Annotated in this window: 58 protein-coding genes and 2 pseudogenes (1 of these 60 running past the window's edge); 28 read left to right on the forward strand and 32 right to left on the reverse strand. The window is 72.2% G+C overall.

Annotated features, from left to right (window positions below):
- A pseudogene (locus BIU96_RS05205) lies at positions 1-260 on the reverse strand (hypothetical protein); the annotation flags it as partial.
- A gap of 229 nt (positions 261-489) precedes the next feature.
- Between BIU96_RS05205 and BIU96_RS05210 the strand changes: the two are divergent.
- Positions 490-1,347, forward strand: a complete 858-nt coding sequence (locus tag BIU96_RS05210; protein ID WP_071291561.1) for an NAD(P)H-binding protein — start codon at positions 490-492, stop codon at positions 1,345-1,347.
- A gap of 30 nt (positions 1,348-1,377) precedes the next feature.
- On the opposite strand, the gene BIU96_RS05215 is transcribed toward BIU96_RS05210, so the two are convergent.
- Entirely contained in the window at positions 1,378-2,358 is a 981-nt protein-coding gene (locus BIU96_RS05215; protein WP_175477464.1) for a DNA-3-methyladenine glycosylase, read from the reverse strand.
- A gap of 73 nt (positions 2,359-2,431) precedes the next feature.
- Between BIU96_RS05215 and BIU96_RS05220 the strand changes: the two genes are divergently transcribed.
- The 7 genes from BIU96_RS05220 (at position 2,432) to BIU96_RS05250 (ending at position 9,708) form a co-directional block, all read left to right on the forward strand.
- Entirely contained in the window at positions 2,432-3,460 is a 1,029-nt protein-coding gene (locus BIU96_RS05220; RefSeq protein ID WP_071291562.1) for a 6-phosphofructokinase, read from the forward strand.
- Positions 3,461-3,611: 151 nt separating this feature from the next.
- Positions 3,612-4,589, forward strand: coding sequence for an MDR family oxidoreductase (locus tag BIU96_RS05225; protein ID WP_071291563.1), 978 nt, complete (start codon positions 3,612-3,614; stop codon positions 4,587-4,589).
- Between the two features lie 88 nt (positions 4,590-4,677).
- Positions 4,678-5,346 carry a GntR family transcriptional regulator gene (locus BIU96_RS20065; protein ID WP_071291564.1) on the forward strand — a complete coding sequence of 223 codons (669 nt, stop codon included), beginning with the start codon at positions 4,678-4,680 and terminating at the stop codon, positions 5,344-5,346.
- Positions 5,347-5,348: 2 nt separating this feature from the next.
- Positions 5,349-6,716, forward strand: coding sequence for an FCD domain-containing protein (locus BIU96_RS05235; protein WP_071291565.1), 1,368 nt, complete (start codon positions 5,349-5,351; stop codon positions 6,714-6,716).
- Positions 6,713-7,498 carry an ABC transporter ATP-binding protein gene (locus BIU96_RS05240; protein WP_071291566.1) on the forward strand — a complete coding sequence of 262 codons (786 nt, stop codon included), beginning with the start codon at positions 6,713-6,715 and terminating at the stop codon, positions 7,496-7,498. Before BIU96_RS05235 ends, BIU96_RS05240 begins: the two co-directional genes overlap by 4 nt.
- A 102-nt stretch (positions 7,499-7,600) precedes the next feature.
- The gene (locus BIU96_RS05245; RefSeq protein ID WP_071291567.1) at positions 7,601-8,965 is read left to right on the forward strand and encodes an MFS transporter; all 1,365 of its coding nucleotides are present in this window, start codon (positions 7,601-7,603) and stop codon (positions 8,963-8,965) included.
- Positions 8,966-9,087: 122 nt separating this feature from the next.
- Positions 9,088-9,708 carry a hypothetical protein gene (locus tag BIU96_RS05250; RefSeq protein WP_071291568.1) on the forward strand — a complete coding sequence of 207 codons (621 nt, stop codon included), beginning with the start codon at positions 9,088-9,090 and terminating at the stop codon, positions 9,706-9,708.
- Between the two features lie 88 nt (positions 9,709-9,796).
- Here BIU96_RS05250 and hemL read toward each other — a convergent pair whose 3' ends face one another.
- From hemL to hemE, 11 genes and pseudogenes are all read right to left on the reverse strand, one after another.
- On the reverse strand, positions 9,797-11,137 hold the full coding sequence (hemL, locus tag BIU96_RS05255; protein ID WP_071291569.1) for a glutamate-1-semialdehyde 2,1-aminomutase: 1,341 nt from the start codon (positions 11,135-11,137) through the stop codon (positions 9,797-9,799).
- Positions 11,134-12,189, reverse strand: coding sequence for a porphobilinogen synthase (hemB, locus tag BIU96_RS05260; protein WP_302847716.1), 1,056 nt, complete (start codon positions 12,187-12,189; stop codon positions 11,134-11,136). The genes hemL and hemB overlap by 4 nt, the downstream gene beginning before the upstream one ends.
- A pseudogene (locus tag BIU96_RS05265) lies at positions 12,186-12,923 on the reverse strand (uroporphyrinogen-III synthase); the annotation flags it as partial. The pseudogene BIU96_RS05265 and the gene hemB, both read right to left, overlap by 4 nt.
- Positions 12,924-13,022: 99 nt before the next feature.
- A complete protein-coding gene (hemC, locus tag BIU96_RS05270; RefSeq protein WP_071291570.1) occupies positions 13,023-14,051 on the reverse strand; it encodes a hydroxymethylbilane synthase in 1,029 nt (342 codons plus the stop codon).
- Positions 14,048-15,280: a ferrochelatase gene (locus tag BIU96_RS05275; protein WP_071291571.1), complete on the reverse strand. Its 1,233-nt coding sequence runs from the start codon at positions 15,278-15,280 to the stop codon at positions 14,048-14,050. Before BIU96_RS05275 ends, hemC begins: the two co-directional genes overlap by 4 nt.
- A complete protein-coding gene (gene hemQ / locus BIU96_RS05280; protein ID WP_071291572.1) occupies positions 15,277-16,020 on the reverse strand; it encodes a hydrogen peroxide-dependent heme synthase in 744 nt (247 codons plus the stop codon). The genes BIU96_RS05275 and hemQ overlap by 4 nt, the downstream gene beginning before the upstream one ends.
- A gap of 95 nt (positions 16,021-16,115) precedes the next feature.
- Positions 16,116-16,346, reverse strand: coding sequence for a DUF3618 domain-containing protein (locus BIU96_RS05285; RefSeq protein ID WP_071291573.1), 231 nt, complete (start codon positions 16,344-16,346; stop codon positions 16,116-16,118).
- A gap of 52 nt (positions 16,347-16,398) precedes the next feature.
- Positions 16,399-16,857, reverse strand: coding sequence for a phage holin family protein (locus BIU96_RS05290; RefSeq protein ID WP_071291574.1), 459 nt, complete (start codon positions 16,855-16,857; stop codon positions 16,399-16,401).
- Positions 16,854-17,108: a hypothetical protein gene (locus BIU96_RS05295; RefSeq protein WP_071291575.1), complete on the reverse strand. Its 255-nt coding sequence runs from the start codon at positions 17,106-17,108 to the stop codon at positions 16,854-16,856. The genes BIU96_RS05290 and BIU96_RS05295 overlap by 4 nt, the downstream gene beginning before the upstream one ends.
- Positions 17,109-17,206: 98 nt before the next feature.
- Positions 17,207-18,523, reverse strand: coding sequence for an NAD(P)/FAD-dependent oxidoreductase (locus tag BIU96_RS05300; RefSeq protein WP_254785977.1), 1,317 nt, complete (start codon positions 18,521-18,523; stop codon positions 17,207-17,209).
- A complete protein-coding gene (hemE, locus tag BIU96_RS05305) occupies positions 18,520-19,644 on the reverse strand; it encodes a uroporphyrinogen decarboxylase (protein ID WP_071291576.1) in 1,125 nt (374 codons plus the stop codon). Before hemE ends, BIU96_RS05300 begins: the two co-directional genes overlap by 4 nt.
- An 81-nt stretch (positions 19,645-19,725) precedes the next feature.
- Here hemE and BIU96_RS05310 point away from each other — a divergent pair, with 81 nt between their 5' ends.
- Positions 19,726-21,057 carry a glutamyl-tRNA reductase gene (locus BIU96_RS05310; RefSeq protein ID WP_368072966.1) on the forward strand — a complete coding sequence of 444 codons (1,332 nt, stop codon included), beginning with the start codon at positions 19,726-19,728 and terminating at the stop codon, positions 21,055-21,057.
- A 23-nt stretch (positions 21,058-21,080) separates the two neighbouring features.
- Positions 21,081-21,485, forward strand: coding sequence for an NUDIX domain-containing protein (locus BIU96_RS05315; protein WP_302847720.1), 405 nt, complete (start codon positions 21,081-21,083; stop codon positions 21,483-21,485).
- 3 nt (positions 21,486-21,488) lie between these two features.
- Here the strand turns inward: BIU96_RS05315 and BIU96_RS05320 are convergent, their stop codons facing one another.
- Entirely contained in the window at positions 21,489-21,764 is a 276-nt protein-coding gene (locus BIU96_RS05320; protein WP_071291578.1) for a hypothetical protein, read from the reverse strand.
- 105 nt (positions 21,765-21,869) lie between these two features.
- Between BIU96_RS05320 and BIU96_RS05325 the strand changes: the two genes are divergently transcribed.
- The 3 genes from BIU96_RS05325 to BIU96_RS05335 are packed head-to-tail and all read left to right on the forward strand — an operon-like array spanning position 21,870 to position 23,848.
- Entirely contained in the window at positions 21,870-22,529 is a 660-nt protein-coding gene (locus tag BIU96_RS05325) for a DUF4232 domain-containing protein (protein WP_071291579.1), read from the forward strand.
- Positions 22,526-22,945: a GNAT family N-acetyltransferase gene (locus BIU96_RS05330; protein WP_071291580.1), complete on the forward strand. Its 420-nt coding sequence runs from the start codon at positions 22,526-22,528 to the stop codon at positions 22,943-22,945. Before BIU96_RS05325 ends, BIU96_RS05330 begins: the two co-directional genes overlap by 4 nt.
- A 60-nt stretch (positions 22,946-23,005) precedes the next feature.
- Positions 23,006-23,848 (forward strand): aminoglycoside phosphotransferase family protein, encoded by an 843-nt coding sequence (locus tag BIU96_RS05335; RefSeq protein ID WP_254785979.1) that lies wholly within the window; start codon positions 23,006-23,008, stop codon positions 23,846-23,848.
- A 16-nt stretch (positions 23,849-23,864) separates the two neighbouring features.
- On the opposite strand, the gene BIU96_RS05340 is transcribed toward BIU96_RS05335, so the two are convergent.
- From BIU96_RS05340 to BIU96_RS05350, 3 genes are read right to left on the reverse strand one after another with little or no spacing between them, the layout of a single operon-like run.
- Positions 23,865-24,821 carry a serine hydrolase gene (locus tag BIU96_RS05340; RefSeq protein ID WP_071291581.1) on the reverse strand — a complete coding sequence of 319 codons (957 nt, stop codon included), beginning with the start codon at positions 24,819-24,821 and terminating at the stop codon, positions 23,865-23,867.
- Entirely contained in the window at positions 24,821-26,785 is a 1,965-nt protein-coding gene (locus BIU96_RS05345) for a M13 family metallopeptidase (RefSeq protein WP_071291685.1), read from the reverse strand. The genes BIU96_RS05340 and BIU96_RS05345 overlap by 1 nt, the downstream gene beginning before the upstream one ends.
- A gap of 38 nt (positions 26,786-26,823) precedes the next feature.
- Entirely contained in the window at positions 26,824-28,257 is a 1,434-nt protein-coding gene (locus BIU96_RS05350; RefSeq protein WP_071291582.1) for a hypothetical protein, read from the reverse strand.
- A gap of 98 nt (positions 28,258-28,355) precedes the next feature.
- Here BIU96_RS05350 and BIU96_RS05355 point away from each other — a divergent pair, with 98 nt between their 5' ends.
- The 3 genes from BIU96_RS05355 (at position 28,356) to BIU96_RS05365 (ending at position 32,407) form a co-directional block, all read left to right on the forward strand.
- A complete protein-coding gene (locus tag BIU96_RS05355) occupies positions 28,356-29,693 on the forward strand; it encodes a uracil-xanthine permease family protein (protein ID WP_071291583.1) in 1,338 nt (445 codons plus the stop codon).
- A gap of 180 nt (positions 29,694-29,873) precedes the next feature.
- The gene (locus BIU96_RS05360) at positions 29,874-31,184 is read left to right on the forward strand and encodes an MATE family efflux transporter (protein ID WP_071291584.1); all 1,311 of its coding nucleotides are present in this window, start codon (positions 29,874-29,876) and stop codon (positions 31,182-31,184) included.
- Between the two features lie 50 nt (positions 31,185-31,234).
- Positions 31,235-32,407: a lipopolysaccharide biosynthesis protein gene (locus tag BIU96_RS05365; protein WP_071291585.1), complete on the forward strand. Its 1,173-nt coding sequence runs from the start codon at positions 31,235-31,237 to the stop codon at positions 32,405-32,407.
- A 90-nt stretch (positions 32,408-32,497) separates the two neighbouring features.
- Here BIU96_RS05365 and BIU96_RS05370 read toward each other — a convergent pair whose 3' ends face one another.
- The 3 genes from BIU96_RS05370 to BIU96_RS05380 all read right to left on the reverse strand — a co-directional run bounded on the left by BIU96_RS05370 (position 32,498) and on the right by BIU96_RS05380 (position 34,898).
- Positions 32,498-33,028 carry a hypothetical protein gene (locus BIU96_RS05370; protein WP_139199831.1) on the reverse strand — a complete coding sequence of 177 codons (531 nt, stop codon included), beginning with the start codon at positions 33,026-33,028 and terminating at the stop codon, positions 32,498-32,500.
- A gap of 249 nt (positions 33,029-33,277) precedes the next feature.
- On the reverse strand, positions 33,278-33,535 hold the full coding sequence (locus BIU96_RS05375; protein ID WP_139199833.1) for a hypothetical protein: 258 nt from the start codon (positions 33,533-33,535) through the stop codon (positions 33,278-33,280).
- 229 nt (positions 33,536-33,764) lie between these two features.
- The gene (locus BIU96_RS05380) at positions 33,765-34,898 is read right to left on the reverse strand and encodes a substrate-binding domain-containing protein (protein WP_071291588.1); all 1,134 of its coding nucleotides are present in this window, start codon (positions 34,896-34,898) and stop codon (positions 33,765-33,767) included.
- A 77-nt stretch (positions 34,899-34,975) separates the two neighbouring features.
- Between BIU96_RS05380 and BIU96_RS05385 the strand changes: the two genes are divergently transcribed.
- From BIU96_RS05385 to BIU96_RS05400, 4 genes are all read left to right on the forward strand, one after another.
- Positions 34,976-36,271, forward strand: a complete 1,296-nt coding sequence (locus BIU96_RS05385) for an MFS transporter (protein ID WP_071291589.1) — start codon at positions 34,976-34,978, stop codon at positions 36,269-36,271.
- Between the two features lie 10 nt (positions 36,272-36,281).
- The gene (nucS, locus tag BIU96_RS05390) at positions 36,282-36,977 is read left to right on the forward strand and encodes an endonuclease NucS (protein ID WP_071291590.1); all 696 of its coding nucleotides are present in this window, start codon (positions 36,282-36,284) and stop codon (positions 36,975-36,977) included.
- 70 nt (positions 36,978-37,047) lie between these two features.
- On the forward strand, positions 37,048-37,704 hold the full coding sequence (locus BIU96_RS05395) for an HAD hydrolase-like protein (RefSeq protein WP_071291591.1): 657 nt from the start codon (positions 37,048-37,050) through the stop codon (positions 37,702-37,704).
- Complete coding sequence (locus tag BIU96_RS05400; protein ID WP_071291592.1) at positions 37,701-38,966, forward strand: CynX/NimT family MFS transporter; 1,266 nt, start codon at positions 37,701-37,703, stop codon at positions 38,964-38,966. The genes BIU96_RS05395 and BIU96_RS05400 overlap by 4 nt, the downstream gene beginning before the upstream one ends.
- A gap of 13 nt (positions 38,967-38,979) precedes the next feature.
- Here the strand turns inward: BIU96_RS05400 and BIU96_RS05405 are convergent, their stop codons facing one another.
- The 6 genes from BIU96_RS05405 to BIU96_RS05430 form a co-directional block, all read right to left on the reverse strand.
- A complete protein-coding gene (locus BIU96_RS05405) occupies positions 38,980-39,813 on the reverse strand; it encodes an SDR family oxidoreductase (protein ID WP_071291593.1) in 834 nt (277 codons plus the stop codon).
- A gap of 37 nt (positions 39,814-39,850) precedes the next feature.
- On the reverse strand, positions 39,851-40,522 hold the full coding sequence (locus BIU96_RS05410) for a nucleoside/nucleotide kinase family protein (protein WP_254785981.1): 672 nt from the start codon (positions 40,520-40,522) through the stop codon (positions 39,851-39,853).
- A gap of 279 nt (positions 40,523-40,801) precedes the next feature.
- A complete protein-coding gene (locus BIU96_RS05415) occupies positions 40,802-41,242 on the reverse strand; it encodes an NUDIX hydrolase (RefSeq protein WP_071291594.1) in 441 nt (146 codons plus the stop codon).
- 73 nt (positions 41,243-41,315) lie between these two features.
- Complete coding sequence (locus tag BIU96_RS05420; protein ID WP_071291595.1) at positions 41,316-41,936, reverse strand: TetR/AcrR family transcriptional regulator; 621 nt, start codon at positions 41,934-41,936, stop codon at positions 41,316-41,318.
- A gap of 68 nt (positions 41,937-42,004) precedes the next feature.
- Positions 42,005-43,327, reverse strand: coding sequence for a carboxylesterase family protein (locus BIU96_RS05425; RefSeq protein WP_071291596.1), 1,323 nt, complete (start codon positions 43,325-43,327; stop codon positions 42,005-42,007).
- Positions 43,328-43,403: 76 nt separating this feature from the next.
- Positions 43,404-44,612 (reverse strand): MFS transporter, encoded by a 1,209-nt coding sequence (locus BIU96_RS05430; protein ID WP_071291597.1) that lies wholly within the window; start codon positions 44,610-44,612, stop codon positions 43,404-43,406.
- Positions 44,613-44,727: 115 nt separating this feature from the next.
- Between BIU96_RS05430 and BIU96_RS05435 the strand changes: the two genes are divergently transcribed.
- Both BIU96_RS05435 and BIU96_RS05440 read left to right on the forward strand, forming a co-directional pair.
- Positions 44,728-45,528, forward strand: a complete 801-nt coding sequence (locus tag BIU96_RS05435; protein ID WP_071291598.1) for a sugar phosphate isomerase/epimerase — start codon at positions 44,728-44,730, stop codon at positions 45,526-45,528.
- The gene (locus BIU96_RS05440) at positions 45,525-46,628 is read left to right on the forward strand and encodes a Gfo/Idh/MocA family protein (RefSeq protein WP_071291599.1); all 1,104 of its coding nucleotides are present in this window, start codon (positions 45,525-45,527) and stop codon (positions 46,626-46,628) included. Before BIU96_RS05435 ends, BIU96_RS05440 begins: the two co-directional genes overlap by 4 nt.
- Positions 46,629-46,695: 67 nt before the next feature.
- On the opposite strand, the gene BIU96_RS05445 is transcribed toward BIU96_RS05440, so the two are convergent.
- The 4 genes from BIU96_RS05445 to BIU96_RS05460 all read right to left on the reverse strand — a co-directional run bounded on the left by BIU96_RS05445 (position 46,696) and on the right by BIU96_RS05460 (position 49,333).
- Positions 46,696-47,304, reverse strand: coding sequence for a TetR/AcrR family transcriptional regulator (locus BIU96_RS05445; RefSeq protein WP_071291600.1), 609 nt, complete (start codon positions 47,302-47,304; stop codon positions 46,696-46,698).
- A 112-nt stretch (positions 47,305-47,416) separates the two neighbouring features.
- Positions 47,417-47,974, reverse strand: coding sequence for a MarR family winged helix-turn-helix transcriptional regulator (locus BIU96_RS19725; protein ID WP_071291601.1), 558 nt, complete (start codon positions 47,972-47,974; stop codon positions 47,417-47,419).
- A gap of 47 nt (positions 47,975-48,021) precedes the next feature.
- A complete protein-coding gene (locus tag BIU96_RS19730) occupies positions 48,022-48,204 on the reverse strand; it encodes a hypothetical protein (RefSeq protein ID WP_071291602.1) in 183 nt (60 codons plus the stop codon).
- A gap of 154 nt (positions 48,205-48,358) precedes the next feature.
- Positions 48,359-49,333 (reverse strand): glycoside hydrolase family 6 protein, encoded by a 975-nt coding sequence (locus BIU96_RS05460; protein WP_071291603.1) that lies wholly within the window; start codon positions 49,331-49,333, stop codon positions 48,359-48,361.
- Positions 49,334-49,756: 423 nt separating this feature from the next.
- Between BIU96_RS05460 and BIU96_RS05465 the strand changes: the two genes are divergently transcribed.
- Positions 49,757-50,197, forward strand: a complete 441-nt coding sequence (locus tag BIU96_RS05465; protein ID WP_071291604.1) for an Hsp20/alpha crystallin family protein — start codon at positions 49,757-49,759, stop codon at positions 50,195-50,197.
- A gap of 5 nt (positions 50,198-50,202) precedes the next feature.
- A complete protein-coding gene (locus BIU96_RS05470; protein WP_071291605.1) occupies positions 50,203-50,502 on the forward strand; it encodes a hypothetical protein in 300 nt (99 codons plus the stop codon).
- Between the two features lie 60 nt (positions 50,503-50,562).
- On the opposite strand, the gene BIU96_RS05475 is transcribed toward BIU96_RS05470, so the two are convergent.
- Both BIU96_RS05475 and BIU96_RS05480 read right to left on the reverse strand, forming a co-directional pair.
- Positions 50,563-51,444: a manganese catalase family protein gene (locus BIU96_RS05475; protein WP_071291606.1), complete on the reverse strand. Its 882-nt coding sequence runs from the start codon at positions 51,442-51,444 to the stop codon at positions 50,563-50,565.
- A gap of 31 nt (positions 51,445-51,475) precedes the next feature.
- Positions 51,476-52,309 carry an SDR family oxidoreductase gene (locus tag BIU96_RS05480; RefSeq protein WP_071291607.1) on the reverse strand — a complete coding sequence of 278 codons (834 nt, stop codon included), beginning with the start codon at positions 52,307-52,309 and terminating at the stop codon, positions 51,476-51,478.
- A 276-nt stretch (positions 52,310-52,585) separates the two neighbouring features.
- Between BIU96_RS05480 and BIU96_RS05485 the strand changes: the two genes are divergently transcribed.
- The 4 genes from BIU96_RS05485 to BIU96_RS05500 all read left to right on the forward strand — a co-directional run.
- Positions 52,586-53,731, forward strand: coding sequence for a hypothetical protein (locus BIU96_RS05485; protein ID WP_071291608.1), 1,146 nt, complete (start codon positions 52,586-52,588; stop codon positions 53,729-53,731).
- Between the two features lie 122 nt (positions 53,732-53,853).
- A complete protein-coding gene (locus BIU96_RS05490; protein WP_071291609.1) occupies positions 53,854-54,537 on the forward strand; it encodes an SDR family NAD(P)-dependent oxidoreductase in 684 nt (227 codons plus the stop codon).
- Positions 54,538-54,810: 273 nt separating this feature from the next.
- On the forward strand, positions 54,811-56,037 hold the full coding sequence (locus tag BIU96_RS05495) for a sensor histidine kinase (RefSeq protein WP_175477465.1): 1,227 nt from the start codon (positions 54,811-54,813) through the stop codon (positions 56,035-56,037).
- Positions 56,034-56,039 carry the 5' portion of a response regulator transcription factor gene (locus BIU96_RS05500; protein ID WP_071291610.1) on the forward strand. 669 nt of this gene lie beyond the right edge of the window, so 6 of the gene's 675 nt are visible here — the first part of the coding sequence; it begins with the start codon at positions 56,034-56,036; its stop codon lies beyond the right edge, outside the window. Before BIU96_RS05495 ends, BIU96_RS05500 begins: the two co-directional genes overlap by 4 nt.

Consider the following 56,039-nt stretch of genomic DNA (forward strand, 5'->3'; position numbering starts at 1 on the left):
AGCTTGGCGTTGCCCGAGACTCCCGGGGTCAGCTTCAGCGCGGTGAGGGCGTCGGTGAAGCCCTTGTCGAGGGCGACGGCGGTGTTGCCGCCGAGGACCTCGGGGACCGAGGCCACCGGGCCGGGGATCTTCGAGGAGCTGGAGGACACGGTGTGCACGGAGCCGTCGGCCTGCGCGGCCGAGACACCGAACGCTGCGCCGCCGAGGACGAGCGCGCCGGTCGTGGCGAGGGTGATCGAGGTCTTGAGTGACTTGCGCATGAGGTTCATTCCTTTGCTGTGTCGCGCTCGGCGCGATTTCCCTGTGGACACGCCGAACACACCCCGTGCGAGGGTGGAGAACCAGCAACGTGCGGCTGGTGAGCGCTCCGGGTGTTTCCCGGTTGATGCAGGTGATTCGGCACCCCCCGGCAAAGGGTTTGGAGCAGTTCTGCGTCGTTACCGTTCTGTTATCGAAGCGGGGGACGAGACCACGTGCCAGGCTCGTGGGATGCAGCACCAGCAGTCCGTCCTCATCGCCGGGTGCGGCGACCTCGGCACCGAGACCGGCCTCCGCTTCGCCGCGGAGGGGTACGCCGTCACCGGGCTCCGTCGGAACGCCGACCGCATCCCGGCACCCATCGTCGGGCGGAGCGTCGACCTGCGGCGCGAGGTCCCCGAGGTCGCTCCGGACACCGCCGTGGTGGTCGTGGCGTTCGCCGCCGGTAGCCGCGACGTCGACGAGTACCGCGCCACCTACGTCGACGGGCTGCGCAACGTGCTGGACGGCATCGACGCCTCGGCCGCCTCCCCGCGCCTGCTCGTCGTGTCCTCCACGGCGGTGTACGACGTCGACGACGGCAGCACGGTGACCGAGGAGACGCCGGTCCGCGGTGGGACCCCGACCGCCCAGGTGCTGGTCGAGGCCGAGGCGCTGCTGCGCGGACGTGCACCCGACGCGGTGCTCGTCCGGCTGTCCGGCATCTACGGCCCCGGTCGCGAACGGCTCGTCGACCAGGTGCGGTCCGGCGCCGCCCGACTCGCGCCGGGCCCCTCACCGCACACGAACCGGATCCACCGCGACGACGCGGCCGCGGCCCTCGTGCACCTCGCGGGCGTCGGGGACCCCGCCCCCACGTACCTCGGCACCGACGACGAACCCGCCCGGCTCGACGACGTGCTCCGATTCCTGGCCGACGAGCTCGGGATGCCCGAACCGGCGCGGGGCGAGGGCGGCGGGCGCCAGGCCGGTGGCGACAAGCGGCTGTCGAACGCGCTGCTGCGGTCCACCGGCTGGGTGCCGGCGTACCCGACGTTCCGCGAGGGCTACCGCGCCGTCCTCACCGGCAGCGGGACGCGCCACCCCTGACCCGCCGCCACTGACCTGCCGCCGCCTCGCCTAGTGGTGGCGGTGGTCCTGGATCGTCATCCGCGGCCCGAACGACGGCTTCCGGAACCCCGAGCCGCCGATGAGCCGCACGATGCGCTCCCGGTGTCCCCGCCACGGTTCGAGCAGCTCGAGCATCCCGTCGTCGTCGACCGGGCCGCCCGTGAGCGCCCACCCGACGAGGTCCGGCACGTGGTAGTCGCCGACGCTCGGGGAGTCCGGGTCGCCGTGGGAGCGCTGCGCGGTCTCGGCAGCCGTCCACTGCCCGATGCCCGGCACCGACTGCAGGCGCGTTGACACGACCGCACCACCGCGGCCGAGCGACAGGGTGCGCTCGAGAGCCGGGGCGACGCGGACCGCTCGCATCACCGTCGCCGACCGGCCCGGTTCGATGCCGGCCCGGTGCCACTCCCAGCTCGGGATCCGCCCCCACTCCTCGGGCGTGGGCGGCACCATCATCCCCGCGGGTGCCGGGCCGGGTGCCGGTGTGCCGTGGCGGCGCAGCAGGTGCCGCCACGCACGCCAGGCCTGTCGCGACGTGACCTTCTGCTCCATGATCGCCGGCACGAGCATCGCGAACACGGTGTTCGTCCGCAGCAGCCGCAGGCCGGGTTGCCGGTGCCGGGCCGCCGCCAGGAACGCGTGGCCGGACACGTCGAGGTCGGACCAGTCGTCGCCACGGCCGAGGAGGTCGGGCGCGTGCTCGACGGCCCAGGACGCCCCGGCTCCCCACGCCGACACCTCGATCGTGTCGCCGCTCGGCCGGATCGCCACGGAAGCGGGGCCGGCGGGCGTCCGGAGCGCGAGCCAGACGACGGAGCCGACCACCGCAAAGGCCGGGTCGCCGGAGCCGCGCTGCAGGGGCCGCAGGGTCGACGTGACGTCCACCGCGCCTCCAGGCCGGTAGACCGTGTCGACGCGGGTCGCCTCGCCGGTCGCACCCGCGTCGCCGGCGGGCGGCGTCGGGGACGAGGCGGAAGCGAGCAAGGACACACCGGGATGGTAATGCGCAACCACCGTCAGTCATGATGGGGCTGTCACACCACCACCCGACGACGGAGTTCCCATGCGCATCGGCATCCTCACCTCCGGGGGCGACTGCCCCGGCCTGAACGCGGTCATCCGCGCGATCGTGCTGAAGGGCATCGCGATCTACGGCCACGACTTCGTCGGGTTCCGCGACGGCTGGCGCGGCGTCGTCGACGGCGACATCGTCCCCCTCGGCCGGAAGGACATCCAGGGCATCGCGAAGCAGGGCGGCACGATCCTCGGGACGAGTCGCACGAACCCGTTCGAGGGACCGAACGGCGGCGTCGAGAACATCTCCAAGACGCTGGAGCGGCACGGCATCGACGCCATCGTCGCGATCGGCGGCGAGGGCACCCTGGCCGCCGCGAAGCGCCTGACCGACGCGGGCCTGCAGATCGTCGGCGTCCCGAAGACCGTCGACAACGACCTCGGCGCGACCGACTACACGTTCGGCTTCGACACCGCCGTCGCGATCGCGACCGAGGCGATGGACCGCCTCCGCACCACCGGTGAGTCGCACTCGCGCTGCATGGTCGCCGAGGTGATGGGCCGGCACGTCGGCTGGATCGCCCTGCACTCCGGCATGGCCGCCGGTGCCCACGCGATCCTCATCCCCGAGCAGAAGACGAGCATGGAGCAGATCGCCGCGTGGGTGCGGGCCGCCTACGACCGCGGACGCGCACCGCTGGTCGTCGTGGCCGAGGGCTTCGTCCCCGACCACGAGGACAACGCGCACACCGAGCGCGGGCTCGACGCCTTCGGCCGGCCGCGGCTCGGCGGCATCGGCGAGCGCCTCGCGCCGCTCATCGAGGAGATGACGGGCATCGAGACGCGTGCCACCACCCTCGGACACATCCAGCGCGGTGGCACGCCGACCGCGTACGACCGCGTGCTCTCGACGCGGCTCGGCCTGGCGGCCATCGACGCCGTGGTCGAGGAGCGGTGGGGACGGATGGTCGCGCTCAAGGGGACGGACATCGTGCACGTGTCGTTCGCGGACGCGCTCGGCGAGCTGAAGACGGTGCCGCAGGCGCGGTACGACGAGGCCGCCATCATGTTCGGGTGAGCTGGTCGGCCGTGGTCGAATCGGGCGTACTCGGTCGAAACGGGCGTAGCTGGTCGGAAGTTCCTGCCGAGTACGCCCGGTTCCACGGACCATCGCGACCGTTCTGGGAAAGAACCGACGGCGGCCTGGAGGCGCGGGTAGCGTCCGACGCGTGACCCGCGCAGTCCTCGTCTCCAGTTCCACCGCCCCCGCCGTCACCGAGATCGACGTCCCCGATCCCGGGGAGGGCGAGGCGCTCGTCGACGTCGCCTTCTCGAGCCTCAACTACAAGGACGGTCTCGCCCTGGCGGGCGACCCCGGCGTCGCCCGTGTCGACCCGCTGGTGCCCGGCATCGACGTCGTCGGGACCGTGGCCGCGCTCGGCCCCGGTGTGCACGACGTCCGCATCGGCGACCGGGTGACGCTCAACGGCGCCGGACTGGGTGAGACCCGGCACGGTGGGTGGGCCGCCCACGCGGTGGTGCCGTCCGCCCTGCTCGTGGTGCTGCCCGAATCGGTGCCCGAGGACTTCGCGGCCGCGATCGGCACCGCGGGCTTCACCGCGGCGTTGAGCGTGCTTGCGCTCTCGCGCTTCGTCGAGCCGGGCGACGGACCCGTCCTGGTGACCGGGTCCTCCGGCGGGGTCGGCTCGGTCGCGATCCCGCTGCTCGCCGGCCGCGGCCACCGGGTGACCGCGTCGACCGGGCGGACCGCCAACGCCGAGTCGCTCCGGGCCCTGGGAGCGACCGACGTCGTGGACCGCGCAGCCTTCGCCGAGCGCGGGAAGCCGATGCAGAAGGCGACGTGGGCGGGAGCGGTGGACAGCGTCGGCGGTGCGACCCTGGCGAACGTCCTCGCTGCGACGCGGTGGGGTGGTGCCGTGACGGCGTGCGGGCTGGCGCAGGACGTGCAGCTCCCCACGACGGTGCTGCCGTTCATCCTGCGCGGAGTCTCCCTGCTCGGGATCAACTCGGTGGACGCGCCGCTCGATGTGCGTCGTCGAGCGTGGGAGCTGCTCGCCGACGAACTCGACCCGTCCCTGCTCGCCGGGGTGACGCGCACGGTCGGACTCGAGGAAGCGATCACGCTCGGTCCGGAGATCGTCGCCGGACGCGTGCACGGCCGGACCATCGTCGACACCTCCGCGTGAAACACTGATGTACTGTTATTCCACAAACGCTTGCATATTGACACGTTAGGCTTGGCATTCCGCACGTCCGACTTGTGAGGAGCACTGCATGCCGGTCCCGAAGTCCACCGTCGAGAACTCCCCCCGCAAGCTGCTGCGCGACGTCGTCTACGACAAGATGCTCGCCGCGCTCCGCGACGGCACGCTGCAGCACGGCGAACGGCTCAACGACGACGAGCTCGTCCAGTGGCTCGGCGTCAGTCGCACCCCCATCCGTGAGGCGATCGCGAAGCTCGTCGACATCGGCCTCGTCGAGATGGAGGCGAACCGGTACACCCGCGTCGCCACCCCGACCCTCGACGACTGGGTCATCGCCACCCGTGCCATGACCGGGTTCTTCGAGCTCAGCCTGCGCTGGGGCGTCCCCGAGTACAGCGACGCCGACGTCACCGCGCTCGAGAAGCTCCTCGACCGAGCCGACGGGCTGCGCCGGGTGCGCGACCACGGGTTCAGCGGAGCCGTGACCGAGATCTTCGAGTTCGCCATCGCCCACTCCGGCAACCCGCTCGTGCAGGTCGCCGCCGAGGGCGCGCTCGAGCGCGTGCGGTTCACGCTCAACCCGACGCCCGCGTTCGAGCAGTACGAGTCGGAGGCGTTCTTCTCGATCCTCCGCGAGGCACTCGAGGAACGCGACGGCGAGACCGCGGCCGAGGCAGGCCGGGCACTCACCCGGAACTTCGAGCAGCACATCGAGGCCGTCCGCACCGCCCGGAGCTGACCGTGGCGGACGAGCAGTCGAACGGCGGCACACGCCCTCTGCTCGACGAGACCTTCGCCGACGTCCTCGGCAGCGTGCGGGACGGCACCCTCGCCGAGGACACGGACCACGACGTGCTCGCCCTCTGCGAGCGGTACCACGTGGGCCCGACTGCCCTCAACGGCGTGCTCCGTCGGCTCCGCGAGATGGGGCTCGCCCGCCTCGCTCCGACGGGGGCGACGGTCCGTTTCACCCACCTCGACCCCGTCACCTGGGCCGAGGGGAGCTGGATGCTCGTCGGCCTGGTCGAGGTCGCCATGCGGAGTGCCGCCCCGGTGGCGTCCGACGACGACCTGCAGCACTACGAAGACGTCGTCGCGCGCGCCCGCCGCGCTGCGGCCGAGCGCGGGGACGAGCTCGACCCCGCGGTGTTCGCGACGATCGAGTTCTGGGCGGAATGCACGCCGGACCTGCTGGTCGCGCACCTCCTCCGCCAGGCGCTGGCCCAGGTGCGGTACGGGGTGGCGATCGCGGCGCCGTGGCGGGTGACCGACATCGAGTCGTGGGTCGCCTCGTCGCTCCAGGCCCTCCGGTTGCGCGACCGGAGCAGTGCCGAACGCGCAGCCCACGTCTTCGCCCGGCTGTGGGCACACCACCTCGAGCACTGTGCGACGACGTGGGGGCTGGAGCCGCAGGCGCTGCTGAGCCCGACCGGGGCCAGTTCGTCGGACATGTACTGGTCCGACTGGCAACCGGACGACCAGTGGATCGAACTGCTCGGCTCCCTCCGGGACGGCTCACTCGAACCCGGACACGAGTACACCGCCCGGGGGCTGTCCGCCCGGTTCCGGATCCCGGTGCCGCGCCTGCTCCCGATGCTCGACCGACTCGAGGTCATGGGGCTCGTCCGGCCCGGGGACGGTCTCGACGGCAGCGTCTCCGTGACGACGCCCACGCTGACCGACTGGTCCGAGACGCTCGCGCTCCTGCTCGGGCTGCAGGAGATGTGCGCGCGGACGAGCGTCGCCCGCCTGACGGACGACGATCGGGAGCAGCTCGCGGCGATCACCCTCCGCATCCGCCGTCAGGCCCGCACGAAGGACTACGCCTACACGAGCACGCTGCTCGAGCTCAACCGCTTCTTCGCAGCACACAGCCCGAACCGGGCGATGCGCCACACCACCACCGTCGTCATCTCCCGGCTGGCCTACATCCTCCCCGAGCCGCCCCCGTTCCGGCAGTGGGAGATCGAGGACTTCCTGCAGCTGATCGAGGAGGCCGTGCGCACCGGCGAGCCCGACATCGCCTCGGAGGCGTGCCACGCCCTCGCAGCCCACTTCGACGCGCACATCGCCGACGTCACCGCCCGGTACGAGAGCATGGGACCGTGAACGACGTCCTGATCAGCGCCACCGGGGTCCGCGTGACCCGGTCCGGCCGAGACCTCCTGCACGACGTCGACCTGACCGTCCGACGCGGGGAGCACTGGGCGCTGCTGGGCCCGAACGGCGCCGGCAAGTCGACGCTGCTCGCGGTCCTCGGCGCGAACGGGCACCCCACCGCCGGCGAGGTCGAGGTCCTCGGCCGACGACTCGGGCGCGTCGACGTGCGGGAGCTCCGCATGCACATCGGACACGTCGATCCCCGGCACCGGATGCTGTCCCCCCTCACCGTGCTCGAGACGGTCCTCACCGGGCTGACGGGCACCACCGACCTCATGATGCGGTGGGAGCCCACGGCCGCGCAGGTCGCGAGCGCGGAACGGCACATCGCCGACGTCGGGCTGAGCCTCCGGCGCGACGCCCGCTGGCCGGTCCTGTCGCAGGGCGAGCGGGGCCGCGCGCTCATCGCCCGGGCGCTCATGTCGAAGCCGCAGCTGCTGTTGCTCGACGAGCCGGCGACCGGGCTCGACGTCGCCGCACGGGAGCACCTGCTCGAGACGGTCGACGCACTCCGGCACCGGCACCCGGAGCTCGGCAGTGTGATGGTCACGCACCACCTCGAGGACCTCCCCGCTTCCACGTCGCACGCGATGCTGCTGCGCGAGGGTGCGGCCGTCGCGCAGGGGACCGCGGACGAGGTCATCACGTCGTCGGCCGTCTCCCACGCGTTCGACTTCCCACTCGCCATCCTGCGTGCCGAGGGCCGCTGGGCCGCACGCCGCGCGTCCTAGCCGACCCGCGCCTCCAGGCCCGCACATCCCGGTCTCGGCCGTTCTCCACAGGTTGCAGAAGGCGACTTCTGTACGGGCCCTCAGTCGGGCTATCCTCGCCGCGTGACCGAAGCGGAGACCACCGAGGCCGGACCGACCGACGCGCGTCGGCTCCGCGCCTTCCACCAGGTCCTCGCGAACACGGCAGTGGCGAACGTCACGACGAGCTTCCTCTGGTTCGGTCTGACGTTCTGGGCCTACCTCGAGACGCGGTCCGTGCTGGCGACCGGCATCATCGGCGGCACGTACATGCTGTTCGTCGCGTTCTTCGGCATCCTGTTCGGCTCGATCGTGGACCGGCACCGCAAGCACCGTGCGATGGTGCTCTCCGGCGTGATCACCCTCGTCGCGTTCTCCGTCGCCGCGGTCGTCTACCTGGCTGCCGGGCAGGACGACGTCGCCGACCTCGGTCGCCCCTGGTTCTGGGTGTTCGCAGCCGTGGTGCTCGCCGGCTCCGTGGTCGAGAACCTGCGCAACGTCGCCCTGTCGACCACGGTGACGCTCCTGGTGCCGGTCGAACGGCACGCGAACGCGAACGGCCTGGTCGGCACCGTGCAGGGCGTCGCGTTCATCGTCACGAGCGTGTTCTCCGGGCTCGCGATCGGTCTGCTCGGCATGGGCGGCACGCTGCTCATCGCCCTCGTGCTGACCGCGGCCGCCTTCGTGCACCTGCTGACGATCCGCATCCCCGAGGCCGAGCCCGCCCGCGAGCCCGGTCGGTTGCGGGTGTTCGACCTCGTCGGCAGTCTGCGCACCGTCCGGGCCGTCCCCGCCCTGTTCGCGTTGATCGTGTTCTCGTCGTTCAACAACCTCATCGGCGGCGTCTACATGGCGCTGATGGACCCGTACGGCCTGACGCTGTTCTCGGTCGAGGTGTGGGGCATCGTGTTCGGCGTCGCCTCGACGGGGTTCATCGTCGGAGGCCTGCTCATCGCGAGGTTCGGACTCGGGCGGAACCCGATCCGGACGATGCTGTTCCTCGTCATGGTGATGGGTGCCCTCGGCAGTCTGTTCACTGTCCGCGAGTGGTGGTGGCTCTACGCCGTCGGCATCTTCCTGTACCTCGTGCTCATCCCCGCGGTCGAGGCGGCGGAGCAGACCGTCATCCAGAAGGTCGTGCCGTTCGAACGCCAGGGCCGCGCGTTCGGCTTCGCGCAGGCGTTCGAGTCGGCGGCCGCACCGATCACCGCGTTCCTCATCGCCCCGCTCGCCGAGTTCTGGATCATCCCGACGCTCCGGTCCGACTCCGGGGCTGCGGCGTGGGAGCCCCTGCTCGGCACCGGCGAGGCGCGGGGCATCGCGGTGGTCTTCTTCTTCGCCGGGATCGTCATGATCGTCGCGGCGGCGCTGGCGTTCGCGACCCGCTCGTACCGCACGTTGTCGCGGGAGTACGGCACGGCGGTCCCGTCGGAGCCAGCCGCCGTCTGAGGCGCCGTGACCCCGCGAACCTGGTTGAATGGCGCGCCAGGTGTCCGCGGCGTGTGTCGGGGGAGGGCTCCGGCACCGCACACCGGTGCCTCGCCGCGGACCGCAACGAGGGGGAACCACCGATGACGAACACACCGCCGCCGTACCCGGGCCAGGGGCCCGACCAGCAGCCGGGCGGGCAGCAGCCGACCGGGCCGACGCCGGGACAACCGTACGACCAGGCCGCGCCCGGCCAGCAGCCGTACGCCCAGCCCGCGCCCGGTCAGCAGCCGTACGCCCAGTCGGCCCCCGCCGGCATGCCGTACGCCCCGCCGCCGAAGCAGTCGCGCGGCAAGCGCGTCCTCATCAGCATCCTCAGCATCGTCGTCGCCCTGGTCGTCGCGTTCTTCGTCCGCCAGGCGATCACCGCGGCGTTCGGCGGCTCGACGGAGGACAAGGTCTCGAAGGCCGTCGAGCAGATCCGCGACGAGAGCGACCTGCCGAAGCAGGTCGACTCCGTGACCACGTGGACGGGCATCGAGGCCGAGGGCACCGCGATCCACTACGACTACACGGTGTCGTCGAACGTCGACCCGGCGTCGATCACCACGGCTGCGGTCCGCGATGCCGTCGGCCCCACGCTGTGCTCGACGAAGGAGACCAAGCGGCTGCTCGACGACGGCGTGGACATGCGGTACACCTACGCGTTCAACGACTCGTCGAAGACGCTCGACGTCACGTTCACGAAGTCCGACTGCTCCTGAGCGGAACCGCCCCGGTCCGACGCATCCGGACCGGGGCCGGCGCGGCGGACCGGGGCTGGCCGGGCCGACCGACCGGGTCCGACGCGGGCTACTCCGTCGCGGCGGCAGCAGCCTTCGCCGCGGCCGGCAGCGCGTCGAGCACCCGCCCGACAGCACGCTCGTCGTGCGCTGCCGTGACGAACCACGCCTCGAAGACACTCGGCGGCAGGGTCACCCCGGCGTCGAGCATCGCGTGGAAGAACGGCGCGTACCGGAACGCCTGCTGCGCCCGGACGTCGTCGTAGTTCCGCGGCGCGGTGTCCGTGAACGCGAAGGAGAACAGGTTGCCGGCGTGCTGCACGGTGTGGGCGACGCCCTCGGCCGACAGCGCCTCGCTCGTCGCGGCGGCGATCGTCGCCGCGGTCCGGTCGAGGTGGGCGTACACGTCGGCGGTCGCGGCCCGGAGCGTCGCGATGCCCGCGGCGACCGCGAGCGGGTTCCCGGACAGCGTGCCGGCCTGGTACACGGGGCCGAGCGGGGCGAGGAAGTCCATCACCTCGCGCCGGCCGCCGAGCGCGGCGAGGGGCATGCCGCCGCCGATGACCTTGCCGAACGTGACGAGGTCGGGCTTCCAGCCGGCGCCGTCGGGGACGACCTTGGACGCCTCGAGCCCCCACCAGCCGGCCGGTCCGACACGGAACCCGGTCAGGACCTCGTCGACGATGAGCAGTGCGCCGTGCGACTGCGTGATCTGCGCGAGGGTCCGGTTGAACCCGCGCTCCGGGGCGAGGACGCCCATGTTCGCCGCGGCGGCCTCGACGATGACGGCGGCGATGCGCTCGGAGTGCTCGTCGAACGCGCGGCGGACGGCGTCGAGGTCGTTGTACGGCAGCACGAGGGTCTGCGCGGCGGTCTCGGCCGTGATGCCGGCGCTGCCGGGGAGTGCCAGCGTGGCGACGCCCGAGCCGGCCTCGGCGAGCAGGGAGTCGGAGTGGCCGTGGTAGTGCCCGGCGAACTTCACGAGCAGGTCGCGCCCGGTGTAGCCGCGGGCGAGCCGGATCGCGGTCATGGTGGCCTCGGTGCCGGTGGACACCATGCGGATCTTCTCGATCGGCCCATCGCCGTCCACCGACACCCGCTGCTTCACGAGTTCGGCCAGCTCGGTCTCGCCCGGCGTCGACGCCCCGAACGAGAGTCCGCGCGCGGCGGCCTGCTGCACGGCCTCGACCGTGGCGGGGTGCGCGTGCCCGAGGATCGCAGGGCCCCAGGACGCGACCAGGTCGACGTAGCCGCGGCCCTCGGCGTCGGTGACGTAGGCGCCCTTCGCCGCGGTCAGGAAGCGCGGCGTGCCACCGACGGACCCGTAGGCCCGGACCGGCGAGTTGACGCCGCCGGGGATGCTCTTCTTCGCCCGGCCGAACAGCTGGTCGTTGGTGGTCGCGGTCGTCATTCGGGGGCCTTCCCGGTCGAGGCGATGCCGGCGACGCCCGCCGTACTGCCGGAGGTGCGGAGTCCCGCTTCCTCGTTGAGCTTCCGGGCGATGTCGACGGCGAAGTAGGTCAGGATGGCGTCCGCGCCGGCGCGCTTGATGCCGACGAGCGACTCCATCGCGGCGGCGTCGCGGTCGATCCACCCGTTCTGCGCTGCTGCGGTGATCATCGCGTACTCGCCGGAGATCTGGTACGCCCAGACCGGCACGGGCGAGGTCGCCGCGGTCTCGGCGAGCACGTCGAGGTAGCTCATCGCGGGCTTCACCATCACGATGTCGGCGCCCTCGTCGACGTCGAGCGCGACCTCGCGGAGCCCCTGTCGACCGTTCGCGGCGTCGATCTGGTACGTCCGGCGGTCGCCGACGAGCGACGACGACACGGCCTCGCGGAAGGGACCGTAGAACGCCGAGGCGTACTTCGCGGCGTAGGCGAGCAGCGCGGTCCCGCTGTGCCCGGCGCCGTCGAGCGCGTCACGTGCGGCCGCGATCTGGCCGTCCATCATCCCGCTCATGCAGACGAGCTCGGCGCCGGCCTCGGCCTGCGCGACCGCCATGTCGCGGTAGCGCAGCAGGGTGGCGTCGTTGTCGACGGAGCCGTCGGCGGCGAGGACACCGCAGTGCCCGTGGTCGGTGAACTCGTCGAGGCACAGGTCGGACTGCACGACGAGGGCATCCCCCACCTCCTGCCGAGCGACGCGGATCGCCACGTTGAGGATGCCTTCCGGGTCGGTGGCACCGGAGCCCTCGGCGTCCTTCGTGGTCGGGACGCCGAACAGGTTCACCCCGCCGACCCCGACCTCCGCAGCCGACACCAGCGCGCGGCGGAACGAGTCGAGCGAGTGCTGCTGCACACCCGGCATGCTCGAGATGTCCACGGCGTCGGTCGCGCCCTCGCGGATGAACATCGGCAGCACGAGCTCGGCCGGGTGCAGCCGGGTCTCGGCGACGAGTCGTCGCATCGCGGGGGTGGCACGGAGTCGACGGGGGCGGACCTGGGGGAAGCGGCCGGTCACGGGTGGCCTTCCTGTTCGGGGGCGGATGGTGCGAGGGTCTCGACGACGGCGTCGAGCAGGGCTTCGGCGGATCGCGCGCGGGCGACCACGTGGACGGGCAGTCCGGCGGCACGGGCGTCGTCGGCGGTCCCGGGGCCGATGCAGGCCACGACGGTCCGGGGGTCGAGCGGGGCCATGCGGCGCGCCACCTGACGAGCGACGCTGCCGCTCGTCACGAGCACGGCGTCGGGCGGGGGGTCGAGGGTGATCGGCTCGTCGCCGGTCCCCACGGTACGGTACGCGACGACGTCGTCGACGTCGATCCCCCGGGCGACGAGGCCCCGCGCGAGCGTCGGTGCGGCGATGTCGGAACGCGGGAACAGGACGGTCCGGGTGGTGTCCGGCAGCGCCGAGGCGAGCGCCGCCGCGGACGCGTCGTCGGGCACGAGTTCGACGACCCAGCCCGCAGCACGCGCGGCCCGGGCGGTCGGCTCACCGACCGCCGCCACCCGCAGGTCGGCCGGGAGGCGCGCCACGCGTTCCGCCAGGACCCGTACGGCCGTCGCACTGGTCACCACCAACCACCCGTACCCGGCCACCCCGGTACCGTCACCGGTGTCGGGTGGCGAGTCGTGCCTCCCGGCACCGCCCTGGGCGACCAGCCGACGGACCGCAGCGTCGAGGGCCGACGCGTCCGTCGGTGCCGCGTCCGCGATGAGCGGGACGACGACGGGGGCGAGGCCACGGTCTCGCGCGGCCGACGCGACCCGTTCGCCCCACGCGCCACCACGCGGGACGAGGACGACCGGAGCCGGTCGTTCGTCCGCGCTGGTGGCGACGGCGTCCGTGGCGACCTACTCCCCCGCGGGCGTCGCGAGGCCCGGACCGGCGGTGTGGGGTCCGTCCGTGGTGTCCTCGGCGACGGACGTCGCGAGGTCGGCGAGGTCCGCGGCGCCGTTCTCGAGGAGCTCCGCGGCGACACGGCCGCCGACCTCGAGGGCTTCGTCGAGCCGGTCCTGCGCCGATCCGTCGAGCACGGCGGCGTGCGACGCCGTGCGGTACTCCGAGCCGTCGGGCCGGTAGACCGTGGCGGAGACGAGCAGCATCTCGGCGTCGACGATGGCGGTCGCGCCGATCGGTGCCGAGCAGCCGGCCTCGAGCTTGGCGAGCACCTCGCGCTCGGCGGTCACGGTCAGCCGGGTCGGCGCGTGCTCGATCTTCTTCAGGGCCGCGAGCAGGTTCCGGTCCGTCTCGTCCGCTCGGGTCTCGACCGCCAGCGCGCCCTGACCGGGGGCACTCGGCCAGAAGCCGAGGTCGAGCAGCTCGGTCGCGGCGTCGAGTCGCTCGATCCGCCCGAGACCGGCGGCGGCGAGCACGACGGCATCGAGGTCGTCGTCCACCCGACCGAGGCGGGTGTCGATGTTGCCCCGGATGTCCACGACCTCGAGGTCGGGGCGCTTCGCCTTGAGCTGGGCGACGCGGCGAGGCGATCCGGTGCCGACCTTCGCCCCCTCGGGGAGGGTCTCGATCGTGGCGGCGTTGCGGGCGACCAGGACGTCGCGGGCGTCGGCGCGTTTCGGCACCGCGGCGATCGTGAGCCCCGGGTACGGCGCGGTCGGCAGGTCCTTCAGCGAGTGCACGAGGACGTCGACCTCGCCGGCGACCAGGGCTTCGCGCAGCGCGCTGGCGAACACCCCCGTGCCGCCGAGGCTCGCCAGCGACGCGCGGTTCGTGTCGCCCTCGCTCGTCACGGTGACGAGTTCGACCGGTCGACCGGCCGCCTTCGCCAGGCGGTCCGCGACGTCCTGCGACTGCGCCACTGCGAGCCGACTGGCACGGGTGCCGAGCCGGATCGGAGCGGGCGTCGCTCCGGTGTCGGTCACGGTGCCAGTCCGGCCGCGGCCGGCTTGAACCCCGCGCGCACGTTCTCGCAGCACCCCGGACGGCAGACGTCGTACCAGGGGCCGATGTCGGTCAGCGCCGGGCGCTCCGCGGTCGGCGTGCCGTTGACGCGCTCGAGCACGAGGTCCACCAGGCCGGACACGTACGCGGGGTCGACGCCCGGCGTCTGCGTGCGGAGCGACCAGAAGCCGAGCTCACCGGCGGTCTCCGTCGCTTCTTCGTCGAGGTCCCACATGACCTCCATGTGGTCGCTGACGAAGCCGAGCGGGACGATGAGCACCGCGCGGGTCGGGCCGCCCGCGAGCTCCTCGTTCATGTAGTCGTTGATGTCGGGCTCGAGCCACGGCTGCGAGGGCGGCCCCGACCGCGACTGGTAGACGAGCTTCCACGGGGGCGTCGACGTGCCACGGAGGGACTCGTGCTCCGGCTGCTCGAGCAGCTCGGCCCACGCCTGGTCGAGGACGACCTGGGCGACGGCGAGGTGCTGCGCCTCGTACGCGCCGTGCTCGTCGAAGCCGCGGTAGTCCGGCCCGGACTTGGCGGCGTCCGTTGACGGGATCGAGTGCGTCGAGAAGAGGATGTGCAGCTCGGTCGAGACGTCGAGGCCGTCGTTCTCGGCGATCGCGCGGGCGATGCCGTCGCGGACGCCGTCGACGAACGGGCGGACGAACCCGGGGTGGTCGAAGAACTGCCGGACCTTGTCGATCTGGATGGTGTCGACCAGGCCGGTCTCGGTCAGCACGCGGGCGTAGTCCTCGCGGTACTGCCGGCAGCTGGAGAACGAGGAGTACGCGCTCGTGGCGATCGCGATGAGCTTGTTGTAGCCCTTGTCGGCCGCCTCGGTGAAGGCCTCTTCGAGGTAGGGCGCCCAGTTCCGGTTTCCCCAGAGCACCGGCAGGTCGATGCCGCGCGATGCGAGTTCGCCCTCGAGCGCCGCCTTGAGCGCACGGTTCTGCGCGTTGATCGGGCTGACGCCGCCGAAGTGGCGGTAGTGGTGCGCGACCTCTTCGAGGCGCTCGTCCGGGATGCCACGGCCGCGGGTGACGTTCCGGAGGAAGGGGATGACGTCGTCCTGGCCCTCGGGTCCGCCGAAGCCGGCGAGCAGGATCGCGTCGTACGCGGTCGGGACCTCGACGTGCTCCGGACCGGACGCGGCAGCGGGCGTGGCCGCGAGGACCTGGCCGTTCGTGATCATGCTGGTGTCGGTCATGACAGCACCTCCGGGAGTTCGGCGGTCGTCACCCGACGACCGGTGAAGAACGGCACTTCTTCGCGCACGTGCATGCGCGCCTCGGTGTAGCGCAGGTCGCGCATCAGGTCGACGAGGTCCACCAGGTCCGGGCTCTCGAGCGGCAGGATCCACTCGTAGTCGCTCAGGGCGAAGGTGGCGATCGTGTTGGTCAGGACGCGGCGGTACTTCGCGCCGGCGATGCCGTGGTCGCGGAGCATCGCCGAGCGCTCTTCCTCGGGCAGCAGGTACCACTCGTAGGACCGGACGAACGGGTAGACCGTGATCCAGGCCTCGGGGTCCTTGCCGCGCAGGAAGGCGGGGGTGTGCCGCTTGTTGAACTCGGCCTCGCGGTGCATCGCCATCGCGTGCCACACGGGTTCGGCGTCCTGGAAGAGGCCGGTCCGGCGGATCTCGCGGAGCACTGCCTGGATCGCCTGCGCGTCGTCCCCGTGCAGCCAGACCATGACGTCGGCGTCGGCCCGGAAGCCGGAGACGTCGTAGAAGCCGCGGATCGTGACACCGCGCTCGGCGGCGGCAGCGAGGACCGCGTCCAGCTCGGCCACGGCGTCGTCACCGACGCGGTGGATCGGCCCGAGCGGCCGGCGGAACACCGCCCAGAGGGCGTACGCGGTCAGCAGGTTCGGGTCGATGCCCGAGGACGGGTCCGTCTCGTGGACGGGCGACGACGACGCGGGTGTGGACGACGCGGTGGAGCTCATGGAATCCATTGTCCTATCGGTTGCCAGGGGAAAGGCTTCGACCCCCTCAGCCGAGGGAGCGCGCACTCCTCACCGGCGACCACCGATCGGGCGGTCTACCGCCGTCGGAGCACCGTCACGACGATACCCCCGACCACCGCCACACCCGCTGCGAGCCCGGCCAGGTACGGCACCGGCTTCTCGTCGATCCCACGCTTGACCTTCGACGCCGCGATGCCGATCTGCTTCGGCACGTTGAGCTTATCCTCGATCGCGTCGAGGGTGTCGAACAGCTGGGCTCGGGTCGCCGCGACGCGGTCGGCCAGGTCGTCGTGCTGATCGGTCACGTGGTTCCTCCGGAGGTGGTGGGGTTCGGGCGCCGCGGGGAGCGGCCGACGGCTAGAAACGGCCGCCGACGTCCGGCTTGCGCGAACCGTACTGCGTCGGTGGGGTCGGCTTCTTGCCGAGGCCCTTCACCGCGTTGACGTCGCTCTTGACGCTGTCGATCGTGCGCTTCGGCGTGAGCGGGAGCCCCTTCTTCAGGCGCTTCCAGCCGAGCAACCCGAGGATGCCGGCGACGATGAGCATCAGCACGGCGATGAGGATCGCGGCGAGCCACGCGGGCATCACGGTCGCGAGGCCCATCACGGCGGCGGTGAGCAGGACGCCGATGGCGTACAGGACGATGACGAGCGCGCCCACGAGCAGACCCGCGGCGAGGCCGAAGATCTTCGCCTTCGTCAGCATCTCGGCCTTGAGCAGGTTCAGTTCCCCCGTGACCAGCTCCTTGACGAGCTTGGGGACGTCACCGACCAGGCCGAACAGCGAACGCGGCTTGCGGTCGCGGGTGTCCGTCATGAGGTTGCGTTGTCCTTCTTCTGCCCGACCTTGCGGACGACCTTCTTGGTCTGCTCACCGACGAACTCGGCGACGTCCGGGGTCTTGTCGGCGACGAATTCCTCGGCGACGTGGACGCCCTTCTGGACGCCGTTGCTGTTCCAGATCTTGCCGCTGACGGTCTTGATCTGCTCGTACCGCGCCCGTCCGGCTCGCGATCCCAGGACGTACCCGAGTGCTGCGCCGGCGACGAACAGGAGCTTGCCTCGCATGTGCGAATCCTCCGTTGGGTCAGTGTGCGTGGTCATGCGCCGAACGGAATACGTCCGGCGTTCCTGCAACAGTAGCCCTCCACCACGGTGCGGTCCGCTCAGGAATCCAGGATGCGTCCAGCGGCCGTGCGCGATGCCGCCACGATGCCCGCCAGACCCCGCCCCGACGTGGCCTCGCCGATGCCGACGACCCCCTCGGCCAGGCCGGCGGCGGTCGCGTCCGGACCGTTCCAGCGGACGCTGGCCGCGCCCACGACGACGCTCGGTGCGACGGGGACGCCGAGCAGGGTGGACGCGTCGCGGGTGGCGCGGGTCCCGGTGGCGTCCGCGGGGTCGACCGGGAGGCTCGTGGCGAGCTCCGCCCCGTCGCTCGCCACCGTCGTGTAGCTGAGTCGCAGGACGTGCCGGCCCGCGACCGCCTCGGCCAGCCACGGCCACTTCACGGTCGCGTGCGTGATCGCCTTCGCGGCGACGCCCTCGGCGTCGGGGTGCACGAGCATCCCGGTGCCCCGCGGTGCGGCGTCCAGCTCGGGCTGGTCGACCACGAGCGTGACGAGCTCGATCCCCGTGCGGGCGGCAGCGGTGCTGCGGGTCGGGTCGGGCGTCGAGGCGAGGACGTGGTCGGCGTGCAGGCGCTCGGGCTCGCCGTCGACGCCGACGACCTCGACCGCGTGCTCCTCGATCGCGGTCGCCCAGGTGTGCAGCCGGACGTCGACACGGTAGGTCTCCATGTCGGCCACGAGTTCGTCCACGAGCCGCACGGTGCCGCCGCGGATGCCCTGCACGGCGGACCCGGCAGTGGCCCGGGCACGGAGGGCGAGCACGGCCCGCGCCAGCGAACCGTCGCGGAGCAGGGCTGCGCGGAGCCCCGGCGCCACCCGGTCCGGGTCGAGGTGGTCGGGGTGCGTCGAGTGCACGCCCGCGACGATCGGCACGACCAGGTCGTCGAGGACCCGGTCCCCCATCCGCTTCCGGACGAGTGCACCGAGCGAGGTCGCCTTCGCGCCGACGAGCGAGGGCAGCAGCGAGTCCATCTGCGCCCGGAGCGCGGCCTGCTGCCCCACGACGGCGATCACGTCCGCCGCCATCGGGCTGCCGGGGATGCCGAGCAGGCCGGTCTGCGGGATCGGGTGGACCCCGCCGTTCCGGGTCATCAGCCAGGCGCCCCGCGGGTCCGGGGTGGTGATGTCGTTGCCCAGCCCGAGCTCGATCGCCAGGCGCCCCACGGCGTCGTTGCGGGTCGCGAACGAGTCGGCCGCCATGTCGAGGTCGAGCCCCGCGACGGTGTGCCGGCGGACCATCCCGCCGAGGACGCCGGAGCCCTCGACGAGCACGACGTGGGCGCCACCCTTCGCCAGGTCCCGCGCGGCGACGAGTCCGGCGACCCCGCCGCCGACCACGACGACGTCGGTCACGCTGCGACCTCGGGCGCACCGTCCGTCCCGTCGCCGAGCCCGTGCAGCAGCTCGACGATGCGGGTGAGGACCGCGGGGTCGGTCTCCGGCGGCACCCCGTGGCCGAGGTTCACGACGTGGGCACGGGCGGCTCCGCCGCGACGGACGACGTCGCGCACGTGGGACTCGAGCACGTCCCACGGGGCGGCGAGCATCGCCGGGTCGATGTTGCCCTGCACGGTGACGCCGGTGCCGACGCGGCGGACGGCCTCGTCCAGCGGCAGGCGCCAGTCCACGCCCACCGCGTCGACGCCGACCGTGTCGGTGCCGAAGGTGGTCATGTCGTGCAGCACCTCGCCGCTGCCGACGCCGAAGTGGATGCGCGGGACGTCGAGGTCGGCGACGTGTGCGAGGGCCGCGGCGGAGTGCGGGGCGACGGACTGCACGTAGTCGGCGCGGGAGAGCGACCCCACCCACGAGTCGAAGAGCTGCACGGCCGAGGCACCGGCCAGCACCTGGGCCCGGAGGAACGCCCCGGACACCTCGGCAGCCCAGCGGAGCAGGCGCGACCAGGTCTCCGGGTCGGCGTGCATCAGCGTGCGGGCGCGGATGTGGTCCTTCGAGGGGCCGCCCTCGACCAGGTACGCGGCGAGGGTGAACGGCGCCCCGGCGAACCCGATGAGCGGGGTGTCCCCGAGCTGCTCGACGGTCCGCGCGACGGCCTCGCTGATCGGGGCGAGCGCGGACGGGTCGAGCGTCGCGAGGGCGTCCACGTCGGCCGCCGAGCGGATCGGGGAGCCGAGCACCGGGCCGCGACCGGGGACGATCTCGACGTCGACGCCCGCGAGCTTGATCGGCACGACGATGTCGCTGAAGAAGATGCCGGCGTCGACCCCGTGCCGACGGACCGGCTGCAGCGTGATCTCCGACGCCATCGCCGGGTCGAGGCAGGCGTCGAGCATGGCCGTGCCCACCCGGAGTTCGCGGTACTCCGGCAGGGACCGTCCGGCCTGCCGCATGAACCAGACCGGCAGTGTCTCCGGTCGGTCGCCGCGCAGCGCCCGGACGAGCGGCGACCCCGACGTGCGCCCCGAGACGAGCGGGTGCGAGGCGGGCAGGGCGGTGGTCGGTGCGTCGGTCACGGGACGATTCTCCCATCGGCGAACAGGACGTATCCCGAGCACGCACGATGCGAACGTGAGTCGGAGCCGAGGCGAGTTACCATGGAAGACGTGCTCATCTGTCTCACGGCGTCGCACCGCAACGCCAGCTTCGACCTCCTGGAGCGACTGAGCATCGGCGCACCGACCGCCGCGAGCCGTCTCGTGACGGACTCCGACGTGTTGGACGGAGCCGTCGTCCTCGCCACGTGCAACCGCTTCGAGGCCTACCTCGACATCGCGGGCGACGACCGCGACTCCGCCGTCTCGGCCACCGTCGATGCCGTCGCCGCCGCCAGCGACCTCGACCCCGCCGAGGTCATCGACTCCGTGCAGGTGCTCGGCGGCGAGGACCTCGTGCAGCACCTCTTCGCCGTGTCGAGTGGCCTCGAGTCCGTCGTCGTCGGCGAGACCGAGATCTCCGGGCAGGTCCGCCGGTCCCTCGAGGACGCCCGCTCCAACGGCACCACCACCTCCGACCTCGAGCGCCTCTTCCAAGAGGCGGCGCACACCTCCCGCGGCGTGAAGACCCGCACCCGCATCGGCGCCGCCGGCCGCTCGCTCGTGCGCCTCGGCCTCGAGCTCGCGTCGTCCCGCATCACCGACTGGGGTCAGGCCCACGTGCTCCTCGTCGGTACCGGCAGCTACGCCGCCACGACGATCGCCGCCCTCCGCGACCGCGGCGCCGCGCACATCCAGGTCTTCTCCCCCTCGGGCCGCGCGCCCTGGTTCGCCGCCAAGCACGACCTCGTCGCCGCCCGTGACCTCCGCCAGGCGATCGCGACGAGCGACGTCGTCATCACCTGCACGTCGAGCGAGGTCCCCGTCGTCGGACCCGCCGACCTCGACGACGGCATCCGTCGCATCGTCATCGACCTCGGCCTCCCCCGGAACGTCGCGCCGGACGCCGCCGACGTCGACGGCGTCGAACTGCTCGACCTCGAGACCATCAGCATCCACGCGCCGGTCGCCGAGCTGAACGCCGAGTCCGAGGCCCGCGCGATGGTCGACGACGCGGTCTCCCGGTTCCGCGCCCAGGCGCTCGAGCAGTCCACCACGCCGGCACTCGTGGCCTTCCGCAAGCACGTCTTCGACATCCTCGACGACGAGATCGACCGCGCGAAGCGCCGAGGTGACGCCGACGGCGAGTCCGTCGAGCAGACCGAGCGTGCGCTCCGGCACCTGGTCGGCGTCCTGCTGCACCGACCGTCCGTCCGCGCTCGTGAGCTCGGCCGCGCGGGTCGCGGCGAGGAGTTCGTCGGCGCGCTCGACGCGGTCTTCGGGGTGCGTCCCGAGCCGGAGGCGGAGCTGCCTGCGCCCGTCGTGCCGCTCGCGGAGCGCACCGCGCCCGAACGGTCCGTCACGGACCGGGCCGACGAGGCGGACGCGAGCTGAGCCTCCCGGCCGTCCCACCCACCCTGCGCGTCAGTGCGCTGCTGCTGGTGCGCGACCGACGTGTCCTGATGGTCCGCGCGCGAGCGCGTGACGTCCTCTACTTGCCCGGCGGCAAGGCGGAACCGCACGAGACCGACGTCGAGGCTGCGATCCGCGAGGCGCGCGAGGAGACCGGTTTGCGGCTGACGGCCGACGACGTCGACGCGTTCGGCACGGTCACCGAGCCCGCCCACGGGCAGGCACCTGGAACGATGGTCGCGATGGCGCTGTTCCTGGTGCGGCCTGGAGGCACGCTGGACTCCGCCACGCCCGTCGCCTCGGCCGAGGTGGACGAGGTCGAGTGGGTCACCTCCGCGGACGCGGACCGGTGCCCGCCGGCGGGCGTGGAGACGCTCCGCCGCCTGGTGGCGGCGGAGCTCATCGACTAGCGATCAGGCCTGGTCGCGGTCCGTGTAGTGGCCGACCTCGCCGTCGGGGGTGGGTTCCACCTCGCCCGGGATGTCCGACTCGACGTACTCGCCCTCGCCGTCGCCGCCGTCCGGACGGACCTCTCCGGGGATGTCGCTCGAGACGAACTCACCCGCGGGCTCGTTCGTGCCCGCAGGGGTCTCGCCGGGGATCTCGCTGTCCGTGAAGGCTCCGGCGCGGGGCTCGACGCCGTCCGACCGGCCCTCGTCGCCGCGTGCCTGTTCGTGCTTGCCTGCCATGTCGACCTCCGTTGCTCGAGCGCTCGCGCGCGTGCACCGGAGTGTGCTCGTGACGGCTGGACGTCGGCCGAGTCGTGTACCCCGGGGCGGTGATTGCGTTGGATCATGCAACAACGCACGCGGATCTCCGTCCTCCTCGGCACCGGCATCGTCGCCGCGGCCCTGCTCGCCGGCTGTTCGTCGGGTGGGGACGGGACCCCGACCGCGACGGCCACCGAGACGGTCACGGCATCGCCCTCGTCCGAGCCGTCCTCCTCGGCGTCGAGCCCCGCTGCTTCGGCGTCGTCAGCCGCCAGCGCGCCCTCGGCCTCCGGCGGTGGAGGCAGCGCGTGCGCCGCGACGTCGCTCGCGGGCAGCATCGAGGCCGGCAGTGGCGGTGCCGCCGGGAGCACGTACGTCCACCTCGTCCTGCGGAACACCGGCTCGACGACCTGCACGCTGCAGGGCTGGCCGGGGGTCTCCTTCGTCGGGGACACCAACGGCACCCAGCTCGGCAACGCGGCGAAGCAGGACCGGGCCTCGGCCCACCCCACCGTGACGCTCGCCGCCGGGCAGCAGGCGGTCGCGCCGCTCCAGATCACGAACGCGCAGAACTACCCGGCCGGGCAGTGCGACCCGGTCTCCCCCGACGGGTTCCGCGTCTACCCGCCCGGGTCGAAGCAGTCGCTGTTCGTGGCCGCCACCGAGTACACGGCCTGCCGCTCGACGGACGTGACCGTGCTGACCGTGCAGGGGCTCGTGCCCGAGGGCCAGGCTGCCGATTGACGACGACCATCGCGGACGAGCGGCCAGGTCGGGACGAGCTGGTCGACCTCTACGACGCCGTCGGGTGGAGCGCGTACACGCGTGAACCGGACGCCCTCGTCGACGCCGTCGCCGGCTCGCACCTCGTCCTCACCGCGCGGACCGATGCCGGGTCGCTCGTCGGGCTGGTGCGGACCGTGTCCGACGGGGTCACGATCGCGTACGTGCAGGACCTGCTCGTCCGCCCGGCACACCAGCGCGGCGGGGTGGGCGGCGCGCTCCTGGACGCCGTGCTCGCGCGGTACGCGGGCGTCCGGCAGACCGTGCTGCTGACCGACGCCGAGCCGGGGCAGCGTGCGTTCTACGAGTCGCGCGGGTTCACCGAGGTGCACGACGTGGCTCCTGCGCCGCTGCGGTCGTTCGTCCTGCTGCGCTGAAGCGGCGCCGGCGGTGTCCGGTCAGGACTCGGGGTCGCCGGTGACAGTACGCTCGTCGCCGTGTCCCAGCCCACCACACCGGACCTCGTCGACGCCGCCGCACGCCTGCTCGGACGGCCGCTGACCCTGGTCCGCGAACTCACCGGTGGGCAGCACGCCCGGACGCTGCTCGCCACCGACGACGCCGAGCGCGTCGTGGTGCGGATGTTCCCATGCGGCGATGACTCGGTCGCCCGCGAGCTGGCGGTGCTCGCCCGACTGGGTCCCCTCGGTCGCCTGGCACCGGCCGAGCTGGCCCACGGCGACCTCGACGGACTCGGGGTCATCGTGACCGAGGCCGTCCCGGGCGCGGCACCAGCACCGACCCTGGACCCGGTCGTCATCGGCGAACAGCTCGGTGTCGCCCTCGCGGCGATCCACCGGCTGGACCCGACCGGGCTGCCGGACGAGGACCGCGAGCCGACGAACCGCGCCGGTCGCCTGGCTGCCGTCGCGCAGGAGGCGTGGCGCGAGGCCGACCTCGACCGCGTGCTCACCCACGGTGACTTCTGGAGCGGGAACACCGTCTGGGACGGCGACCGGCTCACCGGCGTCGTGGACTGGTCGGGCGCCCGCTCGGCACCGCGTGGTGTCGACCTCGCGTGGTGCCGGCAGGACCTCGTGCTCCTCGGGGCTCCCGAGGCCGCCGAGCGGTTCCTCGCGGCCTACGAGGGAGCATCCGGCCGCCGGGTCCGTGACGTGCACGCCTGGGACGTCGTCGCCGCGGCCCGTGCCGACACGTACGTGGAGACGTGGGCGCCGAACTACGCCGGGATCGGACGCCCGGAGATCGACGCGCGGCTGCTCCGCGAGCGCTTCGACGCGTGGGTCGACACCTTGATCGGTGGCCGGATCGCCCGGTGACGCAGCGCTGCCCGACTCAGCGTCGCGCGGGAGCGTGCACGGCCTCGAGCACCTCGGTGCCCATCGTCCGCAGCGCCTCGATGACCGCGAGCCGACGCTGCAGCGAGGCGTCGTCGAAGGTCACCGTCACCGCGTAGCTCACGGACGAGCCGGGCCCCCGGAGGATGCCCGCCTCGGCTCGCACGCCCGTGCTCGACCCCGTCACCGAGACGACCTGCAGCCCGTGGTCGAGCGCCCGGTGCGCCAGCGGGTCGAGCCCGAAGGCACCGGAGACGAGGCTCAGGTCACTCGCGAGCGACAGCCATCCGAGCACCCGGTTCGACACCGCCTCGTCGACGACCTCGCCGAGCGCGAGCCCGCGCATCAGCCAGCTGAGCTCGCCCGTCGGCGCGACCGACGTGTCCGGGGCGTCGTCCGGCCCACGGCGGTCGCGCACCCGGTCGATGAGGGCGGTGCGCTCGATCCCCAGCGACTCGGCACGCTCGCGGACGGCGTCGATCCCGACCGTCGACAGCAGCGCGTTGGTCGCCCAGGCGTCGGCGTTCGCCCCGACCAGCGTCGCGAGGTCGGGCACCTGCATGGTCGGCTCCTGCAGGAACTGCCACAGCCCGGCACCGGTCGCGGTGTCCCGGGCCATCCGCTGCAGCCGATCGCCGTGCAGGCCACCGTCCTCGAGGCGCGCGGCGACCTCGACGAGCAGCAGCACCCGTCCGAGGCTCGCCACGGGCTGGACGAGGGTGTCGTCGACGGCGAGCAGGGCCTTGCCGGTCGAGGTGTCGATGACGGAGGCACTGACGGACGCACCGTCCCTGGCCAGCGTGCCCAGCGCCTCCAGGGTGGCGGCGAAGTGGTCGTCCGCACCCCCGCGGTGGCGACCGTGCGGACGACCGTCGGCGCCGCCGGCGTGCTGTCGTCGACGCGACCGTCGAGCCGCTCCCGGCTCCGACGACGGAGCCGCGTCGGGCTCGGTCATCACCAGATCGCGACGCGCTCGGCCGGGTCGAGGTACATCGCGTCCCCCTCGGTCACGCCGAAGGTGTCGTAGAAGCCGTCGATGTTGCGGACCACCTGGTTGCAGCGGAACTCGTTCGGCGAGTGCGGGTCGATGCTGAGCAGGCGCGCGGCTTCCTCCGGACGGATCGCCATCCGCCATGCCTGTGCCCAGCTCAGGAAGAACCGCTCGGCACCGGTCAGGCCGTCGACCACCGGCGGCTCCTGGCCCTCGAGCGAGAGCAGGTACGCCTTCCAGGCGATCGAGAGGCCGCCGAGGTCGCCGATGTTCTCACCGATGGTGAGGGCACCGTTCACGTGGCCGTCCGGCACCTCCGTCGGCACGAGCGCGTCGTACTGGGCGATGAGGGCCTTGGTGCGCTCCTCGAACGCGGCACGGTCCGCCTCGGTCCACCAGTTCTGCAGCCGGCCGTCGCCGTCGTACTGCGAACCCTGGTCGTCGAAGCCGTGCCCGATCTCGTGCCCGATGACGGCGCCGATCGCCCCGTAGTTCGCGGCGGCGTCACGGCCGGCGTCGAAGAACGGGAACTGCAGGATGGCCGCGGGGAACACGATCTCGTTGAACCCGGGGTTGTAGTACGCGTTGATCGTCTGCGGGGTCATGAACCACTCGTCGCGGTCGATCGGCTTGCCGATCTTGCCGAGCTCGCGGTCGACCTGGAAGCTCGCGACGGCCCGGACGTTGCCGATGAGGTCGTCGGCGGACACCGGCAGCGCCGAGTAGTCGCGCCACTTCACCGGGTAGCCGATCTTCGGCGTGAACTTGTCGAGCTTGTCGAGCGCACGCGCACGGGTCTCGTCGGTCATCCAGTCGAGGGCGGTGATGCTCTGCCGGTACGCCTCGACGAGGTTGGCGACGAGGTCGTCCATCGTCGCCTTCGAGGTCTCGTCGAAGTGCTCCTGCACGTAGATGCGCCCGACGGCCTCGCCCATCGCACCCTCGACGAGGGAGACGCCGCGCTTCCAGCGCTCGCGCTGCTTGGGCGCACCGGTCAGTGCGGTGCCGTAGAACGAGAAGTTGGTGGCCGAGAACGTGCTCGTCAGGTAGGCCGCGGAGCCGCGGATGACCTGCCAGCGGAGCCAGTCCTTCCACATCTCGAGCGGTTCGCCGTGGAGCAGCTCGGACAGCCCGGTGATGAACGACGGCTCGCGCACGACGACCGTCTGGAAGGCGCCGGCGGGGGCGTCGATCGACTCCCACCAGTGCTGCAGGTGGACGTCCGCGGCGAGCGCCGCCACCTCGGCCCAGGACAGCTTGTTGTAGGTCTTCTGGCTGTCGCGGGTCGTGACGTTGTCCCAGTGCCGGGCGGCGAGCGCGGTCTCGAGGGCGATCACGTTGTCGGTGCGCTCCCCTCCGTCGGCGAACCCGGCGAGCGGGAACATCGCGGCGACGAACTCGCGGTACTTCGTCCGGATGTCGGCGAAGCGCTCCTCGCGGTAGTACGACTCGTCGGGCAGGCCGAGGCCGGACTGCTCGAGGAAGACGACGTAGGACTCCGGGTCGCCCGGGTCGTTGTCGACGAAGAGCTGCAGGAAGCTAGGCAGGCCGATGCGCTCGAAGCGTCCGACCATCCGGACGACCTCGTCGACGGACTCGATCGCGGTGATGTCGGCGAGCAGGGGCTCGATCGGCGCGGTGCCGAGGGCCTCGAGCCGTTCCTCGTCGGTGAACGAGGTGAAGAGGTCGCCGACCTTCCGTTCCTCGGTCCCCGGTGCCGCCAGCTGCGAGCGCTCGATGATGTCCCGCACGGCGAGCTCGGCGGCCTCGGCCAGCACCGTGAACGAGCCGTACCGCGCCTTGTCGTCGGGGATCGGTGTGGCGTCGATCCAGGAGCCGTTCACGTGGCGGTACAGGTCGTCCTGCGGGCGGACCTCGGCGTCCAGCTCGTCGGTGTGGATGCCGGAGGTGCGTGCGACGTCGGTCATGCGGTCCACGATAGCCACCGCCACCCTGATCGAGGGTGTCAGCGGCGGTGCGCTCCGCGGCGTCGGAGGAACCGGGCCACGCCGAGCCCGGTGAGCCCGAGCGCGAGGAGCGTGGCGCCGACGCCGAGCGGCAGGCTGGGGTCGTCGCCGGTGTACGCGAGCTGCTTCGTCGCCCCCACGCTGATCCGTCCGGCGGCGAGGTGCTGCGCGGCCGGGTGCGTGCCGACGGACACCCCCGCGTCCGGGACGTCGACGGGGTCGGGCGCGGGACGGACCGGCAGCTTCGGCAGCACCAGGCGGACGGCTCCCTGCTCGACGCCGTCGATCCGCTGCCGTGCGACCACGACGTCGGCGGGCAGGACCGCGCGCGGGACGACGAGCTCCCAACCGTGCGTGGTCGTGGTGGCGATCGGGTGGCCGTCCGCGCTCGTGACCGGATCACCGTGGTCGTCCTCGAGTGCGACCACACCGCCGGCCTCGCCGGTGCCGGAGAGCTTCACGGAGCCGTCCGGGAGGGTCTCGGCGTGCCCGGTGAGCGCGATCGGCACCGTCACCCGTGCCTGGGTCGTGCCGAGCGCGACGGACCCGTCGTACGTCGTGACGGTGATCTCGTGGAACCGCGCGGTGAGCGGGAACGGCACCTGCGCGTGCCAACGGGTGTCCGGACCGGCGGTGACCGTCAGCGGGTGTCCGTCGGTGTCCAGCACCGGGCCGTCCTGGTCGGAGAAGCGCAGGCTCGTGCCGGCGGGGGCACGGCCGGCGAGCGCCACGCGTTCGGTCTCGCGCGATGCCGCCGCTTCTGTGACGACCGGGGCACCGGAGATCGTGTAGACCTCGTCGACGCCGCCGTTCTGCGTGCCGTCGAAGTACTGGAAGGCCTCGACGTGGTGCTGCCCGAACGCGAGCGCGCGGAGCGAGGCGGACCACCGTCCGTCGGCGTCCGCGTCGGTCTCGCCGACGGTGGTGCCGTTGTCCTTGACGACGATGTGCGCCTTCGGGTGCCCGTCACCGTCGATGCGGATCGTGCGTCCGATGCCGTCGACGGTGGCCCGCATGCTCGGCGGCGTCAGCGTCAGGAGCTCCACCGGCAGGTCGATGACGGATCCGGAAACCTGCGACGTCACGCGGACGACCCGTTCACCCCGCCCCACGCGGATCGCGGCCGTCCACGAGCCGCCCGGACCGACCTCGGTCCACTTCGTCTCCACACCGTCACCGGCGATGCCGATGCTCCCGCCGACCGGGCCGGTGCCGCCCACGGTGACGATGCCCAGACCATGGTCGATCGAGCGGACACCGGCGGTGAAGTCCGCGGCCGGGATCGTCTTCCCCGACCCGGACGTCGGCGACGAGGACGGGGGTGCCGCCACGGCGACAGAGGCCGCGGCGAGCGGCGACAGTGCGACGGCGGCGACCGCGACGGTCGCCAGGGCGCGACGGCCCGATCGGACGGGGTTGGACGGCTCGCGCATGGGACTCCTCCGGTAGAACTCCACACACCGTATACCAGTGGCGGGAGCCGCGTCACCACGTGCCGTCACCCGCGCTGGTGTGCCGGTACGGTCGTCGCATGGGACTTCCGTGGAAGCTGCACGGGGACGGCAAGACCGTCTCGGCGACGACGATCGTGGCACCGGACGAACGGCTCACCTGGCCCCGGACGATCGGGCTCGGCGTGCAGCACGTGGTCGCGATGTTCGGCGCCACGTTCCTGGTGCCGCTGCTCACCGGGTTCCCGCCGTCGACGACCCTGCTGTTCAGCGGCATCGGCACGATCCTGTTCCTGCTCATCACGGGCAACCGGCTGCCGAGCTACCTCGGGTCGTCGTTCGCGTTCATCGCTCCGATCGGCGCGGCCACGAAGATCGGCGGCATCCCGCTCGCCCTGTCCGGCATCATCGTCGTCGGCGCACTGCTCGCGATCGTCGGACTCGTCGTGCACCTGGCCGGCGCCGGGTGGATCGACCGGCTGATGCCCCCGGTGGTCTCCGGCGCGATCGTGGCCCTGATCGGCTTCAACCTCGCGCCGGCCGCGCGGGACAACTTCACGAAGGCCCCCGTCGTCGCGGTGATCACCCTCGCGGCGATCATCCTCGTCACCGTCCTGTTCAAGGGGCTGATCGGTCGGCTGTCGATCGTCATCGGCGTGCTGATCGGGTACGTCGCGGCACTCATCGGCGGGCAGGTGGACTTCTCGAAGGTCGGCGAGGCGAAGTGGATCGGTCTGCCCGAGTTCACCGCCCCTGCCTTCGATCCGGGTCAGATCGCGATCTACCTGGCCTTCGTGCCGGTCGTGCTGGCGCTCGTCGCCGAGAACGTCGGCCACGTCAAGGGCGTCGGGCAGCTCACCGGTCGTGACCTCACGCCGCTCACCGGCCGGGCCCTCTTCGCCGACGGCGTCTCGACCGTGCTGGCCGGCGTCGGCGGCGGCTCCGCCACCACCACCTACGGCGAGAACATCGGCGTCATGGCCGCCACCCGCGTCTTCTCCACCGCCGCCTACTGGGTCGCCGCCATCGCAGCAGTCCTGCTCGGCCTGTCGCCGAAGATCGGTGCGGTCATCTCCTCGGTGCCGGCCGGCGTGCTCGGCGGCGCCACCACCGCGCTCTACGGCTTGATCGGTGTCATCGGCATCCGGATCTGGGTCGAGAACCGCGTCGACTTCTCGAAGCCGAAGAACCAGCTGACGGCCGGAATCGCCCTGATCATCGGCATCGCCGACTTCACGTTCCGCTTCGGCCAGGCGAGCTTCAGCGGCATCATCGTCGGCACCATCGCAGCGATCGTCGTCTTCCACGTGATGGACGTCATCGGCCGTGCCCGCGGCACCGAGGAGCCCTCGACCGAGATCGCCGACCCCGCACACGCCGCCACCGGCGCCGTCCCCGCGGAACCGCGCGCCGACTGACGCGACCGGTCGGGCGGAACGCGCGTCCGGCCTGACGACGTGGGACCACCGGACTGGAGGCCCGTGGCGGACACGGCCACGGGCCTCCAGTCCGTCACGGGGTCGCGCCCACCCCGCCCGGCGACGACGGGTCGGCATCGCCGACAGAATGGGTCGGTGCACCGACCGACGCGACCCGCTGTGAACGCTGAGCGGCGCGCGGTCGACCGCGACATCGTGCGGTTGGCGGTGCCCGCGCTCGGAGCGCTCGTGGTCGAGCCGCTGTTCCTGCTGACCGACACCGCGCTCGTCGGGCACCTCGGGGCGACGCCGCTGGCGGCCGTCGGGCTCGCGAGTGCCGTGCTGTCGACGGTGACCGGGCTGCTGGTGTTCCTGGCGTACTCGACGACCCCGGCCGTGGCGCGGGCGCTCGGTGGTGGCGACCGTCGCGGAGCCGTGCACGCGGGCATCGACGGGATGTGGCTCGCGCTCGTGCTGGGGGTGGTGCTGGCACTGGTCGGGTGGCCGCTCGCCGGACCGCTTGTCGACCTGTTCGGCGCCTCGGCCGAGGTGTCGGCCGCCGCGACGGTGTACCTGACCGTCTCGCTGATCGGGCTGCCCGGGATCCTGGTCGTGACCGCCTCGACCGGGCTGCTGCGTGGGCTGCAGGACACGAAGACCCCGCTCGTCGTCGCGACCATCGGGTTCGTCGCGAACGGGCTGCTCAACGCCGTCCTGATCTACGGTGCCGGCTGGGGCGTCGAGGGATCCGCCGCCGGCACCGTCATCGTGCAGTGGGCGATGGCCGTCGTCTACGTGCGCATCGCGGTGCGCGCAGCTCGGTCGTCGGGGGCGCCGCTGCGACCCGGCGCCTCGGGCGTCGCACGGGCCCTGCGGTCGGGGGCATGGCTGTTCCTGCGGACCGCGTCGCTGCGGATCGCGATGCTCGCGACCGTCGGGGCCGCTGCCGGGCTGGGGACCACCGGGCTGGCGACGACGCAGGTCGGGCTGACGGTGTTCTCGACGCTGGCGTTCGCGCTCGACGCCCTGGCGATCGCCGGGCAGGCGCTCGTCGGGCACGGACTCGGCGGACGTGACCCGGAGCGGGTGCGACTGGTGACGCGACGGCTCGTGCTGCTCGGGATCGCCGGCGGAGTCGTGCTCGGGGTGCTGACCCTGGCGGTGAGCGGGGTGCTCGGTCCGGTGTTCTCGGACTCGCGGGCGGTGCGGGACGCCCTGCCCGTCGTGCTGGTGCTCATCGCCGTCGGGATGCCCGTCGCCGGGTACGTCTTCGTGCTCGACGGGGTGCTGATCGGCGCCGGGGACGCGCGGTACCTGGCCATCGCCGGAGGCCTGAACCTCGTCGTCTACCTGCCGCTGCTCTGGTGGGCCGGTGGGACGCTCGCGGGGCTGTGGGCGGCGTTCGCCCTCGGGTACATCGGGGTCCGGGCGGCGACGCTCGGGGTGCGGGCGCACCGGCGCGGCTGGGTGGAACAGGCCCTGGCGCGGTGAGCGGGTCTGCTGCTTCTGCGGCGCCGTCATCCTCGGTGGCTTCGTCGGCCGTGCTCGCCACGGTCGGCATCGGCGTGCAGGGCGTCGCGAAGCTGCTCGTGACCGTCGTCGTCGGGCGGGTGTTCGGGACCGAGACCCTCGGGCAGACCACCGCGCTGCTGTCGCTCTCGGTGTTCGTCGCCCTGCTCTGGCCGAACGCCGCGGGCAACACCGCGTCACGGTTCCTGGCGATCGCACTGCGGGGTCGGCGGTCCGATGCCTCCGTGAACCGGCTGCTCGGGGTGTCCATGCTGGTCTCGAGCGTGGTGCTCGCGGCGGTCACCGTGCCGATCGCGCTGGCCTGGGGCAACGGCCCCGGGATGGTGCTCGGTGGTGCCGCGGTCATCGTCGGCTACGGCCTCTACTGCTACGCCCGCGGCGCGCAGCTCGGCTACGACCGGGCCCCGCGGGTCGCGCTCTGGGACTCCGTGACGAGCGTGCTGGCGCTCGGGTTGCTCGTGGTGGCGTGCGTCGCCCGCCTCGAGCCCTTCGTTCTGCTGCCCCTGGCCATCGGGTACACGGTGTTCGCGATCGCGTGCTGGCCGCGGGGCAACGGCTTCTCTCCGGCTTCGCACGAACCCGCTGCCGGGGTGCTCGGGTTCGCAGCGTGGAACGTGCTGGCCGTGGTGACCTCGAACGGGTTGCTGCAGCTGACGATGATCTCGGCGCAGGTGACGTCGTCGGCGCACGACGCCGGTGTCTACGCCGCCGCCTTCACCCTGGCGACGCCGGCATCGATGCTCGGGCAGGCGTTGGGGCAGGTGCTCGTACCGGCGTTCGCGCACCGGACCGATGGCGGATCGCTGCGCTCCCGCGGAGCGCTGCTGCTCGTCGTCGGGTTCGCTGCGGCATCCGCCGTCGTGTTCGGCCTGGTCGCCCTGCTCGCCGGGTGGTTCCTGCCGATCGTCTACCCCGCCGAGGGTGCCGCTGCCGTCGCGGACCTGCGGTACCTGATGGTCGCGGTGTGGGTGTTCACCGTCGGGCTCGTGCCGGCAGCGTTGCTGCTAGCCGCTGGACGCTCACGCCAGGTCGCCCTTGCCTCGGTCGCCGGGTTCGTCGTCGGCGCTGGGCTCATGGCGGTACTCGGACCCGTCGCGGGTGTCGTGGGCGGGACCACGGGCTTCTTGGTGGGGAGTGCGGTGAACCTGGTTGCGGTGGTGGGGCTCGGGGTGCGGCGGGGCTGATTCCTCTGCACATGGTGGGCGTCCGCGGGGGTACCCGGTCAGGCCTGGTCAGGAAACACGGGGCTCGACGGCCGGTGAACGCCTGACCGGTCAGGCCCTCACCCAGCGACGGATCAACACCTCGAGCTTCCGGGTGTCGATCGCTGGCGCCGCCGCTCGTCGTGCGCGGAGCTTCATCGCCAGCGAGAGCAGGATCCGAGACGCGTCACCTCGCGCACCCGTCGTTCCCTCATGGTGCAGACTCCATCCGCCGACCGCCTCCGCGCCGTGCGCGTCGAGAATGTGGAAGAGGTTCGAGAGGTCGATCGTGTCCCTCGTGGTCTGCGCCCACCGATCCGACCAGGCGTACGCCTTCAGCACCACGGCCGCCTCGACCGCCGGGACCGGCACCTCGCAGACCAGTTCGGTCTCGTCCTGCAGGGTCAGGTGCGCGTCGACCATGATCGGCTCGGCGAGTGCGAGGTGGAGCCCGGGCATCGCGTCGAAGCGCCGACCGCCGCGAGTCTCGTCGCCGAACCTGCCGGACAGCGTCGGGATCAGGAGTCGCGTGCTCGCGATCGTCGCCTCCGGGACGGCCGGCGGTCCCGCGTGGTCCGTCGCCCCGGGCGGCGCAATCACCACCTTCGACGCCGCGTGCCACCGGACCGGAACCGAGGGCACTCTCTCGGCGCCCGGCCTCGACGTCGACCAGTTCGGCACAACACCCTGCTCGGCACCGTACAGGCGCCGGCGCGGTCGACCGTGACGAGTTCGGGCGAATCGTCGCGCCGCGTCCGCCGAGAGCCACACCTCGGAGCGGGACCCCGGAACCGCTTCTCGATCCGTACGAGCGGTTCCGGGGTCCTGGGCTGTTCATCAGCCCAGGACGTGCTACCGACGCGCGACACTGGCGATCCCTTCGGTGATGGTCGCTCCGGGGTGCTCTTCGCGGTAGCGCCGAACCTCCGCGGGGTCCACATCGCCGACCCCTCCGGTCGACGCGTTCCCGATGATCCTGGTGCCGAACGCGGCGGAGCAGAGCGTCGCCAGGGCGATGATGCCGGCGAAGACCGGCCCGAACAGGCCGAAGGCGATGATGGCTGCCGCCAGCCCGCAGATCGTCACGATCGCGGGGCGGTACGGCTTCACGAGAAGCACTTCTGCTGGACTGCGGTGCTACCGAGCGTCTCCACGCCGACTGCGATCGCAGTCCTCGCCGGCGGACGAGCGGTGAACGGCGCCATTGTGATCTCCTTCGGTCCCCGGCACCACTCGCCGGATGACCAACATCCTGACGTTGACCGCTGCAATACACAATACCGATGACTGTACGCCTGCAACCCTGCGCGCTCGGATCGATGACCGGCAGGCCCGGGCGTCAGCGGAGCTCGGTTTCCCGCACCGGCCCCGTCGTGTCCCCGATCCGCAGCTCGGACCGGAACGCCGCAGGCACCGGCTCGTCCCCCTCGAGCATTGCGAGCGCGGCACGAGCGGCAGCGCGGCCCTTCTGCTCGAACGGCTGCACCAGCGTCGTGAGCTGCCGGATCGGCGTCCGGTGGAGCAGGCTGTCGTCCACCGTGATGCCGTCGAACCCGACGACGCTCACGTCCTCGGGTACCCGCAGCCCGGCGACGAGCGCGGCCGAGATCACCCCGACGGCGATCAGGTCGCTCTGGGCGATGACGGCGGTGGGGCGCGGGCCGTCCGGTGCGAAGAGCTCCGTGCCGGCGAGACGACCCTCTTCCACCGAACTCCCTGCGGTCTCGATCGCGACGGCTTCCGGGTAGACGCCGCGCACGCCACGAAGGCGTTCGAGCGTGGTGTGGGCGACACCGGCGGCTTCGCGTTCGGCGTCGACCGGGCCCCGACGCCGCGCGGCATCGAACGGGAGCGCGACGATGGTCACCGCGGTGTGCCCGAGGTCGCGCAGGTAGGCGGCGGCTCGGCGCGAGGCCTCGCGGTTGTCGAGGTGGATCGGCACGGCGCCCTCGATCTCGTCCGCCTCGATCGCGACGACCGGGATCTGCCGACGTCGGAGGACAGCGACGGCGGGGTCGATCCGGACGTTGCACCCGACGAGCACGACGGCGTCCATCGGGGCGTCGACGATGGGACCGGCGCCGTGCTCGTCGTCGAGCGGACTGCGGACGAGCAGCAGCGAGACACCGGCGGCTCCGGCGACCTCGGCGATGCCGTCGAGGGTGAGGACGTTGACCGGGTCGCGGAACGCGTCGCTGAGACGCTCGTCCATCACCACACCGATGACGCCGGAGCGACCGCGGCGCAGGGAACGAGCACGGGGATCGGGGCCGCCGTACCCGAGCTCGGCGGCGGCGGCGAGGACACGGGCCTTGGCGTCCTCGGACACCGGGCCGAGACCGCTGAAGGCGAGCGAGGCCGTCGACGGCGCGACACCGGCAGCACGGGCGACCGCGGCCAGGGTCGGGCGCGGCGGACGTGCGACGCCGCCGCGGGAAGGCGACGCGCCGGGTGCTGTTGCCGGTTCGTCCATCGCCCGTTAGCGTAACCGGAACGAACGGTCGAATCGATTCGACCACCGAACGACACGCACAGCACGATGGGATCAGCATGACGACGACGTCCGCCCGCACCACCCCGACGACACGGGCCTGGATCATCGCGGTGTTCGTCGTGTTCACGCTGTCCGGGCTCGACATCGCGACGTGGCTCGGCCGGATCCCGAGCGTCCGCGACGCCCTCGGCGCGAGCACCTTCGAGATGGGCCTGCTCGTGCTCGGCATGGCGGTCGGCTCCATCGGCGGTCTGACCTTCGCCGGGCACATCGTCGCGAAGCTCGGAGCCCGTCGGGGTGTGCAGGTCGCCGCGGCGTGCCTGGCGGTCGGCATGGTGTTCGCCGGCATCGCGGTGACGCTCGGCTGGGGCTTCGCCGCGATCTGGATCGCCCTCATCGCGTTCGGGTTCGGCAACGGCCTGTGCGACGTGTCGATGAACGTCTCCGGCGCTGCGGCGGAGAAGGCCGGCGGGCGCACGATCATGCCCTTGTTCCACGCCGCGTTCAGCCTCGGCACGCTCGCCGGGGCCGGCCTCGGAGCCCTGGCGGAGGCCCTCGAGATCCCCGTGGCGTGGCACTTCATCGTCCTCGTGGTCGTCACCAGCGCCGTCATGCTCGTCGCGGTCCGAGCGTTCCAGGACGAGCACCGCTTCGCCGACGCCGAGCACACCGCCACGGACACCAGTCCGGTGCCGACGCAGGTCACCCGCTGGCAGGTGTGGGCGCAGCCGTCCACGATCCTCATCGGCGTGATCGTGCTCGGCATGGCGCTGGCCGAGGGCTCTGCGAACGACTGGCTGCCGCTCGCGATGATCGACGGCCACGGGCTCGACAACGCCGCGGGCGCCGCCGTGCTCACCGTCTTCCTGGCGGCGATGACCGTCGGTCGCGTCGCCGGCAGCCCGCTCATCGACAAGTTCGGCCGGGTCCCGATCCTGCGGATCAGCGCCGCCGTCGCGGTGGTCGGCCTCGGCATGCTCATCTTCATCGACAACGTGCCGCTCGCGATCGTGGGCGTCGTGCTCTGGGGCCTCGGCGCCAGCCTCGGGTTCCCGATGGGGATGTCTGCCGCGGCCGACGACCCGCGCACCGCCGCGCTCAAGGTCAGCGCGGTCGCGACGATCGGCTACGTGGCGTTCCTCGCCGGCCCGCCCATCATCGGGTTCCTCGGGGAGCAGATCGGGCTCCTCGGTGCGCTGCTCGTCGTGTTCGTCTTCATCATCGCGGCCGGACTGGCGTCCGGAGCCGCACGTGAGACCGGCGCCGCCGCCAGGCCGACCCGACGGGGACGCGACGCCGACGACGGGGGCGAGCCGCGCCTCCAGGCCGACCGCACCGCCGACCGAAGGTAGGCTTCCCGGCGTGCGTCTCGTCATCGCCCGCTGCTCCGTCGACTACGCCGGTCGGCTGTCGGCCCATCTGCCGCTCGCCACCCGTCTCCTCATGCTGAAGGCCGACGGTTCGCTGCTCGTGCACTCCGACGGCGGCAGCTACAAGCCGCTCAACTGGATGAGCCCGCCGTGCTCGATCGAGATCACCGAGCCGGATGACGAGCAGTCGAGCGCCGGCATCACGCAGGTGTGGACGGTCACGCAGAAGAAGACGCAGGACAAGCTCATCGTGTCCCTGTACGAGGTGGTGTCCGACGAGACCCACGATCTCGGCGTCGACCCGGGCCTGGTGAAGGACGGGGTCGAGGCGCACCTGCAGCAGCTCCTGGCCGAGCAGATCGAGCTGCTCGGCGACGGCCACACCCTGGTCCGCCGCGAGTACATGACGGCCATCGGTCCGGTCGACATCCTGGCGCGCGACGACGCCGGGGCGAGCGTCGCGGTCGAGATGAAGCGCAACGCCAACATCGACGCGGTCGAGCAGCTCACCCGGTACCTCGAGCTGATGAACCGCGACCCCCTGCTCCGTCCGGTGCAGGGCGTGCTGGCCGCGCAGACGGTCGCGCCGCAGGCGCGCACCCTCGCCGAGGACCGCGGCATCCGCGTCCTGGTGCTCGACTACGACGCGATGCGCGGCATCGAGGGCGGACACACCCGCCTGTTCTGAGGGTGGGCCTGGAGGCGCGGGTCGACTCCGCCACGTCGGCTCGGCACCGCGCAGATAGGGTGGGGAGGACATGACCAGCCCGTTCAGCGCCATCCTCTTCGACCTCGACGGCACCATCAGCGATTCCGCTCCGGGCATCCTCGAGAGCCTCACGTACACGTTCCGCAAGGTCGGCGTGCCGGTGCCCGACCACGACACCCTGATGTCGTTCGTCGGTCCGCCGATCATGGACACGTTCAAGACCGCCATGGGCATGGACGAGCAGCAGGCCGAGCACACTCTCGCCGTCTACCGCGAGCACTACTTCTCGCACGGCGCGCTCGACTCCGAGATGTTCCCGGGGATCGACGTCGTGCTGCGGACGCTGCACCAGGCCGGTCTGCCGATCTCCACCGCGACGAGCAAGCCCGAGACCCCGGCGACCTACATCCTCGAGCACTACGGGCTCACCGGCGACATCGACATCATCACCGGGGCGAGCGACGACGAGGTCCGGAGCTCGAAGGCCGACGTCGTCGAGGAGGCCCTGAAGCGCCTCGACGCCCGCGGCTTCGACATCTCGCGTCCGGTCCTCGTCGGGGACCGGCTGCACGACGTCGAGGGCGCCACGGTGCACGGCGTGCCGGTCGTCTTCGCCGAGTGGGGCTACGGCTCCCCGGCCGAGGCAGCGGGCACGATCGCCACCGCGGCGACACCGCTCGACCTGCTGCCGATCCTGCTGCCGTGACCCGCACCGTCTCGACGGGCCTGCGCGGTGCCGCGTGGTTCCTGCCCGCGGCCATCGTCCTCATCGCGCTGAACTTCCGCGGGCCGATCGTCGCGACGGCTCCGGTGATCGGCGACGTCCGGGCCGACCTCGGTCTGACCGCCACGATCGCCGGCCTGCTGACGACCATCCCCGTGCTGTGCTTCGCCCTCGCGACGCCGTTCGCCAGCTGGGTGATCGCGAAGGCCGACCCCGAACGCGCCGTCTCCCTGTCGCTCGTCATCGTGCTCGTCGGTACGGTCGTCCGGTCGATGCCCTCGGCCGCCGCGCTGCTGATCGGCACCGCGGTCATCGGCATCGGCATCACGATCGGCAACGTGGTGATCCCGGTGGTGATCCGCCGGGATACCTCGCCCGAGCGCGTCGGCCTGGTCACCGGCGTCTACACGTCGGCGCTCAACGTCGGATCGATGATCACCTCGCTCGGCACCGCACCGATCGCCGCAGCGTGGGGCTGGCCGGTCGCGATCGCGGTCTGGGCGGTGTTCGCCGTCATCGCCGGCGTCGCGTGGACGTCCGCGGTCGGAGCACGGGCCGCCTGGATGCGCCCGAGCCGCGCCGCCGCCGAGGAACCGCTCCCCGTGACCGGGCCGATCGACCAGGTGCTCGACACCGGAGCGATCCGGACCGTCCGTGCCGCGCAGGTCGCTTCGGAGCCCGTTCGTCCCGCACGCCGCCTCATCACCTGGGGCCTCACGCTGGCGTTCGGCGGGCAGGCCTTCTCGTACTACGCGCTCACCGCGTGGATCCCGACGCTCCTGCACGACGAGATCGGCTTCTCGAAGGCGTCGTCCGGCGCGAGCTCGTCGGTGTTCCAGATCCTCGCCGTCGTCGGGGCGCTCGGCGTGCCGATCCTGGCCGCGAAGTGGCGACCGCGCGCGATCATCGCCCTCGTTGCGTTCCTCTGGCTCGCGATGCCGCTCGGCCTGCTCTTCGCCCCGCAGCTCTGGCTCCTGTGGTCGGTGCTCGGCGGAGCAGCCCAGGGCGGCGGCATCACGGTGATCTTCATCGTGATCGTCCGGATCGTCTCGAGCGACGCGGACGCACGGCGGATGTCGGCGTTCGTGCAGGGCGGCGGCTACCTGCTCGGCTCGGCGGGGCCGCTCGTCGCCGGGTCGCTGCACGGGGCGACCGGCGACTGGACGGCGCCGCTGCTCGTCGTCCTCGGCGCGGTGCTGGTCCTCGGCGTCGTCGGCACGTTCGCCGCGCGACGCGTGTCGTAGCGAAGGTCGCTCGTCAGCCCTGCTCGAGCACCTCGCGCAGGGACAGCGGCCGACGCCCGGTCACCCGCTCGACGTCGCCGGAGACCCGCGCGAGCGCACCTTCGGCGATCGCCGTGTAGGTGCTCACCCAGGCGTCCGCCTGCCACGGTTCGGGGTTCCACTGCGCGCGCGACGCGTACGCCTCGTCGAGGGTCTCCGGGTGGTAGGTGACCGTCCGGCCGCGCACCTCGGAGACGATCGCCGCCGCCTGCTCGAGGGTGATCGCCGCGGGGCCGGTCAGCTCGTACGTCCGGTCGAGGTGGGCTGCCGGGTTCCGGAGCACCTCGGTCGCGACGCGCGCGACGTCGGCACGCGCGACCGCCGCCATCGCCCCGTCGCCCGCCGGTCCGCGGATGACCCCGTCCTCGCCGACCAGGTCCTCGACGAAGTCCAGGTAGAAGGCGTCCCGCAGGAACGTGTGCGCCATCGAGGTGGCGCGGATCGCCTCCTCCGTCGCCCAGTGGTCGCGGCCGAGCGTGAAGGTCGCGTCGGCCGCGGCGCCCGTGAAGGACGTGTAGACGACGTGCTGCACGCCGGCCGTCGCCGCCGCGCCCACGAAGGTGCGGTGCTGCGCGAGACGGTCCTCGGCCTCGGCGCCGGAGACCATCAGCAGCACGTCGACGCCCTCGAGTGCCGCCCGGCTCGCCTCGGCGTCGGCGAAGGTCGCCACCGCGACCTCCGTCCCGGGGAGCTCCGGAGCGCGCGACGCGTCCCGCACGATCATGCGGAAGGGCACGCCGTCCGCGGCGAGCGCGCGTGCGACGGCCCCGCCGATGTTGCCGGTCGCGCCGGTGAGTGCGATGGTCATGGTCGCTCCTGATCTGTCGGGTCCACCGGACGTGTGGTCACGTCCGGACCGTCCTGGAGGCACGGATCACCGTACGCGCGACCCTCGCCGCGTTCACGCCGTCGACCTCCACCGCCCAGCGGCGGGCCGCCTCGTGGTCGCGTCCGTGCCGCATGTGCCGGCCGACGAGCCGGTCGACCCGGATCGTGTCGTCGACGGCGCAGAACCACGTCTCGGTGAAGAGATCCGGGAGCGCCGACCACGGGGCCGTGTCGTCGAGCAGGTAGTTGCCCTCCGACACCACCAACCGGGCCGTCGGGGGGACGGGGATGCTGCCGGCGACGGGCTCGTCGACGCGACGGTCGAAGTCGGGCGCCCAGACGACCGGCCCGTCGGGTGCTCCGTCGACCGGCCCGTCGGGTGCTCCGTCGACGAGCCGGCGGACCAGGGCGACGTAGCCGTCGGCGTCGAAGGTGTCGATCGCGCCCTTGCGGTCGTGGCGGCCGAGCGCGTCGAGGGCGGCGTTCGACAGGTGGAAGCCGTCCATCGGCACCTGCACCGCCGTCCCGGCGCCGAGGGCGTCGTCCACCGCGACCACGATCCGTCGGGCGAGGGTGGACTTGCCGGCGCCCGGTGCTCCGACGATGCCGAGCACGACGCGACGGCCGCTGCCGGCGAGTTCGACCGCGCGAGCGACCGCTTCGTCGACGGACATCTCGGGCGCGGTCACGCCTTCATCCTGGCAGAGCCGACCGACGGGGCTCCCGGCACCGGGCGTCACGGGCGACGACACCACTTCGTGGCGATGTCGGATCCGGACCGCGATCCCCGGCTTCTGCCGTCCGGATCCGACATCGCGGAAAACCGGAGCACTGCAGCTCCGACGATGCCGAGCACGACGCGACGGCCGCTGCCGGCGAGTCCGACCGCGCGCACGCACTCCTCCCGGCGCCGTTCGTGGGTCTGCTCGCCGGGTGAGCGACGGACGGTGAGCGTCAGCGGGTGAGCGTCAGCGGGTGAGCGCGCCAGCCCAGCCGAGGGCGATCGGGACGATCAGGCCGTGCCGGTGGTGGGGCAGGTCCGCGATGGGCATCCACGCGGCCTCGTCCGTCGACCCGTCGAGCTCCGACCGCAGCGACCCGCCGGTGATGGCAGCCCGGAAGACGACCTGCACCGCCTTCATCGGCCGCCCGTTGGCGTGGATGCGACGCTCGGCGGGCACGATGTGGTGGCGGACGCCGAGGAGCGCACCGACCGAGGCCTCGAAGCCGGTCTCCTCCCGGATCTCGCGCACCACGGCCTGCTCGACGGACTCGTCGAACTCGACACCGCCGCCCGGCAGCGTCCAGGTGCCTGCCTCGGGAAACCGGAGCTTCGCGAGGAGCACGCGGTCACCCTCGGTGATCACGCCGTAGGCGGCGAGCCGGGTGTCGTAGTCCGTGTACTCCATCCGCCGACCATGCCAGCAAGGCCATCCCGAACGACTTAGCCGCGCCGGTCACGCCCGGTCGCGGCGGCCGTGGTCAGGACAGCGTCGTGACGGATCCCGTCGTGGGCGTTGCGGCAGCGGCAGCCGCCCAGCCGACGCGCATCCGCGTGACGGCGCGGTCGAAGCCGGCCAGCGGGTCGGTGTCGTCGCGGACCATCGACTGCAGCTGGAGTCCCTCGTACAGGGCGACGAGCTGCTCGGCCGCGTGCCGGGGCGAGGTGCCCCGGGGCTCCCGTCCGGCGACCACGTCCCGCACGAGCGCGAGGGTGATGTCGTCGAACGAGCTCGTGTACTGGCCGCGGAACCAGCCGGCGGCGGGGTGCTCGGGGTTCGACGCGGCGCTGAGCAGCGCGGTCCGGAGCCGGACGAGCGCCGGTTCGTCGAGGCCCGCCTCGAGCCGGGCGCGCAGGTATGCGACGGTGCCGGAGCGTTCGGCCACGACCCACAGGGCTCGTCGGCTGCCGTTGTTCCACCGGTCCATCACGGCCACGACGAGGAGCTCCCACGACGGGTACGCCCGGTGGACGTCGGCCTCGGTGACCTCCGCGTGCGCGGCGACCTCGGCCGGACCGACGGTGTGGAAGTCGGATGCGCGGTACGCCTCGATGGCGCCCGTGACGACGCGGGCGCGCAGATCGGCATCGGACTCGGACATGCCGTCGATTCTCCGGCCCGCACGCCCGCCCCGCGAGCCGCCTGTTCTGGGGGCGTCCGGCCGGACCGTCAGCCGCGGTCGAACGTCAGCGTCTCGTCGTCCTCGGCGGTGACCTTGCCGGTCCGCGCGAACTCGGCCCAGATCGCCCGGAAGGCCCGGCCGCGCCGTTCGACCTCGGGCCAGTCCCGCTCCGGCACGAACCGGGTGCCGGCCCAGGCCTCGCGGCCGCCGAGCAGCAGTGGCAGGTCGCTCATGTGCACGGCTCCGGTCGGCTTCGTCGTGACGCCCCGGTGCAGTCGGTACGCGGTCGCCCGACCGCCCGCCGCCCGGTGTCGCTCCGCGAACCGTCGCGCATCGCGTCCGTAGATCACCTCGGACAACGGGCGGACGACCAGCCAGCGCAGGAGCGGGCGCACCGCGCGGAGCTTGGCGACCGAATGGAGGACCGGGACGAGCGGGACGTACATCCCCGTCTCGTCGGAGCCGGAGCCGATCAGGACGTCGACGTCCGGCGCGACCGCGCTCCACGCACGGTCGAGGTCGCGTTCCGGGGGCAGCGGCGCGTGGCCGTACTGCGTGCCGAACGGCATCCCGCCGGCCAGGCCGTACGGTGCGGCCGCCTTCGTGGCGACGGCCTGTCGTTCGAGCATCTCGTCGAGCGGGGTGTCCGGGTGCACGGCGCCGATCGCCTTCGTCATCGCCCGGTTCATCCGCGCCCGACCCCGCGAGAGTCCGAGCGGTGCGCTCTGGATGATCGCGCGCCGGAAGAGCCCGGCCGTCCCCGAGCTGATCATGAGGTGCGCGGCCGCGTCCCCGCCGGCGGACTGTCCGAACACCGTGACGAGGTCCGGGTCGCCGCCGAACGCCGCGATGTTCCGCTGCACCCAGCGGAGGGACTCCGCCAGGTCGAGCAGTCCGAGGTTCGCGGGGACGGACTCCCCGTCGCCGAGGAACCCGAGGATGCCGAGCCGGAAGGTCACCGACACGAACACGACGCGCTGTTCGGCCACGAGGTCGCGCGCGTCGTAGATGGGCAGGTCGCCGCCGCCGATGACGTACGAGCCGCCGTGGATCCACACCATGACGGGCAGTCGTTCGCCGGGCTGCACGTCGGCCGGCGCGGTGATCGACAACCGCTGGCAGTGCTCGTCGACGACGAGGCCCTCGACCGGCCGGAGCAGCTGGTCGACGAACAGCGCCGTCGGCTGCGGGGCGACGGGCGCCGGCGAGGTCGCCGGGTACGGCTCGGTGAACGTCGGCATCGGCTCCGGTGGCGCGAACCGCTCGGCGCGCGCGTACGGGATCCCGAGGGCGCGGACGACGCTCCCGTCGACGACGCCGGTGACGGGTCCGGCGGGTGGTTCGAAGGTCAGCGAGGCGGCGTCGAGCATCCGCTCACGGTACCGAGGTGACCAGGGGACGGACTGGAGGCGCGGGTCGTCGCCGCCCCGCGCCTCCCGGCGGTCGTCAGTCCTGTCGGGTGACCGGACGCAGCGAACCCGACGCCGCGAAGGCCGCGACGAACAGGACGGCGACCAGCCAGAGCGCACTCAGCGCGCCGACGTGCTCGGCGATCGCGCCCACGACGGGAGGACCCGCGAAGTTCGCGAAGTAGCCGATCGACGCGACCACGCTCACGCGCGCGGCCGGGTTCGGGCCGCTCTGGGCCGCGGCGGACATGCCGAGGGGGAAGCCCATCGAGACGCCGACCGCCCAGAGCACCACACCGATCAGCGTCAGCCACCAGCTGTCCCCGACGATGAAGAGGACCGCACCGACGATGCCGAGGGCGGTCGTCCAGCGGATGGTGGCGACCCGGCCGAGTCGATCGACGACCGGTCCGGCGAACACGCGCGTGGCCGCTTCGGAGACCGCGAAGGCGGTGAAGAACAGCGCGCCCACCGCCGCGGTCTGCCCGTGGCCGTCGGTGGCCGCGAGGGCGAGCCAGTTGTTCGCGGACCCCTCACCGAGCTCGACGCCGAGCATCACGACACCGATGAGCAGGAGCCGCACGTCGGCCCACCCGCGTGCCCACTGTCGGAGGCGCTGCCGGCGGCTGAGGGTGGTGTCGGGCGCCTCGGCGCGGCTGCCGTCCGGGATCCCGCGCATCGCGACGGTACCGACCACCAGGATGACGACGGCCTCCCCGAGGAGTTGGGCCGACGGGGTGATGCCCAGCCACGCGCAGAGGGCGGCGATCCCGGCGCCGAGGGCCGCGCCTCCCGACCAGGCGGCGTGCATGAGCGGGAGCAGCGTGCGTCCCGCGAGCACCTCGATGGCCGTGCCCTCGACGTTCGCCATCACGTCCAGCGCACCGATGCCGGCCCCGGCGATCACGAACCCGACCGACGCCAGCGGCGCGGAGTGCAGGGCGGCCGCGGTGCCGATGACGCTGATCGCTGCGGGCACCAGCACGACGACCGCGGTGAGCGCGCGTCGGCTGCCGAGCCGGCGGAGGAGCGGTGCCGCGCTGAGCAGCCCGCCGATCGACCCGATGGTGACCAGGCCGAGCATGAGGCCGATCGTGCCGACGTCCACGCCGAGTTCGACGCGGAGCTCGGGGAGACGTGGGCCCCAGGCAGCCAGGCTCACCCCGCCGATCGCGAAGGCGGTGATGACGGCGTTCCGCCATCCGGCGAGCTGGCTGCGGTCCACGTCGACCGACGGAGTCGTCATGTGACTAAAACTACACACCGGGTGGTTTCTGGGGTAGCGTCGTACCCGATCTCGCCGCGGAGCATCGCTCCTCGACGGGCCGCGACACCCAGTCAGGACCGAAGGAGCCTCTGCAATGCCCACCACCTCTGTGCAGCTGTACTCGCTGCGCGACGCCGTCGCCGAAGACCTCGACAAGGCCATCGCCCGCGTCCGTGAGATCGGCTACGAGAACGTCGAGCCCTACGCGTTCGTCGAGCGTGCCGCCGACCTCGAGCACGCCTTCGCCGCCACCGGCCTGAAGGCCCCGTCCGGCCACGTCGCCGTGATCGACGCCGACGACACCGCCCCGATCTGGGACGCCGCCGAGCGCCTCGGCATCCAGACCGTCATCGACCCGTTCATCCCGACCGACCGCTGGCAGACCGCCGACGACGTCGCGAAGATCGCCGAGCGCGTCAACGAGCTCACCGCCGAGGCCGCGTCGCGCGGCCTGAAGTTCGGGTACCACAACCACCAGTGGGAGTTCACGAACAAGGTCGACGGCCGCACCGTCTACGACCTCTTCGTGTCGCAGCTCTCGCCCGAGACCGTCCTCGAGGTCGACACCTTCTGGGCGACCGTCGGCGGCGCCGACGCTCCCGCGGTCCTGAAGGGCCTCGGCGACCGCGTCGTCGCGATCCACGTCAAGGACGGCAAGGTCGACGGTGACATCCGCACCGCCCTGCCCTCGTCCGAGAGCGCCCTCATCGTCCCCGAGGCGCTGCAGCGCGCCTTCGAGAACCAGACCCCGGCCGGCCAGGGCGACGTCGACGTGGCCGCGATCCTCGCAGCGGCGCCGCAGGCCATCCGCGTCGTCGAGTTCGACGCGTACAAGGGCGACGTCTTCGAGGGCATCACCGAGTCGCTCGAGTGGCTGAAGGCCAACGACAAGTGAGCCGCGTCGGGATCGGCATCATCGGTGCCGGCAACATCTCCACGCAGTACCTGGAGAACCTGACGAAGTTCGCCGACGTCGAAGTCCGCTTCGTCGCCGACGTGCTGCTCGACCGTGCGGCCGCCCAGGCGTCCGCCTACGGCGTCGGTGCGTCGGGCAGCGTCGAGGAGCTCCTCGCCCGTGACGACGTCCAGATCGTGATCAACCTGACGATCCCGGCCGCACACGCCGAGGTCGACCAGCAGATCATCGACGCGGGCAAGCACGTCTGGAGCGAGAAGCCGATCGCGACCGACCACGAGTCGGCCGCTGCCGTGCTGGCATCGGCGACGGAGAAGGGGCTGCGCGTCGCGACCGCCCCGGACACCGTGCTCGGTGCGGGCATCCAGACGGCGCTCCGGGCCATCGCCCGCGGTGACATCGGCGAGCCGCTCTCCGCGACGACGCTGTTCCACGTCCCCGGACCCGAGGCGTGGCACCCGAACCCGGACTTCCTGTTCGCGAAGGGCGCCGGGCCGCTGTTCGACATGGGGCCGTACTACGTGACGACACTGGTGCACGCGTTCGGCACCGCCTCGCGCGTGCAGGCCGTGTCCTCGAAGTCGCTCGAGCGCCGGACCATCGCGTCCGGTCCTCGCGCGGGTGAGACGTTCCCGGTGGAGGTCCCCACGCACCACGCCGCCCTGATCGAGTTCGCCGGCGGGCAGTCCGCCCAGTCGACGTTCTCGTTCCAGCACGCGCTGCCGCGGATGGGCTTCGTCGAGATCAACGGCACGCTCGGCACGATCTCGCTGCCGGACCCGAACACCTTCGAGGGCTCGTCGCAGCTCTGGCGGTACGGGCAGGACGAGCCCGAGACGCTCGAGGCCGTGGGCTCCACCTGGGGTCGGGGCACCGGCGTCGTCGAGCTCGCTCGGGCGATCGCCGAAGGCCGTCCGGAGCGCGCGTCCGGTGCGGTCGCGCTGCACGTGCTCGACGTGCTGCTCGGCATCCGGGACGCCGCCGAGTCCGGTTCCGCCGTCGACATCACGTCGACCGTGGACCGGGTCCCACCGCTGCCGGAGGACTTCGACCCGGCCGCCGCGGTGCTCACCGCGTAGGGGTCACGCGCCGCGTACCGGAACGGCCGGGTCCCGATCGGGACCCGGCCGTTCCCGTGCACGCGGATCAGGCCGGCGGCACGATCTGCTCGAGCAGCCGTAGGACCTTCTCGCCGTCGACGGCCTCCGGGTCGAGCAGCCACTGCACCTGCAACCCGTCCGACGCGGCGATGCTCAGCGACGCCAGGTCGACCGGGTCCAGGTCGGCCCGGATGCGTCCCGCCGCCTGGTCCGCCTCGATCAGCACCGCCAGGTCGGCCCGGAGCCGGGTGAACCGCTCCCGCATGAACTCACGGGTCGCCGGGTGGCCCTCCTGCACGGCGTCGGCCGCGAGGGTCGTGTAGAGCTGCACGAGCCCCGGGACCTCGCGGTTCCGCGAGGCACTCTCACGCATGTCCCCGATCGCGGACTTCATCCGGTCGGGTGCCCCCTGCTCGCGTACCTCGTGCTCGCGGTACACGGCGAGCAGGAGTTCGTCGCGGTTCGGGAAGTAGTGGCGCAGCGCCGCGTGGGTGATGCCCAGCGCATCGGCGACGGATCGCAACGACGACGCGTCCACACCGTGGTCGGCCACCATCCGGATCATCTCGTCGAGGATCTGCGTCCGGCGCTCGGCACCCTTGCGGTACCCGCCGCGTCGCGGCGGGGCCGCTTCGTCGTCGGCCGGGTGGGTCATCCCCCCAACCTACCGCTGGAAGTTACCGCTGGAAGGTTTTTTCCGGGAGGCACGTGGGGACCGGTGCGGACCGGTCCGGCCCACGGGACGCCAGGCTCGGCGACCGTCCGGTTCAGGAGTCGTTGGGCTCCGCGTCGCCGTCCGGGTCGACCACGTACTCGTCGACCGGGGCAGGGGCGCCGCCGACGAGGGCCTCGGTGATCTGCGCCAGGCAGCGGGCGAGGACGTCGTTCTCCTCGGTGGACAGGTGGTCCATGACCTCGACGACGGCTTCGTGGAAGGGCGCGTACGAGGCGTCGATCTTGTGCGCTGCCTGGACGGTGGGCTCGAGGACCTGCGCTCGGCGGTCGGTGGGGTGCGGGACACGGCGCAGGTACCCCTTGTCGGCCAGCCCGTCGACGATCTTCGTCACGGAGGCATTCGACACGTTGAGCATGACCGCGAGGTCCTTCGGGCCCATCGCCCGGCCGTCTCGGTGGGCCTGGAGCATGTACCGGACGGCGAGGAACTCGTTCTTCGTCAGGCCGCTCTCGGATCGGGCCTGTTCGAGCTGCTGCTCCTCGGCGTGCTGCAGCCGGAGGAGGGCGTCGACGGCGACCTTCGCGGCACGCGACCGGGGCTCCCGGGCGTAGAGGTGCATGTGCTCACGGCGGACGACGGTCAACGGCATGTGTCGGGTGTTCTCTCTGCCTGGTGGAGGTGCTGCGCGGCGCGGTCTTACGCAGCCGGCACGTTGAAGAAGTCCGCGTAGGACGGCTCGGAACGACCCGACAGGAGCGACGGGTCCTGGATGCGTCGTTCGATGTAGGCGTCGATGACGGCGGGGTCGGTCAGGCCGACGCGGGTGTGGGTCCCGCCGAGCCGTGCCTGGCGCGGCATCCCGGTGTACGTGCTGTGCATTGCGATCCCGCCTTCCTGCGTCGTGCTGTCCCCTGCGGACGGTCAGAACTATTTCACGACGTGAACGATCAGTGCAACGAACCTTTTCGGTTCTGTACGGTTCGCGCATCGAACAGTTCGTGTGCATGAACTACCGGGCTCGTCGTCATCGGCGTCAGCGGTTCCGGAGGAGCGAGGCGGCCGCGGCGGGGAACCACTGCCCGGCCGCCGGTCCGCCGTTGCACGTGCCGTCGCTCTCGCCGGGCAGCTTCACCCAGAGCAGCGCGTCGAGGCCGGTCGAGTCGTCCACCACCGTGGGGTCCTGCCCGAGCCCAGCGGTCCGGGAGTTGCACCAGACGCCCGTCGCTCCCCGGCCGTTCCGTGAAACGTCGATCACGAAGTGCCCACCGGTCAGGCGCCGCAGCTGCTCGCCGTATGCCCGTTCCCCGGCCGTCGCGTACGAGTTGGAGACGTTGAGCGAGAAGCCCCGCGCCTCGGCGACCCCGGCGTCTCGCAACAGCCGGGCCATCGTCGCGGGCGCGATCCAGCTCTCGTGGCCGGCGTCGACGTAGACCGCAGCGCCAGCCGACGCGAGGTCGTGGACCGCGGTGCGGATGAGCTGGGTCCGCTGGTTCGCGTCGGCACCCGGGCAGGACGACAGCTGGGCGAGGGCGTCCGGCTCCACGATGACGGCGGCACGGTGTCCGCGGAGCGTCTCGGCCAACACGCGGTTCCACGTGCCGTACGCGCCCGGCGTGAGTCCCCCGGCGGAGAAGCTCCCGCAGTCGCGCCCGGGGATGGCGTAGGTGACGAACACCGGGGTGCGGCCCTGAGCCGACGCGGCGGTGAGGTGGCGCTGCACGGTGGTCCGCAGGGCGGCGGGCGACAGTCGGTCACCGAGCCAGACGCTCGACGGTCGGGCGGCGATCGTCCGGGCGACGGCTGCGTCCGATGTCCGGCCGGCCGCGGCGAGCGCCGTCGCCTGCCGGGACGCGGTCGTGTCGGCGGGGCGGTACAGCCCGCCGACGAACACGTCGGAGCCGCGGGCGCTGGCGGACGGCACCGGCCCCACGGCGGTCACGGCGACGGTGGCCAGCAGCACGGCGATCGGCAGTGCGAGGGCGGGGCGGCGGGTGCGGAGGTGCGACATGGCGGCCTCGGTTCCTGGTCCGTGGGCGAGCGTGGTGAGTGCTACCCGTCGAGGGTCCCTCCTGCTCCCCGGAGCCCGTCACCGTTTCCCAGCCACGACGGAGGTTCGCAGGTGTCGCCAGGCGGCTCCGGAAAAGGAAAACTCGGCCCCAGAGGGGCCGAGCGGTATCCACGAAGACTACCAGTGCGGTGGGCGCCGGATGTGCTCGATCTGTTCGGGGAGTTGCGCGCCACGGATGTCAGCGTCAGTCAGCCGGTACCACCAGTGGTCGCGACGGAGACCGGATCGCCTGTGGAGAACCCCCGCCCCGTCGGTTCCGAGCGTCTTCCGAGCAACTACTTGGCACTCCCAAGGGTCGAGTGCTAGAACATGTGCAAGTTGAGTCGAGGGGACTCAACAGCAGATACGAAGGAGTTGATTCCGATGACGATGAACTTCGACCCGTTCCGCGAGCTCGACCGTCTCGCTGGTTCCCTCCTCGGGGCCACCGGGCCGCGCTCGATGCCGATGGACCTGTACCGCACCGGAGACCACTACGTCCTCGACGTCGACCTGCCGGGCATCGACCCGGGCTCGGTCGACATCGACGTGGACGGCTCGCTCCTGACCATCCGTGCCGAGCGCACCCTCGGTGCTCCGGAGGGCTCGCAGTGGCTCACCAGGGAGCGGCAGCCGGGCACGTACGTCCGCCAGCTCACGCTGGGCGACGGACTCGACGCCGAGCGGATCACGGCGGGCTACGACAACGGGGTGCTCAGCGTCACCATCCCGGTCAAGGAGTCCGCGAAGCCGCGCAAGATCGCGGTCACCGTGGGCGCTGGTCGCGAGCAGCTCGCCGTCGGGGCGGGCAGCGCCGGAGAGTAGGAGGGATGTCGGTGCTCGAGTTCCTCAACGCACTCGCCGCGGTCCTCGCCGTGACGGTGGCCCTCACCCTGACGAGCCTGGACCGACCGGTCGCGATGCTGCTCGGCCTGACGGGCAGCCTGACCGGCAGCTTCCTTGTGTGGGTGTCGGCGCCCGCGGCGTGGGACCACTCCGTCGTCCTTCCGTGGGCCGCGAGCGTCGTCGGCACGGTGGCCGTCGTGGCCGGTTGGGCCGCGGTGCGCGCCTACTCGGGGTTGTTCACCGCTCCGGACGGCTCCGCGGACGACGCGGCCAGGAGTCACTGACCCGGACACCGCGACGGCGGGCGGGCGGATCGAGGTCCGACCGCCCGCCGTCGTTCGTCGTCACTCCTTGTTGAGCTTGTCCTGCACCTCGCCGGCCGTCTTCTCGACGATGTTCGGCAGCTCGGTCGTGCCGTAGAAGCGCGAGTCCGGGTGGGTGGGCGGCGGCATCGGCACCGACGAGGTGGGGCCGTCGTGGTACGAGTACTCGCCCTTGCCGTCGAACGAGGGGCCGCTCGCCCAGGGCCCGTTTCCGGCCTCGGCGCCGTCGGAGAAGTTCAGGTACTGGTAGCTGAACTCCGTGTGCTCCTTCGACTGCGGGAACTTGTTCGGCACCGGGAAGTCCTCGACGCCCTTCTCGCGCAGCTCCGCAGCGGCGGACGCCCACATGTTCTGGTGCATGGTGTCCCGGGCGATGAGGAAGCCGAGCAGGTCCCGGACGCCCTTGTCGTCGGTCATGTGGTAAAGCCGTGCAGCCTGCACGCGGCCCTGCATCTCGGCGTTCTCGTTGGCCGTGAAGTCGGCGAGCAGGTTGCCGCTCGCGGTGATGTACGAGCCCTGCCACGGGTTGCCGTTGCTGTCGACGGGACGCGCACCGGCGCCGGCGACGATGGCGTGCTGGACGTCGGTCCCGCCGACGATCGCCGCGACCGTGGGGTCGTCCTGCAGGGCGTCCTCGGTGATCCCGAGGGGGCTCTTCTCGAGCAGCTGCGCGATCATCGTCGCGAGCATCTCGACGTGCCCCATCTCCTCGGCACCGATGCCGAAGACCAGGTCGCGGTACTTGCCGGGCATGTGCATGTTCCACGCCTGGAACTGGTACTGCATGGCGACCGAGATCTCGCCGTACTGGCCGCCGAGCACCTCCTGCAGCTTGCGGGCGTAGACGGCGTCCGGCTTCTCGGGCGTCGCCTTGAACTGGAGTTCCTGCTTGTGGAAGTACAAATCGTGCTCCTTCGTTCGTTCGGTCTTCGGGTCAGAGGATCGGGGTGCCGCCGGTCACGGCGACACGAGCACCCGAGACGTAGCTGCCGTCGTCGCTGGCGAGCAGGACGTAGACCGGCGCGAGCTCGGCGGGCTGGCCGGGTCGACCGAGGGGCGACTGCTTGCCGAACTCCTCGACCTGTTCCGCCGGCATCGTCGACGGGATGAGCGGCGTCCAGATCGGCCCCGGTGCCACGCTGTTGACGCGGATGCCGCGCTCGCCGAGCATCTGTGCGAGCGCTGCCGACAGGTTCGCGACGCCGGCCTTCGTGACGTCGTACGGCGCCAGGGTCGGCTTCGGGTTGTCGGAGTTCACCGAACTGGAGCCGATGATCGACGAGCCCGGGCCGAGGTGCGGCAGCGCTGCCTTGACGAGGTGGAAGTACGCGCTGAGGTTCGTCGCGAGGGTGTGGTCCCACTCCTCGTCGCTGATCTCCTCGAGCGTCTCGTGCGTCATCTGGAACGCCGCGTTGTTGACCAGGACGTCGATGCCGCCGAGTTCGGAGACCGCCCGGTCGATCACGGACCGGCAGTACGCGGGGTCGCTGAGGTCCCCGGGGAACAGGACCGCCTTCCGACCGGCTTCCTCGACCCACCGCTTCGTGTCCTGCGCGTCCGCTTCCTCGTCGGGCAGGTAGCTGATGAGGACGTCGGCACCCTCGCGGGCGAAGGCGATCGCGACGGCCTTGCCGATCCCGCTGTCGCCGCCGGTGATGACGGCCCGCTTGCCGGTCAGCTTGCCGGAACCCCGGTACGACTCCTCACCGTGGTCGGCCTTCGGCGTCAGTTCCTGGTCGCTCCCCGGTGGCTGCTGCTGGTCCGTCATGTCGCTCCCTTCGTGGCGGTTCTCGACGTGCAGGGGCGATGGTCGGCGCGCGGCTCTGAGTGCCCGTCCGGACTGGACGAATGACGCGGTCACCGTGGCCGGATCACGCGGTGCGGACCAGGTGCCGGACAGTCGGCACGCACCGCAATGGTCTGCGGGAAACCGCAGGCTGCGGACACCTCCCGTTCAGGGGCTTCATAAGGTGAGTCCTCCTCTCGTACAGTGCTCCCGGCGCCCCGAGGCGTCACAGACGACAGCAGCGAGAACGGACGATCCATGGCCCGACCCGAACGAGCCCGCGCCCAGCGCAGGCGGTTCCTCCTCCCCCTGGCAGCCCTCGCGGTCGCCGCCGCCTCGGTCCTCGCGACCAGCGCACCGGCCAACGCCGCCGCGACCTTCACGACCCAGGCCCCCCGCGCCACGGGTGCGATCAAGGTCGGCAGCAAGGTCACGGCGGTCTTCCCCACCTGGAAGCCCACTCCCACGGCCAAGGGCTACCGGTGGCTCCGGGACGGCAAGAGCATCAGCGGTGCGACGAAGTCGGTCTACACCCCGGCCGCCGCGGACCGTGGCCACCGGCTCTCCCTGATGATCATCGGGGCGAAGAACGGGTACACCCAGGCCACCCGGACGAAGGACCTCGGAGTCGTCGCACCCGCCGACGCCCCCAAGGCCACCGTCGCGCCGGCGCTGCACGGCTCCGCCCGGGTCGGGGGCACGCTGTCGACCACGAACGGCACCTGGAACGTGACCGGGCTCTCGGTCCGGTACCAGTGGCTCCGGAACGGCTCGATCGTGTCCGGCAAGACCAAGAACACGTACGTCCTGACCAGCTCGGATCGCGGCACGACGATCGCGGCGCGGGTCATCGTGTCGAAGGCGGGCTACGCGGACGGCAGCGCACGGACCGCGGTCACCGGCAAGATCGCCGGCGTGGCCGCCGCGTTCTCCGGCAACGGGACGTTCGCCGTCGGATCGAAGATCAAGCCCGGTACCTACTACTCCGGCTCGACGAACGGGTGCTACTGGGCGCGCCTCAGCGGCGCGAGCGGCAGCTTCGACGAGATCCGCGCGAACGATCTCGGCAGCGGACAGCGCATCATCTCGATCTCCCCGGGCGACAAGTACGTGGAGTTCAGCGACTGCGGCTCCTGGTACCCGATCTCCGGGGCTGGACCGCGACTGTCGAAGATCCCGGCCAGCGGCGTCTACAAGGTCGGCCAGCAGATCGCCCCGGGCACCTGGCGGACCTCGTTCACCGACGGTTGCTACTGGGAGACCCGCGCCTCCGGCTACGGCGGTTTCGAGGACGTCATCGCCAACGACTACATCGACGGGCGTGGCTCGACCACGGTGACGATCTCGAGCTCCGTCTACGCGTTCGAGACCAGCTACTGCGGTACCTGGACCAAGGTCGGCTGACACCGCCCCCGCACCGCACTGCACCGCCCCGGCCGCATCACGCGTCCGGGGCGGTCGTGCGTCCGCGGCGGGTCCTGCCACCGCCCCGGACGCACGAACCACGACCGGCATAGCGTGGACGCGTGGACCTCGAACTCAAGAACCGTGTCGCGCTCGTCGTCGGAGGGAAGGGGTACATCGGCGCAGCCGTCGCCGATCGACTCCGCGCCGAGGGGGCGACCGTCGTCGTCGCCTCCCGCAGCGCGGACGCCGCCGACGGCGTCACCATGGACACCGCGGACCAGGCATCGGTCGAAGCCGGTGTCGCCCGGGTGCTCGAGCAGCACGGTCGCATCGACGTGCTCGTCGTGACCGCCGCGCCGAGCGCCGGCACGCTCGACCCCGCGCGGAAGTCCGACCCGGAGCAGGTGCTGTCGGCGATCGACGGCAAGGCGCTCGGGTTCCTCCGCGTCGCGAACGCCGTCCTACCGGCACAGCGCGAGGCCAGCCACGGCCGCGTCGTCGTCGTGAGCGGGCAGAACGCCTACCTCTCCGGCAACATCACCGCCTCGCTGCGGAACACCGCGGTGAGCGTCATCGCGAAGAACCTCGCCGACGAGCTCGCTGGCTCCGGCGTCACGGTGAACGTCGTCAACCCGGGGACGGTCACGGACACCCCCGCCGCCGAGGTGCAGCGCGGTTCGGGCGGCGAGTCCAGCCCGCAGCAGATCGCGGACCTGGTCGCGTTCCTCGCCTCGCCGCTGTCCGCGGTGTCGGGCGAGTCGATCTCGATCGCGCACCGGGTGCTCGGCCAACTGACGATCTGACGGACTGGAGGCGCGTGGCGGGCCCGCCCCGCGCCTCCAGGCCGCCACCGGGTCACGACGGTCTTTCACCCGGTGGGATGAAGCCCTTCGCCCGCTGGTCCGATGTGGCGGCGCCCGCGGTTGTCGATGCTGGTGTCATGGAGACCTCGACCAAGCACACGATCGCCACCCTGCTGCTCTGCGCGGCGATCGTCGTCGTCACCGCCGTCGCCCTCGTCGCGATGTCGCCGATGCCGTGACCGCCGTTCCGCGCCCTCGTGCGATGATCGAGCCGTGACGGACCGGCGCACGTTCATCCGGCCGCTCGCCACCCGATCGATCGTCGTCGACGTGGCCTGGGCGGCGCTCGCTGCGCTCGTCTTCCTGCTGCCGATCGACCTCGAGCTGCAGCACGCGAGCCTCCTCGCGGTCCTCGCGGCGGCCGTCGCGATCGCGCTACGGCGGGTCTCGCCGACCGCGGCGATGGCGATGATCGTCGTGCTCGGGGTCGTGCAGGTCGGTGGCGGGGAACGCCCGTCGCTCGTGGACCTGGCGATGTTCGTGGTGATCGGCACGACGGCCGTCGTCGGGAGCCGCGGCGAGGTCGTGGCGTCCGGCGTCCTGGCGTTCGTCGCCGGCGTGAGCGCGACGGTGTACCTCGCGTCGACCGGCTTCCGCTTCCTGCTCCTCATCAACGGGCCGCGCGACCAGGCGTTCCTCGCGATGGCCGCACCCGTCACGGCGCTCCTCGGCGTCTGGGCCGGCGGGATCGCCCTGCGGGCCTTCCGGTCCCGCGACCGTGAGTCCGAACGGCGTGCCGATGCCGAAGCCGCAGCGTTCCGCGCCGAGGCCGTCGCGACCGAGGCCGCCGCCACCGCCACCCGCGCGATCGACGAGGCCGAGTCGGAGCGCATCCGGGCGGACATCGCGCGGGACGTCCACGACGTCGTCGGGCACTCCCTCGCCGTGATCATCGCGCAGGCCGACTCGGTGCCGTTCCTCGACGACGAGGCCCGCATCCGCGAGGTCAGCGCGACGATCGCCAGCACCGCCCGGAGCTCCCTCGTCGAGGTCCGACAGGTCCTCGGGCACATCGACGGCTCCGGCACGGACACCGACCCGGGGTCGCTCGACGAGATCGTGCAGGGCATCCGCGAGGCCGGGGTCGACGTCGACCACAGCCGTCGCGGTGCCCTCGTGACGCTCGGCCCGGACAGCGGGACCGCCGCACGCCGTGTGCTGCAGGAGATGCTCACGAACGCGCTCCGGCACGGCGCCCCGGGACACCCGGTGGTCGTCCGCGAGACCTGGCGGAGCGCCGACCTCGTGCTCGAGGTCGAGAACCAGGTCGTCGATTCGGCCGCCGCGGTGCCGAGCACGCGCGGCTCCGGCCGGGGACTCACCGGGATGCAGTCCCGGCTCACCACGCTCGGCGGGTCGTTCGACGCCGCCGTCCTGGACGCCGTGTTCGCCGCACGCGCCCGCATCCCGTTCGACGTCCATGGGGGGACCATCCGATGACC

Origin of the sequence: Curtobacterium sp. MCBA15_008 (genome assembly GCF_001865065.1) — a bacterium.
Taxonomy (GTDB): Bacteria; Actinomycetota; Actinomycetes; order Actinomycetales; family Microbacteriaceae; genus Curtobacterium.

Excerpts from the sequence above, each read along its gene's own strand:
- BIU96_RS05460 (WP_071291603.1), bottom strand. The coding sequence starts at position 49,333 with ATGTCGCACCTCCGCACCCGCCGCCCCGCCCTCGCACTGCCGATCGCC.
- BIU96_RS05480 (WP_071291607.1), bottom strand. The coding sequence starts at position 52,309 with ATGACGGACCAGCAGCAGCCACCGGGGAGCGACCAGGAACTGACGCCG.
- hemL (WP_071291569.1), bottom strand. The coding sequence starts at position 11,137 with ATGACGACCGCGACCACCAACGACCAGCTGTTCGGCCGGGCGAAGAAG.
- BIU96_RS05210 (WP_071291561.1), top strand. The coding sequence starts at position 490 with ATGCAGCACCAGCAGTCCGTCCTCATCGCCGGGTGCGGCGACCTCGGC.
- BIU96_RS05445 (WP_071291600.1), bottom strand. The coding sequence starts at position 47,304 with ATGACCCACCCGGCCGACGACGAAGCGGCCCCGCCGCGACGCGGCGGG.
- BIU96_RS05250 (WP_071291568.1), top strand. The coding sequence starts at position 9,088 with ATGACGAACACACCGCCGCCGTACCCGGGCCAGGGGCCCGACCAGCAG.
- BIU96_RS05350 (WP_071291582.1), bottom strand. The coding sequence starts at position 28,257 with ATGCGCGAGCCGTCCAACCCCGTCCGATCGGGCCGTCGCGCCCTGGCG.
- BIU96_RS05320 (WP_071291578.1), bottom strand. The coding sequence starts at position 21,764 with ATGGCAGGCAAGCACGAACAGGCACGCGGCGACGAGGGCCGGTCGGAC.
- BIU96_RS05405 (WP_071291593.1), bottom strand. The coding sequence starts at position 39,813 with ATGACCATCGCACTCACCGGCGCGACCGGCAACATCGGCGGGGCCGTC.
- BIU96_RS05485 (WP_071291608.1), top strand. The coding sequence starts at position 52,586 with ATGGCCCGACCCGAACGAGCCCGCGCCCAGCGCAGGCGGTTCCTCCTC.
- hemQ (WP_071291572.1), bottom strand. The coding sequence starts at position 16,020 with ATGAGCTCCACCGCGTCGTCCACACCCGCGTCGTCGTCGCCCGTCCAC.
- BIU96_RS05295 (WP_071291575.1), bottom strand. The coding sequence starts at position 17,108 with ATGCGAGGCAAGCTCCTGTTCGTCGCCGGCGCAGCACTCGGGTACGTC.
- BIU96_RS20065 (WP_071291564.1), top strand. The coding sequence starts at position 4,678 with ATGCCGGTCCCGAAGTCCACCGTCGAGAACTCCCCCCGCAAGCTGCTG.
- BIU96_RS05415 (WP_071291594.1), bottom strand. The coding sequence starts at position 41,242 with ATGGAGTACACGGACTACGACACCCGGCTCGCCGCCTACGGCGTGATC.
- BIU96_RS05470 (WP_071291605.1), top strand. The coding sequence starts at position 50,203 with ATGTCGGTGCTCGAGTTCCTCAACGCACTCGCCGCGGTCCTCGCCGTG.
- BIU96_RS05325 (WP_071291579.1), top strand. The coding sequence starts at position 21,870 with ATGCAACAACGCACGCGGATCTCCGTCCTCCTCGGCACCGGCATCGTC.
- BIU96_RS05435 (WP_071291598.1), top strand. The coding sequence starts at position 44,728 with ATGCCCACCACCTCTGTGCAGCTGTACTCGCTGCGCGACGCCGTCGCC.
- BIU96_RS05275 (WP_071291571.1), bottom strand. The coding sequence starts at position 15,280 with ATGACCGACACCAGCATGATCACGAACGGCCAGGTCCTCGCGGCCACG.
- BIU96_RS05345 (WP_071291685.1), bottom strand. The coding sequence starts at position 26,785 with ATGACCGACGTCGCACGCACCTCCGGCATCCACACCGACGAGCTGGAC.
- BIU96_RS05465 (WP_071291604.1), top strand. The coding sequence starts at position 49,757 with ATGACGATGAACTTCGACCCGTTCCGCGAGCTCGACCGTCTCGCTGGT.
- BIU96_RS05220 (WP_071291562.1), top strand. The coding sequence starts at position 2,432 with ATGCGCATCGGCATCCTCACCTCCGGGGGCGACTGCCCCGGCCTGAAC.
- BIU96_RS19725 (WP_071291601.1), bottom strand. The coding sequence starts at position 47,974 with ATGCCGTTGACCGTCGTCCGCCGTGAGCACATGCACCTCTACGCCCGG.
- BIU96_RS05310 (WP_368072966.1), top strand. The coding sequence starts at position 19,726 with ATGGAAGACGTGCTCATCTGTCTCACGGCGTCGCACCGCAACGCCAGC.
- BIU96_RS05355 (WP_071291583.1), top strand. The coding sequence starts at position 28,356 with ATGGGACTTCCGTGGAAGCTGCACGGGGACGGCAAGACCGTCTCGGCG.
- BIU96_RS19730 (WP_071291602.1), bottom strand. The coding sequence starts at position 48,204 with ATGCACAGCACGTACACCGGGATGCCGCGCCAGGCACGGCTCGGCGGG.
- BIU96_RS05340 (WP_071291581.1), bottom strand. The coding sequence starts at position 24,821 with ATGACCGAGCCCGACGCGGCTCCGTCGTCGGAGCCGGGAGCGGCTCGA.
- BIU96_RS05385 (WP_071291589.1), top strand. The coding sequence starts at position 34,976 with ATGACGACGACGTCCGCCCGCACCACCCCGACGACACGGGCCTGGATC.
- BIU96_RS05290 (WP_071291574.1), bottom strand. The coding sequence starts at position 16,857 with ATGACGGACACCCGCGACCGCAAGCCGCGTTCGCTGTTCGGCCTGGTC.
- BIU96_RS05380 (WP_071291588.1), bottom strand. The coding sequence starts at position 34,898 with ATGGACGAACCGGCAACAGCACCCGGCGCGTCGCCTTCCCGCGGCGGC.
- BIU96_RS05425 (WP_071291596.1), bottom strand. The coding sequence starts at position 43,327 with ATGCTCGACGCCGCCTCGCTGACCTTCGAACCACCCGCCGGACCCGTC.
- BIU96_RS05395 (WP_071291591.1), top strand. The coding sequence starts at position 37,048 with ATGACCAGCCCGTTCAGCGCCATCCTCTTCGACCTCGACGGCACCATC.
- BIU96_RS05430 (WP_071291597.1), bottom strand. The coding sequence starts at position 44,612 with ATGACGACTCCGTCGGTCGACGTGGACCGCAGCCAGCTCGCCGGATGG.
- BIU96_RS05420 (WP_071291595.1), bottom strand. The coding sequence starts at position 41,936 with ATGTCCGAGTCCGATGCCGATCTGCGCGCCCGCGTCGTCACGGGCGCC.